This window comes from Streptomyces sp. NPDC030814, from assembly GCF_055572155.1.
In genome coordinates this window covers 15660-72481 of the sequence record NZ_JBVIDX010000017.1, presented here as the reverse complement: position 1 = coordinate 72481, position 56822 = coordinate 15660, and the positions used below count along the sequence as shown (strand labels likewise).

The following is a 56822-nucleotide window of genomic DNA, read 5'->3' as shown; positions in this document are numbered from 1 at the left end:
GCGGGCGCCGCGGCCTCGAACTCGACACGGGCGTCCAGCCGTCCCTCATCGAGCATCAGCACGTGCAACGGCTTCGGTGCGTCCCGGTAGAACGCGTTGACAACGGCCAGGGTCGTCGCCTCGTCGGGCGAACAGTGCACGAACCCCTCCTCGGCGAGCGAGTCGGGAGCATAGGGCTGATCGGGCCGGGCGTTCCAGGCTTCGAGTGACACGACGTGGTGGATCATTGCCTGGTTATACAACAGGCGACGAGGTCGGCTCCGTCCATCGCCTCCGTGACTCCAGCGGCGCCGGCAGTCCGGTTCCGAGTGGAACGCGAACGGCAACCTTGAGGTCCGGGAGGATTCATTGGGCAGCAGGTGGGTCAGCGCCTCGATGCCTTACCTGACGCCGCGCGAGAACGGGCAGGGCGACGCGTGGGCCGCTGATGCGGCGGCACAGGGCCGCCGCGGCACGCAGCGAATCGTGCACGCCGGTGAGGTTCCCGCACCCGCCGAGGTTGCGCGACTGTTCGGGGTCCCGGAGCGAGAGCCGGTCGTCGTGCGCCGTCGTGTCATCCTTCTCGACGACCAGCCGAACGAGCTCACGGACACCTACTATCCGACCTCCATCGCTCGCGGCACCGCTCTGGCCGGCACGGCCAAGATCCGGGGCGGAGCCGTGACGCTGCTCGCCCGACTCGGACACGTCGGCTCTCTCGTACGTGAGGATGTCGTGGCGGACGTGGCGGACGAGGAAGAGCGGAAGGCTTTGCAGACCGCGCCCGGGGAGCCGGTCCTGCGGCTGACCCGGCTCACGCTGGACCGCAACGGTCAACCGATCCAGATCGACCGCATGGTGATGCCGGGGCGACGGCAGCGGCTGCGCTACGAGATCAGGCTGGACTGACCGTGCCCAAGGCCCGGCCCGAGGTCCCGGCCGCCGCTCGCTGCACGAACGCATTGCCGCCGAGCTGCGCGACGAGATCATGGGCGGCACCCCGGAAGCAACCTCCCTTCCCAGGCCGCCTGAAAGCCCGCTTCGACGCGTCCAACGCCACGGTGCAGAAGGCGCTGCCCGAGGTCGACGCGCCACGCGAAAACGGATGCCGAGCGCTTGAACGGGGCGGAGGCCTGAGGTCACGGGCCGGAACGGTGAGCGGCTGGGGTGCAACGGGCGGCTGGGGTCCAACGGGCGGCTGGGGTCTAACGTAGGGCGGCCGCGACAACGCCTTCGAGAGGCTCGCGCGGCACTTCGCCGCCGCACACCAGCCGGTCGAAGACCAGCCCGTCGATGCAGGTCAGCAGAGTGTGTGTGCGGTTCTCCACATCCGTCACGCCCTGATTGGCGAGGAACAGTCGGACGGCCTCGCGGCCGGCGTTCTCGCGGGGGATGAGAATCTCGCGCAGTTCGGGGTCTCGCACGCTCTCGACGGCACAGGCGTAACGGGCGAGCGAGCGCCGGCGGCCCTCGCCGACGAGTCGCTGTCGGGTGAGCAACACCATGCCGTCCACCAGTTCCTCGACCGTGCGGATGGGCGGGAGGTGCTCGGCCATCGTTTGCAGTTCCTCCTGGTCGAGTTGGACCAGGCGTGTGACGAGTCCGGTGAGCAGCGCGGCCCGGGTGCGAAAGTACGCCGACGTAGTGCCGGGCGGCAGGGACGCTTTGCGGTCGACTGCCCGGTGGGTCAGGCCGCGGATCCCTTCGTCGGCGAGTACGTCGAGAGCCGCGTCCGCGAGGAGGGTGCGCCGATCCGAAGCCATGGCTCCTTTCTACACCTGTAGAGCCTCGGATAGGGTGACCCTTCTACAGGTGTAGAAATGCTGGGGGTTCGGCATGGGCAACACGGCAGTGGTGGTCGGAGGGGGCATCGGCGGGCTGGCCGCCGCGATCGGCCTGCGCCGCATCGGATGGGAAGTGACGGTCGTCGAGCGCGCGTCCATGCTTGAGGACGCGGGGGCGGGCATATCACTGGCCGCCAACGGAGTAAGGGCACTTGACGAACTCGGCGTCGGCGAGGCGGTACGGGACGCCTCGCGCGGCCAGTACACAGGCGGCACCCGTACGCCGGAGGGCGGTTGGCTGACCCGGATGGACGGCGCGGTGCTGGAGAAGGCGGTGGGCACGCCGATCATGAGCATCCCGCGCGCCATCCTGCACCGGCTGCTTCGCAAGGCGCTGCCCGCCGAGGCACTGCTGATCGGCTCCGAGGCCGGCCCGGTCCGGCAGACCGGCCCCGGGACGGTTCGAGTCGGCTGCGGCGACACGGTCCTGGACGCCGATCTGGTGGTGGCGGCCGACGGCATCGGCAGCAAGGTGCGCAGCCTTCTCTTCCCAGCCCACCCCGGCCCGGTCTACAGCGGCTCGACAGTGCTGCGCGCCATCACCGAGCAGGAGGTCGAACTGCGCACCGACTTCGAGCTGACCTGGGGGCAGGGGGCCGAGTTCGGGCACATCGCCTTTCGTGACGGGCGGGCCGAGTGGCACGCCGTCCTCAACATGCCCGCCGGGACGCGGTTCGCCGACCCGCTGGCCGAACTGCGCCGACGGTTCCGCAACTGGCACGACCCGATCCCCGCGCTGTTCGACGCGACCCGACCCGCCGCCGTGCTGCACCACGACGTCAACGAAATCCGCACGCCGCTCCCCTCGTACGCGGTCGGCCGGGTCGCGCTGCTCGGTGACGCGGCACACGCGATGACCCCCAACCTCGGACAGGGCGCCTGCCAGGCGCTGGAGGACGCGATCACCTTGGCCGCCGCGCTCGCCACCGAGCGCACCGTCGAAGCCGCGCTCGCCCGCTACGACGCCGAACGTCGGCCGCGCAGCCAGGCGGTCGCGCGTGCCGCCCGGCAGGCCGGGCGAATGGGCCAGCAGCTCTCCCACCCACTGGCCGTCACCCTGCGCAACACGGCAATGCGGCTGACACCCTCCCGCCTCGCAACCCGCATGATCCTTCGCCATCACGCCTGGGTGTCACCACGGCTGAACTGATCCGATTCGCACCCCGGGGCCCTGGAGCGAGGAGGACCCCCACCGCGAGATGCGTATCGCCGTCGACTTCCCGCTCACGCAGCTGCTCGACGAATACGCCGGACAGAGCGCCCGCCACCGCGAACTGGTCGCCGGGAGCGGCCTGGACAAGCAGGTCCAGCGAGCCGTGCGCAACGGCCTCCACGCCGACCTGCGCCGGATCCTCCTCCACCTCGCCGAGGAGACGGCCCGCCGCAACGGCCACCTGGACATCGTGCGCGAGATGCTCGACGGCACGACCGGCGACCAGGCGACGGTGCCGGTGCCGTGGAAGATGTAGCCGCGCTTGTCGAACCTCGTGGCCACGGCCCGGGAGGTCTTCAACGCGTTGATCGTTCGGTCGAAGGACAGGCCCTGAGCACCTCGTCCAGCGACCCCGGCGCTCAAGCGTCGCGCCCCGCCCCCGTCTCCTCGACGAAGTCCCTGATCGCCTCGGCGAGGCGTTCCGGCTGGTCCTCGGGGACGAGCGTGGAGGAGTCCTCGATCTCGATCAGCCGGCCCTTCGGGTACAGCGCGGCCAGCCGGGGGCCGTGCTCGCGCGGCATCAGGCGGTCCTCCGTGGCCCAGACGACGAGGACGGGACGGTCGAAGTCCCGCAGCCCCTCGCTCCACTCCAGCAGGACGGCCCGGCCGGGCGCCGACGTGGCGAACTTGGCGAAGTCCCGGCGGATGGCCCTGCTGCGGGTCGCGGGGCCGAACCACTCGGCGATGATCTCGTCCGGGATGCCGCGCAGGCTCATCCCGCCGTACCCCTTGGGGTTGTCGCGGAACGCGGGAACCCGCATGAGGCGGGTCAGCAGCCGGACGCCGCCCGGCACCCTGCACACCTTGGCCAGGGCCTTCGCGGGGCCGGGGGGAAAGTTGTCGAACGCCTCGCAGGCGACCAGCACCAGCCGACCCACCCTGCGGCCCTGCTCCTCCGTCACCAGGAACTGGCCCCCGCCCCAGTCGTTGAGGACGAGCGTCACGTCGTCCAGGCCGAGCCGCTCCATGAACTCGCCCAGCAGCCGTGCGACGCCGCGGTGGGACAGGTCGGCGTCCGGTCTCATCGGCCGGCGGTGGCCGCCGAGAGGCAGCGTGGGCAGGACGCAGCGGTAGCCGTCCAGGAGCGGGACGACCTTGCGCCACTGCGTCCCGGTCATCGGCAGACCATGGCCGAACACGAGCACGGGCCCGTCCCCGCCGGTGTCCTGATAGTCGATCGTCCCGGCCGACAGCTCGACCTCCGGCACAACGGCACCCCCGTCCGACGGCTCACCCCCCGAGGACCGGCGGGGCTGCCCTCAACCTAGTGAGGCACGACGAGGCGGACCAGACCGCGCGCCGGTCCGGCACGCGGCCCGCCCCCGGCGCTCACCCCGCCACATCCGCCTTCCCCCGCCCCACCTGCGTCCGTACCGCCCCCATGCTCGCCCCGATCACCAGCGCGATCGCGAGGGACTCCGGCGCGGACAGGGTCTGGTCGAGGACGAGGAAACCGGCGGCCGCCGCGAGCGCGGGCTCCAGGCTCATGAGGACGGCGAAGGTGGAGGAGGGCAGCCGGCGCAGCGCGAGGAGTTCCAGGGTGTAGGGCAGGACGGAGGACAGGACGGCGACGGCGGCGCCCAGCGCCAGGGTCGTGGGGTCGAGGAGCCGGGCGCCGGACTCCACCACGCCGAGCGGCAGGAACAGCACCGCCGCGACCACCATGGCCAGCGCCAGCCCGTCGGCCTGCGGGAACCGTCGGCCCGTACGGGCGCTGAAGACGATGTACGCCGCCCACATCGCCCCGGCGGACAGCGCGAACGCCACACCGACGGGGTCGAGGTCACCGAAGCCGCCGCCCCCGCCGCCGAGCAGGAAGACACCGCACAGCGCGAGCCCCGCCCACACGAGGTTCACCGCGCGGCGGGACGCGATGACGGACAGGGTCAGCGGGCCCAGCACCTCCAGGGTGACGGCGGGGCCGAGCGGGATACGGGCGAGGGACTGGTAGAAGAGGCCGTTCATCGCGGCCATGGTGATACCGAAGGCCACGACCGTGCCCCAGTCGGCGCGCGAGTGCCCGCGCAGCCGGGGCCGGCACACCACGAGCAGCACGAGCGCGGCGACCGCCAGCCGTAGTGTCACCACCCCGAGCGCCCCCGCCCGAGGCATCAGGCTCACCGCCAGCGCCCCGCCGAACTGCACCGACACCCCACCCGCCAGCACCAGCCCGACGGGCCCGAGCGAGCCGAGACCCCGCGCGCGGGCGGAACGGGAGGAAGGGGCGGGGCGGGCGGGGCGGGCGGAAGGTGCGGAAGCCGGGTCGGCCGACATGGGCGTGGCGGGGGCGGGCGCGGGCGTGGCGGATGCGGGCCGGTCAGCGCTGGGAGGTGTCACGGGGGCCGTCCAGGAGCGGGGGAGTGGTGGTGCGTTCAGTATGGATGACTGCACAGTCCAGGCTAATGGACTGGGACAGGGGTGTAAATCCTTTTGAGGCTTACGCGCTCCCTCCCGGCGCCCCACCCTGTCGGTAATAAAAATGCAAGCATGCTTGCTTGTTTATGGTCGTCCTGTCATCCTCCCCTCCATGGCCGACCCGACGCCCGTCATCGACGACCTACGCGCCGAGAGCGAACAACTCGACGCGCTCGTCGCCGATTTGCCCGTGGAACGCTGGTCGCTCGCGACCCCCGCGCCCCGCTGGACGATCGCCCACCAGATCGCCCATCTCGCCTGGACCGACCGCGCCGCGCTGCTCGCCGTCACGGATCAGGGCGCCTTCGCCCACGAGGTGGAGAACGCGCTGACGCAACCCGGCGACTTCGTGGACAACGGGGCCGAGGAGGGCGCGGGCAAACCCCCGGAACAACTGCTCGCGGACTGGCGGGCCGGGCGCGAGGCCCTGGAGGGTGCGCTGCGGGCCGCCCCCGACGGCGCGCGGTACTCCTGGTTCGGGCCGCCCATGTCGACCGCCTCGATGGCGAGCGCGCGGCTGATGGAGACCTGGGCCCACGGCCAGGACGTCGCCGATGCACTGGGCGTGACCCGTGTCCCCACCGACCGGCTCCGCCATGTTGTCCGGCTCGGCGTCCGTACCCGCGACTTCTCCTTCGGGGTGCACTCACTGACCCCGCCCTTCGAGGAGTTCCGCGTCGAACTCACCGCCCCCTCCGGCGCGTTGTGGGCGTACGGCCCCGAGGACGCCGCCGAGCGCGTGACTGGCCCCGCGCTCGACTTCTGCCTCCTGGTCACCCAGCGCGCCCACCGCGCCGACCTCGCCCTGCGCGCCGAGGGCGCCGACGCCGACCGCTGGCTGGACATCGCCCAGGCCTTCGCGGGCCCACCGGGAAGGGGGCGCGAGCCGGGGAAGGCGGCGCGATGACCGTCCTGCGCATCGGCAACGCCTCCGGGTTCTACGGCGACCGCTTCGACGCCCTGCGCGAGATGCTCACCGGCGGCGACCTCGACGTCCTCACCGGTGACTACCTCGCCGAGCTGACCATGCTCATCCTCGGCCGCGACCGACTGAAGGACCCCGCCGCCGGGTACGCCCGGACGTTCCTGCGCCAGCTGGAGGAGTGCCTGGGTCTCGCCCACGAACGCGGCGTGCGGATCGTCACCAACGCCGGCGGGCTCAACCCCGCCGGACTCGCTGACGCCGTACGGGCGTTGGCCGACCGGCTCGGCATCCCCGTGCGGGTCGCGCACGTCGAGGGCGACGACCTCACCGCCCGGCACCCCGGCAGCCTCGCCGCGCACGCCTACCTCGGCGGCTTCGGCATTGCGGCCTGTCTGCGGGAGGGCGCGGACATCGTCGTCACCGGCCGGGTCACGGACGCCGCGCTGGTCACCGGGCCCGCCGCCGCCCACTTCGGCTGGGGGCCCACGGAGTACGACCGCCTCGCGGGCGCCGTCGTCGCCGGGCACGTACTGGAGTGCGGGACCCAGGCCACCGGCGGCAACTACGCCTTCTTCGCCGACGGCGACATCCGCCGCCCCGGCTTCCCGCTCGCCGAACTCCACGAGGACGGCAGCAGCGTCATCACCAAGCACCCCGGCACCGGCGGCTTCGTCGACACCGGCACCGTCACCGCCCAACTGCTGTACGAGACGGCCGGTGCCCGCTACGCCGGACCCGACGTCACCGCCCGCCTCGACACCGTACGGCTCACCCGGGACGGCCCCGACCGGGTCCGCGTCCAGGGCGTACGCGGCGAGGCCCCGCCCCCCACCCTCAAGGTCGGGCTCAACCGGCTCGGCGGCTTCCGCAACGAGGTCGCCTTCGTCCTGACCGGCCTCGACATCGAGGCGAAGGCCGCCGTCGTGAAGGCTCAGATGACGGACGCCCTCGCCAAGTCGCCGCCGCAGGAGGTGCGTTGGGAGCTGGCGCGGACCGACCGTCCCGACGCACCCACCGAGGAGACCGCCAGCGCGCTGCTCCGGCTCGTCGTACGCGACCCGGACCCGGAGGCCGTCGGCCGCGCCCTCAGCGGAGCGGCCGTCGAGCTGGCCCTCGCCAGCTACCCCGGCTTCCATGTACTGCAACCGCCGGGAAAGGGCGCCCCCTACGGGGTCTTCGAGGACGTGTACGTCGACCAGGGGGACGTGGAGCACACCGCCGTCCTCCACGACGGCCGCCGGATCCCCGTGCCCCCGCCGCACGACACCCTCGTACCGCGTCCCGTCGGTGAGCCCGCCCTGCCGGAGCCGCTGCCGGCCGGGCTCCGGACCCGGCGCGCGCCCCTCGGGCTGGTCGCCGGGGCCCGCAGCGGCGACAAGGGCGGCAACGCCAACATCGGGCTGTGGGCCCGCAGCGACGACGCCTGGCGGTGGCTCGCGCACACCCTCACCACCGACCGGCTGCGCGCCCTCCTCCCGGAGACCGCCGGCCTGCCCGTCACCCGCCACCCGCTGCCCGGGCTGCGCGCCCTGAACTTCGTCGTCGAGGGCATCCTCGGCGCGGGCGTCGCCTCCCAGCACCGGTTCGACCCCCAGGCCAAGGCCCTCGGCGAATGGCTCCGCTCCCGCCACCTGGACATCCCGGAGGTACTCCTGTGACCGCCCGCCGCCCCGCACCGCCGGAGGTCCGCCCCGTACCGCCGGAGGTCCGCCCCGTACCGCCGGAGGTCCGCCCCGTACCGCCGGAGGTCCGCCCCGTACCGCCGGAGCCTGCCGCCCCGCCGGAGCCTGCCGCCCCGCCGGAGCCTGCCGCCCCGCCGGAGCCTGCCGCCCCGCCGGAGGTCCGCCCCGCCCCGCCGGAGGTGTACCGGTGACCGTCCTCGCCTCCGCCCTCGACCCGAGCGGCCCCGACCACACCGCGAATCGCGAGGCGATGCTCGCCAAGCTCGCCGAACTCGACGCCGAGCACGCCAAGGCCCTCGCCGGCGGCGGCGAGAAGTACGTCGCCAGGCACCGGGGGCGAGGCAAGCTGCTCGCCCGCGAACGCATCGAACTGCTCCTCGACCCGGACACGCCCTTCCTGGAACTCTCCCCGCTGGCCGCCTGGGGCAGCGACTACACGGTGGGCGCCTCCCTCGTCACCGGCATCGGCGTCGTCGAGGGCGTGGAATGCCTGATCACCGCCAACGACCCGACCGTACGCGGCGGCGCCAGCAACCCGTGGTCACTGAAGAAGGCCCTGCGCGCCAACGACATCGCCCTCGCCAACCGGCTGCCCTGCATCAGCCTCGTCGAGTCCGGCGGCGCCGACCTGCCCTCCCAGAAGGAGATCTTCATCCCGGGCGGCGCCGTCTTCCGCGACCTCACCCGCCTGTCCGCCGCCGGCATCCCCACCATCGCCGTCGTCTTCGGCAACTCCACCGCGGGCGGCGCCTACGTCCCCGGCATGTCCGACCACGTGATCATGGTCAAGAAGCGGGCGAAGGTGTTCCTCGGCGGCCCGCCGCTGGTGAAGATGGCCACCGGCGAGGAGAGCGACGACGAGTCCCTCGGCGGCGCCGAGATGCACGCGCGCGTGTCGGGCCTCGCCGACCAGTTCGCCGTCGACGAGCACGACGCCCTGCGCCAGGCCCGCCGCGTCGTCGCCCGCCTCAACCACCGCAAGGCCCACCCCGACCCCGCTCCCGCGGATCCCCCGAAGTACGACGCGGAGGACCTGCTCGGGATCGTCCCGGCCGACCCGAAGGTGCCCTTCGACCCCCGCGAGGTCATCGCCCGCATCGTCGACGCCTCCGACTTCGACGAGTTCAAGCCCCTCTACGGCCCCAGCCTCACCACCGGCTGGGCCACCCTGCACGGCTATCCCGTCGGCATCCTCGCCAACGCCCAGGGCGTCCTGTTCAGCGCGGAGTCGCAGAAGGCCGCCCAGTTCATCCAGCTCGCCAACCAGCGCGACATCCCGCTGCTCTTCCTCCACAACACGACCGGATACATGGTCGGCAAGGAGTACGAGCAGGGCGGCATCATCAAACACGGCGCGATGATGATCAACGCGGTCAGCAACTCGAAGGTCCCTCACCTGTCGGTCCTCCTGGGCGCCTCCTACGGCGCCGGCCACTACGGCATGTGCGGCCGCGCCTACGACCCCCGCTTCCTCTTCGCCTGGCCCAGCGCCAAGTCCGCCGTCATGGGCCCCCAACAGCTCGCCGGCGTCCTGTCGATCGTCGCCCGCCAGTCGGCCGCCGCCAAGGGCCACCCGTACGACGAGGACGCCGACGCCGCGCTGCGCGCCATGGTGGAGCAGCAGATCGAGTCCGAGTCGCTGCCCCTGTTCCTGTCCGGGCGGCTGTACGACGACGGCGTCATCGACCCGCGCGACACCCGCACCGTCCTCGGCCTGTGTCTGTCGGCCATCCACACCGCCCCCTACGAGGGCGCCCGCGGCGGCTTCGGCGTCTTCCGGATGTGAGGGACCACGTGATCACTTCAGTGCTCGTCGCCAACCGGGGCGAGATCGCCTGCCGGATCTTCCGCACCTGCCGTCAGCTGGGCATCCGCACCGTCGCCGTCCACTCCGACGCCGACGACACCGCCCTCCACACGCGCGTCGCCGACCAGGCGGTACGCCTTCCTGGCGCGGCCCCCGCCGACACCTACCTGCGCGGCGACCTCGTCGTGAAGGCCGCCCTCGCCTCCGGCGCCGACGCCGTCCACCCCGGATACGGCTTCCTCTCCGAGAACGCCGACTTCGCCCGTGCCGTCCTCGACGCCGGCCTCACCTGGATCGGCCCGCCCCCCGAGGCGATCGAGGCGATGGCCTCGAAGACCCGCGCCAAACAGCTCATGGGCCTCGCCCCCCTCACCGAGGTCACCGACGCCGACCTCCCGGTCCTGGTGAAGGCCGCCGCGGGCGGCGGCGGCCGCGGCATGCGCGTCGTCCGCCGCCTCGACGACCTGGACGCCGCCCTGGAGGCCGCCCGCGCCGAGGCCACGAGCGCCTTCGGCGACGGCGAGGTGTTCATCGAGCCGTACATCGAGAACGGCCGCCACGTCGAGGTGCAGATCCTCGCCGACACCCACGGCACCGTGTGGGCCCTCGGCACCCGCGACTGCTCCCTCCAACGCCGCCACCAGAAGGTCATCGAGGAGGCCCCCGCACCCGGTCTCCCGGCGCACCTCGAAGCCGAACTGCGCACCCTCGCGGTACGCGCCGCGCACGCCGTCTCCTACGCCGGCGCCGGCACCGTCGAGTTCCTCGTCGCCGACGGCCGCGCCCACTTCCTGGAGATGAACACCCGCCTCCAGGTCGAACACCCGGTGACGGAGGCCGTGTTCGGCCTCGACCTGGTCGCCGAACAGCTCCGCGTCGCCGAAGGTGCCGCCCTGCCCGCCGAGCCCCCGGTCCCGCACGGCCACGCCGTCGAGGCCCGCCTCTACGCCGAGAATCCCGCCACCGGCTGGACCCCCCAGACCGGCACCCTGCACCGCCTGACCGTCCCGGCCGACGTCCGCCTCGACACCGGCTACACCGACGGCGACGAGGTCGGCGTCCACTACGACCCCATGATCGCCAAGGTCGTCGCCCACGCCCCCACCCGCGCCGAGGCCGTCCGCAAGCTCGCCGGAGCCCTGGACCGCGCGACGATCCACGGTCCCACCACCAACCGCGCCCTGTTGATCCACTCCCTGCGCCACGACGAGTTCACGACGGCCCGCATGACCACGGCCTTCTACGACCGCCACCTGCCCCACCTCACCGACCCCGCCCCCGACCCGCACGCCCCGCTGGCCGCCGCCCTCGCCGACGCGCGGGCCCACGGCGACCGCCGCTTCGGCGGCTGGCGCAACCTCCCCTCCCGGCCCCACACCAGGCGCTACGAACTGGCCGGTGAAGAGCACGAGGTGACGTACCGCCACACCAGGACCGGCCTGGACGCCGACGGCGTGACGGTCGTCCACGCAGACGCCGGCCGGGTCGTCCTGGAAGCCGACGGCATCCGCAGGACGTACCAGGTGACCCGCTACGGCGACATCCGCCACGTCAACGCCACCGAGCTGAGGGCCCTGCCCCGTTTCCCGGACCCCACCACCACCCAGGCCGCCGGCTCCCTCCTGGCCCCCATGCCGGGCACGGTCGTCCGCCTCGCGGAGAACGCGGAACCGGGCACCCCGGTCGAGGCGGGCCAACCCCTCCTCTGGCTGGAGGCGATGAAGATGGAACACAAGGTCACCGCCCCGGCCACAGGCACCCTGACCAGCCTGAACGTGGCCGTAGGCGACCAGGTGGAACCGGGCACCCTTCTCGCCGTGGTCGAAGACGAACGCCGCTAGGAGCGCGGGGCTGTTTCGATATGCGGCTCCGCCGCGTGAGCGCGAGGAACCCCCACACACCCGCACCCTCCGAACGACCGACGCACCCACCCCCTCAGGAGCCCCCATGTCCCCCGTGATCGAATCCGAAGAACACCAGGCCCTACGAGCCGCGGTAGCCGCCCTCGGCAAACGCCACGGCCGCGACTTCACCCCGGAGGCCCTCTGGTCCGAGGCAGCCAAGCTCGGCTACCTCGGCGTCAACCTGCCGGAGGCATACGGCGGAGGCGGCGGCGGAATCGCCGAACTCTCCATCGTCCTGGAGGAACTCGGCGCCGCCGGCTGCCCTTTGCTCATGATGGTCGTATCGCCCGCCATCTGCGGCACGGTCATCGCCCGCTTCGGCACCGACGCCCAGAAGAGCGAATGGCTGCCCGCCCTGGCGGACGGCACCCGCACCATGGCCTTCGGCATCACCGAACCCGACGCCGGCTCCAACAGCCACCGCATCACCACCACGGCCCGCCGCGACGGCGCCGACTGGCTGCTCACCGGCCGCAAGGTCTTCATCTCCGGCGTCGACAAGGCCGACGCCACCCTCATCGTCGGCCGCACCGAGGACGCCCGCACCGGCGCCCTCAAGCCCTGCCTGTTCATCGTCCCCAGGGACACCCCCGGCTTCGAGTACCGGCCCATCGACATGGAACTCCGCGCCGCCGAGAAGCAGTTCGAGCTGGCCTTCGACGACATCAGGCTCCCCGTCGACGCCCTGGTCGGCGACGAGAACGCCGGCCTGCTCCAGCTCTTCGCCGGCCTCAACCCCGAACGCATCATGACCGCCGCGTTCGCCATCGGCATGGCCCGCTACGCCCTCGCGAAGGCCGTCGAGTACGCCCGCGACCGCACCGTGTGGAGCCGGCCCATCGGCGCCCACCAGGCCATCGCCCACCCACTCGCCCAGTCCCACATCGAACTCGAACTGGCCCGCCTGATGATGCAGAAGGCGGCCCACCTCTACGACAGCGGCGACGACGCGGCCGCCGGCGAAGCCGCCAACATGGCGAAGTACGCCGCCGGGGAGGCCTGTGTGAAGGCCGTCGACCAGTCCGTGCACACCCTCGGCGGCAACGGCCTCACCCACGAGTTCGGCCTCGCCTCACTGGTCACCGCCGCACGCGTGTCCCGGATCGCCCCCGTCAGCCGGGAGATGATCCTCAACTACGTCTCCCACCAGACCCTCGGACTGCCCAAGTCCTACTGAGCCGCCCCCACGCGCACCGGGCCACCGACGCCCCACAGGCGGCGACGGCGGCCGCCGGGCCCCAGCCGCGCACGCCGCAGCCGACACCAGCCGTACTGCCAGGAGCCGCCGAGCACTCAGGGAGCGCCTGTGACGGACACACCCCAGCCCCTCGTACACACCGCCCACCACCGCGGCATCACCACCCTCACCCTCGACTCCCCGGCCAACCGCAACGCCCTCTCCGCCGACCTCGTGCACGACCTGTCGGGGGCCCTCGCCCACTGCGGCAAGGACGACGCCACCCGCGCCGTCCTCCTCACCCACACCGGCACCACCTTCTGCGCCGGCGCCGACCTGCGCCGACCGCCCCGGCCCGAAGCCCTCGTCGGGCTGCTCCGCCAGATCGTCGACCTCCCCAAGCCGGTCGTCGCCCGTGTCACCGGCCACGTCCGCGCCGGCGGCCTCGGCCTGCTCGGCGCCTGTGACATCACCGCCGCCGGACCCGACGCCACCTTCGCCTTCACCGAGGTCCGCATCGGCGTCGCCCCCGCCGTCATCTCCCTCACCCTCCGCCCCCGCACCGACCCCCGCGGCCTCGCCCGCCACTACCTCACCGGCGAACGGTTCGGCCCCGCCGAAGCCGCCCGCCTCGGCCTGCTCACCACCACCGGCCCCGACGTCGACGCCGTACTCGAACCCGTCCTCGACGGACTGCGCCGAGCCGCACCAAGGGCCCTGGCGGAGACGAAACGCCTGCTCACGGCTAAGGTGCTGGAGAACTTCGACCTGGACGCGGGCGAACTGACCCGGCTCTCGTCCCGGCTGTTCGACTCCGACGACGCCCGCGAGGGCATGACGGCCTTCCTCGAAAGACGAGAACCGGGATGGGTGCTGTGAGCACGGCGGATACATCGACGGACACGTCCAAGGACACAGCGACGGACAGCACGGCGGACACGGACACCTCCTCGGTGGACACCGCCGCCGTGGCCGAACGCGGCCCCAAGCAGGACCGCAGCCGCGTCACCCGCAAACGGCTCCTCGAAGCCGCCGTCTCCTGCCTCGCCGAACACGGCTGGGCCGGTTCCACCGTCTCCGTCGTCGCCGAACGCGCCGGCGTCTCACGCGGCGCCGCCCAGCACCACTTCCGCACCCGAGAGGACCTCTTCACCGCCGCCGTCGAGTACGTCGCCGAAGAACGCTCGCTCGCCCTGCGCGCCCTCTTCCCCCACGGCCCCGCCGACCGCCGCGCCGTCGTCGCCGCCCTCGTCGACCTGTACACCGGCCCCCTCTTCCGGGCCGCCCTCCACCTCTGGGTCGCCGCCTCCAACGAGGAGCAGCTCCGCCCGCGCGTCACCGAACTCGAAGCCCGCGTCGGCCGCGAGACCCACCGCATCGCCGTCGACCTGCTGCGCGCCGACGAGACCGTCCCCGGCGTCCGCGAAACCGTCCAGGGCATGCTCGACATGGCCCGCGGCCTCGGCCTCGCCAACCTCCTCACCGACGACACCGGCCGCCGCGACAAGGTCGTCGCCCAGTGGGCCGCACTCCTCGACGCGGCCCTCGACTGAGCCCCCGCGGCCCGATCCCCCCTCTACGGGCTGAGCCGCTCCACCCGCCACGACCCGTCCGGCAGCGCCACGTACCGCAACCGGTCGTGCAGCCGGTTGTACCGCCCCTGCCAGAACTCCACACTCTGCGGCGCCACCCGGAACCCGCCCCAGTGCGGCGGCACCGGCACCTGCTCGCCCTCCGGATACCGGGCGTTCAACTCGGCGTACGCCGCGTCCAGCTCCGCCCGGGAGGAGATCACCGAGGACTGCGCGGACGCCCACGCCCCCAACTGCGACCCGTGCGGCCGCAACCGGAAGTACGCCGCCGTCTCGTCCCGCCCCGTCCGCCGCGCCGTCCCCGTCACGATCACCTGCCGGGCGACCGCGTGCCACGGGAAGACCAGCGACACATGGGGGTTCTCCGCGAGATCACGCGCCTTGCGGGACTCGTAGTTGGTGTAGAACACGAAACCCCGCTCGTCGTACGCCTTCATCAGCACCGTACGAGACGTCGGGCGGCCCTCCGCGTCGGCCGTCGACACCACCATCGCGTTCGGCTCGAACAGCCCGCCCTCCTGAGCGGCCTCCAGGAACCACCGCCCGAACTGCTCCATCGGACCGGCGGCCAGCTCGCTCTCGTCGAGCCCGTCGGCCCGGTACTGCTTGCGCATCGCAGCGGGATCGGGCACGGGCTCCAGACCGGGATCGTTCACATGGTCATCCTGCCGTATCGCGCACACCCGCCGCCGACCGACAGCCCCGGCCGCTGATGGCACTGAGTGCCGCATGCCCTCCCCAAACATGGCACTCAGGCGTATCGTGCAGGAACATTCCGGATAGACCCCCGAACAGCCGAACCCCTGTCGCACACATCACGAGGAGCCGCCTGATGTCCGACTTCGTACCCGGTCTCGAAGGAGTCGTCGCGTTCGAGACGGAGATCGCCGAACCGGACAAGGAAGGCGGCGCACTCCGCTACCGCGGCGTCGACATCGAGGACCTCGTCGGCCATGTGTCCTTCGGCAACGTCTGGGGCCTGCTGGTCGACGGCGCCTTCCGCCCCGGCCTGCCCCCCGCCGAACCCTTCCCCATCCCCGTCCACTCCGGCGACATCCGCGTCGACGTCCAGTCCGCCCTCGCCATGCTCGCCCCCGTCTGGGGCCTCAAACCCCTCCTCGACATCGACGAGGAACAGGCCCGCGAGGACCTCGCCCGCGCCGCCGTCATGGCCCTCTCCTACGTCGCCCAGTCCGCCCGCGGCCAGGGCCTGCCCATGGTCCCGCAGCGCGAGATCGACAAGGCCCAGTCCGTCGTCGAACGCTTCATGATCCGCTGGCGCGGCGAACCCGACCCCAAGCACGTCGCCGCCGTCGACGCGTACTGGACGAGCGCCGCCGAGCACGGCATGAACGCGTCCACCTTCACCGCGCGTGTCATCGCGTCCACCGGCGCGGACGTGGCCGCGGCCCTCTCCGGCGCGGTGGGAGCCATGTCGGGCCCCCTCCACGGCGGCGCCCCCTCCCGCGTCCTCGGCATGATCGAGGAGATCGAGCGCACCGGCGACGCCGACGCCTACGTCAAGCGGGCCCTCGACAAGGGCGAACGCCTCATGGGCTTCGGCCACCGCGTGTACCGTGCCGAGGACCCCCGCGCCCGCGTCCTGCGCCGCACCGCCCGCGACCTCGGCGCCCCCCGCTTCGAGGTCGCCGAAGCCCTGGAGAAGGCCGCCCTCGCCGAACTCCACGCCCGCCGACCCGACCGCGTCCTGGCCACCAACGTCGAGTTCTGGGCGGCCATCGTCCTCGACTTCGCGGAGATCCCGGCGCACATGTTCACCTCGATGTTCACCTGCGCCCGCACCGCCGGCTGGTCCGCCCACATCCTCGAACAGAAGCGCACCGGCCGTCTCGTCCGCCCCTCCGCCCGCTACATCGGCCCCGGCCCCCGCAGCCCCCGCCAGATCGAGGGCTACGAGGACATCGCCCACTGACACGGCAGCACCGTCACGCGGGGCTGAGCAGCCCCGCGTGATGCCGCTCCGCCACCAGCGGATGCGCCCGCAGCTTCCCCTTCAGCTCGTTGAACCCGTACTCCGCGAACAGCGGGTTCGCCGGATCATCGGTCACCCCCGGCGCGCCCGAGGCATACGGGAACACCAGCGGCTCTATCCGCGCGTCCAGCCGAGGGTTGTAGAAGAACGGCACCGAGAACCGCTCGGTCGCCCCCGGCGGGCTCACCACCCGGTGGTTGGTCGCCACCAGATACCCGTTCGTGGCCACCTCCAGCAGTTCCCCGAGATTCACCACGAAGGCCCCCGGGAGGGGCGGCACGTCATGGAACCGCCCGTCCTCCCGCTCCACCTGCAACCCGCCCACCTGGTCCTGGAGCAACAGGGTCAGGAACCCGTAGTCCTTGTGGGCCCCCACCCCCTGCTCGGCCCCGTCCGCGGCACTGCCCGGATACCGCACCAGTTTCAGATGCGGATGCGCCCACTCCCCGAAGATCGGCGCGTAGAAGTCCGCCGGAGCGCCGATCGACACCAGCAGCTCCCTCAGCAACCGGTCGGCGACCCCGCTCAGCCGGTCGATCCACCCCAGCGCGGCCTCCCGCAGCTCGGGCAGCGCCGCGGGCCACTGATTGGGCCCCTGCAACCACCAGTAGGCGGGCTCACCCTCCCCGGGCACCCGAGCCGCCCGCTCGGCCCCCACGTCCAGCTGATCCCGCCAGTCCTGCCGCCCGCCGGTCCGCTCGTCCCCGGTCCGGGTGTACCCCCGGAAATGCGGCGACCGCACATTGTCGATGGCGAGCCGCTCACCCTCGGGCAGCGCGAAGAACTCCCGCATCACCCTGGTCAGCCGCTCGGTCTCCGCCTGCTCCACGCCGTGCCCGACGAGTTGGAAGAACCCCACATCGTGCGCCGCACTGTGCAACTGCGCGTGCAACAGCCCGCGCGCCTCGGCCCCACGATCGGCCGCCGAAAGATCGATGATGGGAAGCTGCTGATACATCATGAGACACGTCCGCAGGGTGTACGGGAGCCCGGACCGCCGCCAGGGGTGGGGCGCGGCCACGGGTGCCAACCGAAAAAGGGCAGGAAGTCAGACCAAGAGGAAGGTCGAAGAGGCCGATCTCAGGCGAAACGCCGACAGCCCATGCTCGTGACGCGCACGAAATCCACGTGCCGGCGTCGAACAAGCATCAGAACCATGCCCCCAGAATACTCCGCCCCCCACAAACGCAGGCGACCCGCAGGCTCAGGTCCCTCTTCCCAAGGAAGAGAGAGCCGGCCGGACGTACCGGCGAGCCTACGGGTCGGGTGACTGCTTGAGATTGGGCCGGCTGCGCGTGCGATCACGCGCTGGTCCGGCACCGCACTGTGCGTGGTGCCGGGCCGCTAGCCCGCAGCCACCTCACGCGTCCGGTTGTCATACATCTGCCGAACCACCTCCCTTCTCGTGTACCGCACACCCTAAGAAGCGGTCCGGACATGCTCAAGCGATTTTCCGAGAGGATTACTCGGCGCCGGCCCCGCGCGGATTCCCGCGCCGGCCGGGGTGGGCCAGATCGCGATCGTGAACTATGTCGCACGCGTGGGGTCCGGCTTGCGAGCGGGGGTGGTGGGCGTGTTCGGATGAGGTGATGCGTAGCGCTCAGGTGATGGATTCGCAGCATCGTTTCGATGATCGTTCCGGCGGGCCCCGTCGTCCGGATGCGGGGCGGCGGCGGAGTGGGCGTCGGCGGGGTGGGCGTCGGCGGCGGCCGGGGCGGTTCTCGGGATTGCCCTGGGTGGTGAAGGGGGTCGTGGGGCTGGTCGTGCTGGCCGGGGTCGTCGGCCTCGGGGACCGGTGGGCGTTGCTGTACGCCGAGCATCGGGCCGGGGAGGCGCTGCGGGAGCGGTTGGATCTGGCGGCGGCACCCGAGGTGGAGATCGGCGGATTCCCGTTCCTGACGCAACTGGCCGGTGAGCGGCTGGAGTCGGTGCGGGTGACCGTTCCGGACGTGGCGGCGGACCGGGTCTCGTTGGCGAGGGTGTCGGCCACGGCACATGACATACGGCTGGACGCGGACGGGTTCACCTCGTTGCGGGGTGCGCGGGTGCCTCGGCTCGATGGTGACGTGTTGCTGTCGTTCGCCGACCTCAATCGTGAACTGGGCGCTTCCCAGGTGGAGTTCAGCGGTGACGGCCGGGACCGGGTGCGGGCGCGGGGCATGTTGCCGGTCGCGGGGCACGAGGTGCGGGTGCGTGCGGAGGCGCGGGTCGAGCGGGAGGGTGCGCGGGGGGTCGCCACGGAGATCGGCGGTATGCGGCTGGACATCGGTGACGTGGCCACGTACCGGCCCGGTTCGCGCGCTTCGGAGGGGCTGCATCTGACGCCGAAGGCGTCCGCCGGTCTCGCGCGGGAGGCGCGCAAGGCGCGGGCGTTGTTGTCGGTGCCGGCGGTCGTACGGCGGATGGGGGTGCCCGAGGCGACCGTACGGGAGGCGTTGAGCGACGACGGCAGGCTCGCGGAGCTGACCGGTTCCCCGCGGTTCGTCCGGCAGGCCCAGGGGCTCAATCTGCTCGATCTGGCGCTGGACAACCCGGAGTTGCTGCGCGCTCTGGGGTTCGACCCCGCTCTGCTGGACGCCTTGTCCCGGCTCACGCGTCCGGTGCTCGTCGATCGGCTGTCGCTGGCCTTCGAGTTGCCGGAGCCGGAGCGGGGGGATGTGCGGTTGCGGGATGTGCGGGTGGAGGAGGACGGGATCCGGGTGCGCCTCGAGGTTTCGGAGTTGGCTGTGGGCGGTGAGTGAGCCTCGCTCGTCGATGACCTGGATCAGGCAAGCGGCTCTGGGTTCTTGATGAGATTTGGTGTGCTGATGTGTTGACCTCTGTTTGAGGTCTCTTCTACGTTGCGGGAGCACAGAGCCGCCGACCTGATGTTGAGGTTTCGCGGACGCAACTGCCCAGAAGGGGATGTCGTGCCACGAAAGAACCATCGCGGGACCGCTTGTCTGGGGGCGTTGCTGGCCGGCGCCACGGTGTTCGGCGGGGTCCTTGCCGCCCCGGCGTCGGCCGCTTCCGCGTCCGGCTCCTCCACCGCCAAGGCCGTTCTTCCGGTGAGCGCCTTCAAAGGCGTCAACTGGGCCGACCCGCGCGACAACTACGCCGACGACGCGGTGGTGCCCTCGGGCCTGTCCACGTCGGACAGCTACGCCACGACCTACGCCAAGTCCAAGGCGATCGTCGGCGGGTTCGCGAAGCTCGGCGCCAACACGGTCCGTCTGCCGGTCAACCCGACCTCCGTGAACGGCCCGTTCTGGAAGTCGTACCGGGGTGCGATCGACGCCGCCACCGCCAAGGGCTTCAAGGTCGTCCTCGGGTACTGGGAGGCCGACAACGCCAAGGACGGCAAGATCGACGACCAGGCCGCCTGGGACCGCATGTGGGCGCGGATCACCTCCTCGTACGCGGGCAACGCGAAGGTGTACTTCGAGCCGATGAACGAGCCGTTCGGCTACACCTCGCAGGAGTGGCGTGATGTCGCCGCCCGCTGGCTGAGGACGCACCGCTTCGTGCCGCGCGACCGGATCCTGATCGGCGGCATCAAGTACAGCGAGGACGTCAAGCCGGTGTGTGCCGACAGCCGGCTGGACGGCACCCGGATCGCGCTGCACAACTACGGCTTCTGGCACACCGACTGGACGAGCGTCGACCAGTGGAAGGCGGACTTCAAGCAGCGCATCGGTACGTGTGCCGCGCGCACGGTCCTCGACGAGTTCGGTGCCTCCATGACGACCGGCCTGGACTACAACGGGCCGGTGGGCGGCTCCAACGAGGTCGCGTACATCCAGGCCGCGACCGACGTCATCCGGGAGCTGGGCCTGGGCTCGGTCTACTGGCCGGGTCTGCGCAACGGCGACACGTACTCCCTGACCACCCTCCAGGGCACGGGGACCCGCCTCAGCCTGACGGTGAACAACCAGAGCGGGCTGGACCGTCTGCACTGGGCGTGGAAGCAGTAGCCGCGGGCCGAGCAGCCGAGGCGCGACGCCGACGGTGACTCCCTTCCGGGTCCGGCGCTTTGGGCGACCGGGCCCGGAAGAGGTGTGTCAGGGCGGTCAGCCGCGGAGCACGGCGAAGACCGCGCGGGTCCGGTCGCCGTCCGGGAGGTCCCAGTGGCCGGCCACATGTCCCGTCACGTCCCCGGGGCGGTCGGCCGCGCCGTCCGGGGCGGGCCGCAGGACCCGGTTCAGCCGGAGGGTGAGGCCCGGCGCGACCGCGAGTTCGCTGGCCTCCTTGTCGTCCTCGACGGAGAGGGGTGCGGCGGCTGCGGGCAGCGGTGCGGAAGCCGCGCAGGAGCGGGTGATCTCGTGGTCCGGGGTGTCGGTGAGGCTCTGGGCCTGGGCCTGGGCGCGACCCTCGAAGAGGGCGAGGAGTTCCGTGACGAGCACGGGGTCGTGGCAGCCGTCGTAGGCCCAGCGGGTGCCGAGTACGCCGTGTTCCAGGGTGCCGATCAGGGCGTGCCCGGCGCCTTCGAGGGGGGCGCCGCGGTAGGTGAGGGGCACCAGGTAGTGGACGGGTTCGGGGCCGGCGGCGTCGGCGGCCACCATGAACTCGATGCCGACCTCGCCGTCCGGGTCGTCGAGGCGGAACCCTCCGGCCTTGGTCAACTGCGGCTCGCCCGCGCCGCCCCGGTACCACGGGCGGCCCGGCAGCCAGGAGGTGAGCAGTTCGAGCTTGGTGGGCGTGAGAGTGGTGCGGTGAATGATCGCCATCCCCCGATTCTCCGCCCGCCTCCCGACCCCACGCGAGCGTTTTCCCCTCGCCCGGTCTCCGACCGCGCACACCCCCACCCGCTCGCACGCAGGGGCTTTCCTCGCGTCAGCCGCTCACCGTGCCCGCCGTCGGTTACCTTGCCGCCTCCCCGGCCGCCCCCAGGTCCAGCGCCGCGGCGATGCGTACGGCGACGTCCTCCGCGTAGAGGGAGTCGGTGCGTTCGAACGGGGTGCGGCCGGCGCCGCGGAGGAAGGTGACGACGCCGAGGGTGCGGCCGCGGCTGCGCAGGACGGCGCAGAGGGCGTGCACGGTCTCCGGCGGCCACTGGCGGGCCGTGGCCCAGTCACGGGCGGCTTCCGGGGAGGCGGATCCGGCGCTGGCGCGTACCGATCCGGCCCGTTCCACGCATTGCAGGGCGGGGTGGCCCTGGCCGTAGCGGACGGGGATGCCGGCGTGACCGGCGAGGTGGCTGGGGCCGGGCGCGCCGGAGGGGGTGGCGGCGGCGCGCACGAGCCGTACGGGCCCGTCGTCGGCCGGCGGGGGGCCCGCGACCCGGTCGATGAGGGCGTGGTCGGCGAAGCCGGCGAGGGCGAAGTCGAGGTGGACGGTGGCGGCCTCGCCGGGGTCCTCGCACTCGGCGGCGGCGCGTGCGGCCCGGTGCAGCTGGTTGACGCGGAAACGGAGGAGGGCGGCCTCCTGTTCGCTCTGTTTGGCCTCGGTGATGTCCTGGAAGAGCCAGCCGACCCCGAGGGGTACGGGTTCCTCGGCCAGGGGTGAGGCGAGACGGAGGAAGCCGCTGCGCCAGCAGCGACGTTTCTCCCCGTCGGGGGTGCGGACGCCGACCCAGATCTCGGCGGGCGCGGGCGGGGCGCCCTCGGCGAGTACGTGGGTGAGGGCGCTCTCGACTTCCTCGACGCCCTGGGTGAGGAGTTCGCCGAGCGGGCGTCCGAGGACGGCGGTGCGGCCGATGCCGAGGGCGCGGGCGGCGTGGGTGTTGACGACGGCGGGCCGCAGGTCGGCGTCGACGAGGACGACTCCCCATGAGGCGTCCTCGAAGAGCGCCTCGCTGAGCGCGATGGACCGTTCGAGGTCGATCTGGGCGTGGACCTCGCTGAAGGCGCAGTACAGGCCGGCGGGTTTGCCGTCGGGGCCGGGTACGCCGGCGGACTGGGTGCGGACGAGGACGCGTCCGCCGTCCTTGGTGACGAGGGCGAACTCGTGGACCTGCCGTCCGGAGGCGTGCATGGCGGCCATCAGCCGCGCCTCGACCTCCTCGGCGTCGGCGGTCCGTATGGCCCAGCCGGCGAAGCCGTGCCGTCCGACGGCTTCCTCGGCGCTCCAGCCGAGGATGCGTTCGGCCTCGCGGTTCCAGTGGGTGACGACCCCGTCGGCGTCGAAGGCGCACAGGGCCGCGTCCATGCCGTCGAGGAGGGCGGCGAGGAGGTCCGCGCCACCGGGATCCACGGAGTCCATGGCGTCCTCCGTGTCGATGTCTTCGCCGTCTTCGCCGTCTTCGCCGTGCTCGCTGTCGTCGATCCGGTCGTTCTGGTCGCTCTGGTTGTTCCTGCCGGTCCGGCCGTCCCTCGGACCGTTGCGTTCGGGCTCGTCGGGCCCCAGTGCGTCGGTGGCCCCACTACGTCGGGAAGCACTCACCTGAACCCCCTGCAGGCTGCGTTGCGTCCGCACGTACGGCGCGTCGGTTCGCTCACTCGTCATCATTCAACTCGAACGTGACCCAGCCCACATCTGGTTCACGCAAGATTTGGACGAAATCGTTGTACGCCGGATTTCCTTCTCACCGTTCCCACGCACCTGCGCCCTACACACCCGAGGGGGTGCGTCGGTCTCGCCGGGCGGGGCGGTGTCAGCGCAGGTAGAAGATGCGGTCGCCGTACTCCCGGAAGACGTGGTCGTTCCAGTCGAGGCCGCCGTCGACGTTCCCGGACCGCAGCAGCGGGGGCTGCACGCCCCGGTCGGCGAGGTCGGTCGCGGCGGTGGCCATGACCGCCTGGAGGAGGGCGGAGGTGACGACGGTGGACGCCGGGGCGAAGGGGGCGGGCACGGCGTCGTGGGTGAGTTCGGCGTCGCCGACGGCGATCTTGGAGTCGAGGACGAGATCGCAGTGGTCCTTGAGGAAGGTGCCCGAGGAGTGGCGTGAAGTCGTCGCGGTGGCGTAGGCGACGGAGGTGACGCCGATGACCTTCACGCCGAGTTCGCGGGCGTGCCGGGCCATCTCGACGGGGAGTGAGTTGCGGCCGGACAGGGAGATGACGATGAGGAGGTCGCCGGCGCCGAGGGGGCTGCTGTCGAGTACGGCGGTCGCCAGTCCGTCGACCCGCTCCAGCGCGGAGCCCAGCGTCGCGGGCGTCACGTCGACGCCGACGGCGCCGGGGACGGCCAGCAGGTTCATGAGTGCGAGGCCGCCGGCCCGGTAGACGAGATCCTGTGCGGCGAGCGAGGAGTGTCCGGCGCCGAACGCGAAGAGGCGGCCCCCGTCGATCACCGTGTCCGCGACGAGTTTCCCGGCGGCGGCGACGGCGTCGGCCTCCTCGTCGCGTACCCGCTCCACCAGACCGATGGCCGCGTCCAGAAAACGCCGTGCCGCCGCAGTGCCGTCCGTCATGCCCGCACCCCTCCGCTCCGTCCGACCTGCGGATCACGTTAAAGGTCTGGACCAGTGGTGTGTCAATACGGCGTGCGGCGGTGTGCGCGGGAGGTCACCGGTGCCGCGGACCCGCGCGATCGGTCGCGGACGGCCCGGCGGAGGGGTGTCCCTCCCGTCGTCCTCACGTTCCGGGCCGGGGCGAAGGGCGGGCCTGCCCCGTGAAGAAACGGCAGCGACGGCACGGTTGTCAGTGGGATGCGTAAGAATTGACTCCAGGGCCAGCGCAGCGAAGCCGCTGAATCTCATCGAGGGGCACGTATGTCCGGACTGATCGACACGACGGAGATGTATCTCCGCACCATCCTCGAGCTCGAAGAGGAAGGTGTGGTCCCCATGCGTGCCCGGATCGCCGAGCGCCTCGATCAGAGCGGTCCGACGGTCAGCCAGACGGTGGCGCGCATGGAGCGCGACGGCCTGGTCTCGGTCGCGGCGGACCGGCATCTGGAGCTCACCGAGGAGGGTCGTCGTCTCGCGACGCGCGTGATGCGCAAGCACCGCCTCGCGGAGTGTCTGCTCGTCGACGTCATCGGCCTGGAGTGGGAGCAGGTCCACGCGGAGGCCTGCCGCTGGGAGCACGTGATGAGCGAGGCCGTGGAGCGCCGGGTGCTCGAACTGCTGCGGCACCCCACGGAGTCGCCGTACGGCAATCCGATCCCGGGCCTGGAGGAGCTGGGCGAGAAGGACGGCGCCGACCCGTTCCTGGACGAGGGCATGGTGTCCCTGGCGGATCTCGACCCCGGCCACGAGGGCAAGACCGTCGTGGTGCGCCGGATCGGCGAGCCCATCCAGACGGACGCGCAGCTGATGTACACGCTGCGGCGTGCGGGAGTGCAGCCCGGCTCCGTGGTGAGTGTGACGGAGGCGGCCGGCGGGGTCCTCGTGGGCAGCGGCGGTGAGGCCGCGGAGCTCGCGGCGGACGTCGCCTCGCACGTGTTCGTCGCCAAGCGCTGAGGCTTTCGCCGCGGCGTCCGCCGACGCGTCACGCCCGCCACCTCGACCGTCCGCCGACCGCTCGCCGAAGTCCGAGATTCGCTGCGCCGAATGGCAGCGCGGCGACCGTTCGCGTGCGAGGCTTGCCCGTGAGGCATATGACCTGAGGGGCTCTTGGCCGCCCGAGACGGCGCATCTCGCGGTGGCGGAGGAGGGGGCGGGGCGGATGTGCCATGGACGTGAGGAGGGCCCCGGCGCCATGCGGCGCCGGGGCCTGTCCTCCCCTGTGCTGACCCGGAGCCCCGAGCTCTCAGGGTCATCCCCCTCGGACCGTTTTCCCCGAGTGGTCCGCCTCCCGTTGAAGATCTCCCCTCACCGGTGGCGGGCAATCCTTGGGGGAGGTCACTCGAATGAGGGGTGTTGTCGCCAGAAACGGCATCTTCGAATGTGTATTCGATAACGTGTACGGCGTGGCGTCGCGTCGAGCGGCCCGTCCCGGACCGGCCCACGCATCCCATACGTAACGTGCCGATCGAAATGCACGCTGTAACAACAGGTGCGCGCCGTGCGAGCGGCGCGCACCACGGCGCGAACAGCAGGAGCAGCACGACAGCGGTACGACAGCGGTCAGAACGAATGGACCACCCGGTTCCATGCGCGGCGGGAGCCGGGAAGCGAGCGGTCCGAGCGGAAGTGTGGGGGGTGCCAATGACGCAGCGCATCGACGTGACCGGAACGGGCGGCGTGAGTCTCGCTGCCTGGGAGTTCGGGGACCCGCCCAAGACCGGGGACATACCCGGCGACCTGACCGGGGACCGGACGGAGACCGGGGCGGGGGAGAAACCCGGGAGCGAGCAGAGGCCCGGGGTGCTGTTACTGCACGGTCTCATGGGCCGCGCCTCGCACTGGGCTCCCACCGCCCGCTGGCTCTCCGAGCGGCACCGCGCCGTCGCCCTGGACCAGCGGGGTCACGGCCGGAGCGAGAAGCCGGAGCAGGCCGCCTACACCCGTGAGGCCTATGTGGAGGACGCCGAGGCGGCCATCGAACAGCTCGGCCTCGCCCCCGTCGTCCTCATCGGCCATGCCATGGGCGCGCTCACCGGCTGGCAACTGGCCGCCAAGCGCCCGGACCTGGTACGCGGTCTGATCATCTGTGACATGCGGGCGTCGGCGCTGGGCGCCGCCTCGCAGCGCGAGTGGGAGAACTGGTTCAAGGCCTGGCCACTGCCCTTCGCGACCCTCGCCGATGTCCGCAAGTGGTTCGGGGAGGACGATCCCTGGGTGGAGCGCCCCAACCCCGCACGCGGCGAGTTCTACGCCGAGGTCATGCACGAGGGCCCCGACGGCTGGCGGCCTGTCTTCGACCCCGAGCAGATGCTGAAGACCCGCGAGACCTGGGTGTACGACGCCCACTGGGAGGAACTCACCCAGGTCCGGTGCCCCACCCTCGTCGTCCGCGGACTTGACGGCGAACTGGGCCGCGCCGAGGCCCAGGAGATGGTCCGCGTCCTGCCCGACGGCCAGTACGCCGAGGTCGCCGACGCCGGCCACCTCGTCCACTACGACCAGCCCGAGGCATGGCGTGCCGCGATTGAGCCGTTCCTGGACGGCTTCACCGGCTGAGCGAGCCGAACCGGTGGGCAAGGGCCCCGGAGCGAGTCGCTCCGGGGCCAGCCGTACGGCCACGGACTGAGCCGGGGCGCGGGCCCGGCCCGGCTCCGCCCGGCCGGGTTCGGCGTCCTGACGCCGGTCCCCGGCTTCCCGCGGTGAGCCTCGAACGGCGCTGCCGACGGGCTCCGTCGTCGGCGCTTCCGATCGGCGCGGGGGAAAATCCCTGTCCCAGCGGGCGGGAAGGACGGACACTCGTCGTATGGGTGACATGGGGGCGTTCCGTGAGGCGGTCATCGGGTGGGCGGCCGGGGGGCCGGGAGACCCCGCGCGGGACCTGGCCTCGACGGTGGGCGTCCGGGCGGTCGTACTGCTCGAAGGGCCGAGCGATGTCGCGGCGGTCGACGCGCTCGCCGGCAGACGGGGGCGGGACCTCGCCGCCGAAGGAGTCTGCGTCCTGCCGATGGGCGGCGCGATGAGCGTCGGCCGCTTCGCCGGGCTCCTCGGCCCGTCCGGCCTCGGCCTCCGCCTCACCGGGCTGTGCGACGAGCGGGAACGCGGCTACTACGCCCGCGGCTGGGAACGGGCCGGTGCGGCTCCCGAGGGGTATTTCGTCTGCGCGGCCGACCTGGAGGACGAACTCATCCGCGCGCTCGGCGTGACCCGCGTCCGGGAACTCGTCCGAGCGGAGGGCGACCTGCGCCCCCTGCAGACCTTCCTCCGCCAGCCCGCCCAGCAGGGCCGCCCCTCCCAGCAGCAGCTCCGCCGGTTCTTCGGCACGAAGAAGGGCCGCAAGATCCAGTACGGGCGCGTCCTCGTCGAGGCCCTCGACCCCGATCGCGTACCCGCCCCTCTTGACGACCTGTTCGCCGCACTCTGACGCGCGGCTGTTGACCGCTAGGCCCTGCTCACCGCCGCCAGGATCTCGGGCAGCCGCCGCGCCGTGCGGGGCGCGGCCAGACGGATGCCTAGCTCGGCCACGCCCGCCCCGTAGGCCGCCCCCACCGGCAGCGTCACCCAGGCCCAGGCGGTTCCGCCCTCCACCACGTGGACCCAGAGGGTGAGCGCGATGACAGGCAGGCAGAGCAGCGCGGCTCCCACCATGCCGCCGAAGACGGAGATCCACGCGAGGCCCGCCTGACCCGGCGCGACGTTCTTGTAGCCCTCCTGGGGGATGGAGTACGGGAAGCGGGCGGAGGACCAGGCGCCCGCGGCGAGCATCGCGCCGAGCAGGGCGAAGGACAGCCCGAGCACCTCCGGCAGGGCGTCCCAGTCACCGAGGAGGGCGGTGGTCACCACCGTCACGACGGTGGCGTACGGGAGAGTGATCACGAGCAACGCCAGTGCCCGGCCCCGGAGTTCGACGTACGCGTCCCTGGTGGAGGAGATCGTCATGGCGACCGTCCAGAAAGCGGAACCGTCCTGCCCGAACTGGTTGTACATGAGGATCCCGAGCATCCCCGCCGCGAAGCACGCGAAGTACACCGTGCCGGTGCCCTGGAGCGCGTTGAAGACGGGCACGATCAACCCGATGGCCAGCGACGTCACCCACGCCGCCTTCGTCTTGGGGTCCCGCCACACATAGCGCAGACTCCGCTCCATGGTCGTCCCGGTACGCCCCGACGGCAGCAGCCGGCTCAGCCCGGTGGACCGCGTCCGCCCCGGGGCGCCGGCGTCGACGGACGGGAGCGTCGAGCCGTCCGGCGAGGTCATCAGCCGCGTCAGACTCCCGGACCACCACCGCAGCAGGGCCACCAAGGCGGCGCAGCAGAGCAGCAGTTGGGCCGCCGCGATGCCGTACGCGCCCTCGCTCACCGCGTGCACCGCGCCGATCGCCGACGCCGGCGGCACCCAGGCCACTACGTCCGCCACCGGTTCCAGTCGCCCCAGCCCGGACGAACCCAGGCGCTGCACACCGAAGTTGACGACCTGCATGCCCACCGCGATCACCAGCCCGCTCAACACCGCCAGATCGCGGCCCCGGCGGCTGGTCAGCAGGCGGATGTTCGCGGCGGCCACCGCCCTGGCGAGTGCGACACAGCCGAGGAGTGCCAGTGGCACGGCGGCCACGGCGACGACGTACGACGCGGTCCCGTGCGCCACCGCCACCACCGATCCCGCCAGCACGCACAGCGTGAACAGCGGACCGACGCCCACCAGCGAGGCCGCCAGCAGTGCCCGTACGAGCGGTCGTGGCCGCAGCGGAAGCATCACCAGCCGGGTCGCGTCCAGTGTCTCGTCGCCGCTGGGGAAGAACAGCGGCATCACCGCCCAGCCGAGCGCCAGCACCGCCACCAGCGGCACGATCACGGCCACCGCGTCCGCCTCGCCCCGCAGCGCGACCAGCCCCGCCAGCGTGAGCGCCGCGAACAGCAGGGCGAACACCACCGAAGCCACGTACACGGCACGCCGCCCGGCCGACTGCCGCAGGCCGTTCCGCAGCAGCGACAGCTTCAGACGGACGACTACGGAGGTCACGGACTCGGTACGCGCCCCGCTCGCCGCGCTCGTCATGGCGCCGTCCCGCCGCCGCCCAGCCAGTCCAGATCCGCCCCGGCGTCCCGTCCGCTCGCCCCCACCAGATCCAGGAACGCCCGCTGAAGCGAGGGCGCGGCACCCCGTACGTCGGCGAGCGGGCCGTGCGCGCGGATGCTGCCCGCGACCATGACGGCCACCCAGTCGCACAGCGACTCGACGAGCTCCATGACATGGGAGGAGAAGACGACGGTGGCGCCGGAGGCGGTGTACCGCTCCAGGACGCCCCGGATGGTGTGCGCGGACACCGGGTCGACGCCCTCGAACGGCTCGTCCAGGAAAAGGACTTCGGGATTGTGAAGGAGGGCGGCGGCGAGCCCGATCTTCTTCCGCATGCCCGTCGAGTAGTCGACGACGAGCTTGTGCCGGGCGCCCGCGAGGTCCAGTACGTCCAGGAGCTGGGCGGCCCGTTTGTCCACCTCGGAGCCGGGCAGTCCGCGCAACCGACCTGTGTACGAGAGGAGTTCGGCGCCGGTGAGCCGGTCGAAGAGCCGCAGCCCCTCCGGCAGCACCCCGATCCGGGCCTTCACCTCGACCGGGTCCCGCCACACGTCGTGCCCCACGACCTCGACGGAACCCTGATCGGGCCGCAGCAGCCCGGTGACCATCGACAGGGTCGTCGTCTTCCCGGCCCCGTTCGGCCCGACGAGACCGATGAACCGCCCGGCCGGCAGCTCCAAGTCGATCCCGGCGACGGCCACTTGGGTCCCGAACCGCTTCCAGAGACCATGGACGCGTACGGCGGCGGACACGCTCACGCCGATTGCTCCTTCCGGTCGACGGCGCCCCCGGTTCCTCAGGGGCGCGGGGAACTGCGCGAACAGCCACGTCCACCCCGCGACCGCGGGATGACGAGCAGCCCCCACCCAGAGCGTTTGTCTATCGGCGTCCGTCCCGCCCGCACGCGTACGCGAGCGGTGAGATCAGCTCCTCGGCGTCGGGCAGCCACCGGTTCGCCGAAGTGGGACGACGCGCCCACTGCACGGCCCCCCGCGACCCGTACCGGGTCGGCGGTGCCGCCACGTACTCGCCCTCGCCCAGCGCCCTGATGTCGAGGGAGAGCGGGGACCAGCCCAACTTCCGTACAAGATCCGAGAGCTTGACCGACGCGCCCGGCAGCACGAAGAAGTGCATACGGCGGTCCGGCGTCCAGGTCACCGGACCGAGCGTCAGATCCATGCGCTCCATCCGGGCCAGTGCCAGCAGGCCGGCCGTCTCGGGAACGTCGATCGTGTCGAACGTACGCCCTGTCGGCAGCAGGATCGACGCGGTCGGCTGCTTGGACCACAGACGGCGTGCGACGGTCGCACTGCCTGTCGCCTGGGTCGCCCAGTCCTCACGCGCCGGGTGCGCGCCGGGGGTCGCGCACGCGGTGCTGCCACAAGAGCAGTGCTGCACCCCGTCGACTGCCTCCAGCCACGTACCGGGAACCACGTCCCAATGACGTTCTTCGGCGTATCGAACGGCGGTGTCCAGCAGCGTTTCACCACGCTGCTTCGGGATGTGGGCAGCTTCAGGGCCCGCGATGGTCTCTTCCACGATGAACACAACTCTAGCGCTCATCGGTGGTTACGGATGTCACATGCGCGGGGGAGAGCATCGCCAACGGGGCCGGGGCGCATGGGTGCATGTCCGGGGGCGCGCGGGAGGGATCGCCGAGTGAGCCGGGTAGCCACGTGTGGGGTACAGCATCCGTGTTTACCCCGGCAATCCTGGCATGTCTCGCATCTTCGGTATGTCGGTGGGGCATTGATCTTCGAGGCCGGAACCTTTCGACTGGCGGGTATGCGCTTTCGGTACGCGTGTTCGGTGCGCGCACCGGGCCGCGTGACCGCGATTCCGAAGGGGTTCGGCGCTGAAGACACGTCAACTCGGTGCATGGGCAGGCACCACAGCCACAGGGGGTACGCCATGGCCGCAAGGCCGCTCGTCGCCAGGCAGCCGAACGAACGACTGCAGGCGCTCATCCAGGAAGCGGGCTGTTCCAACGCCGGGCTCGCCCGGCGGGTCAACATGTGCGGCGCGGAGCACGGTCTCGACCTCCGCTATGACAAGACGTCCGTCGCGCGCTGGCTGCGCGGACAGCAGCCGCGGGGCCGGGCCCCCGCGATCATCGCCGAGGCGCTGGGCCGCAAGCTGGGCCGTACGGTCACGATCGACGAGATCGGCATGGCCAACGGCAAGCACCTCGCGTCCGGTGTGGGGCTCCAGTTCTCGCCGACGGTCCTCGGGGCCATCGAGCAGGTCTGCGAGCTCTGGCGCAGCGACGTGGGCCGGCGGGACTTCCTGTCGGGGTCGTCCGTGGCCGCCTCCGCGCTCGTCGAGCCCAGCCGTGACTGGCTGATCTCGGCACCGGACCCCCAGGTGGCCCGCTCGGCGGGACCCAGGGTCGGGCTGGCCGACGTGGCGGCCGTGAGCGCGATGACCCAGGCGCTCGTCGACCTCGACCACCAGTACGGCAGCGGCCATGTCCGGCCGGTCGTCGTGCACTACCTGAACAGCGTCGTCTCGGGGCTGTTGGCCGGCTCGTACCGGGAGGCCGTGGGCCGCGAGCTGTTCGCGGCGGTCGCCCGGCTGACCGAACTCGCCGGATACATGGCCGTCGACACCGGTCAGCCCGGGCTCGCCCAGCGGTACTACATCCAGGCGCTCCGGCTCGCCCAGGCCGCGGGTGACCGCGCGTACGGCGGCTATGTGCTCGCCGCGTCCATGAGCCACCTCGCCGCCCAGCTCGGGAACCCCCGCGAGATCGCGCAGTTGGCGCGCGCGGCGCAGGAAGGGGCGCGCGGGCGGGCCACACCCCGCGCGGAGTGCATGTTCCACGCGGCGGAGGCGCGCGGGCACGCGCTGATGGGAGACGCGCGCGCCGCGCAGACGGCGGCCGGGCGGGCCGTCGAGGCGCTGGAGGCGGCGGACCCGGCGTCCGGGGACGACCCGGCGTGGATCAGGCACTTCGACGAGGCCTATCTCGCCGACGAGTTGGCGCACTGCCACCGGGACCTCGGGCAGGCGGAGGCCGCGGCGCGGCACGCCGAGGAGTCGCTGGCCAAGCACCCCGAGACGCGGGCCCGGCGGCGGGCGATCGGCTATGTGCTGCTCGCCACGGCGCAGGTGCAGCAGCGGGAGGTCGAGCAGGCCTGCCACACGGGATTGAAGGCCGTGGAACTGCTCGGGTCGCTGCGGTCGAATCGAGGGGCCGAGTATCTGGAGGACTTCCAGCAGAGGTTGGAGCCGTTCCGGGAGGAGGCGGTGGTCAGGGAGTTCGGGGCGCGCATGGATCTGCAGGCGGCGTAGCTCCTGCCGGGGGGGGCGGTCGTGCGATTCCCCGCGCCCGATTGAGGGGGGCTTGGCCGATTGGTGGGCCGCGGGTGTGCTGAGGTCGTTGCCGGGAACCGGTAGCGTGAGGCGACGATTCCGCAAGTCCCCCGTTCGTAGGAGTCCCGGTGACGCAGAGTGGACAGGGCGAGGAGCCCTCGGCGCGGCCCGCGCACGAAGGCATCGTGCTGCCCTCCGACGGTGGGGCGCCGCTGCTCCCGAGCGATCTGCCCCCGGCTCCGCTTCCCCCGGCTCCGTCGGCCCACCCGTGGGGCCAGGGCGGTCACGACGAGCGGGACCAGCCGCCGGCCGGCTCCTGGGGCGCCGCTCCCGCGCCCGAGTGGGGCGGCCACGGGGCTCGGGGCGGCGGTCTGCCGCTGCCGCCCGAGGGGCCGTCGCAGGGCGGTTACGGCCCCGGGGGGGCGTCGCAGGGCGGTTACGGAGCCCCGGGGGCGTCGCAGGCCGCGTACGGGGGCGACGGCTACACCGGGGCCGGCTCCGGGACGCCTTTGCCGCCGGTCGCGGGAGAGGTCTCCCCCGCGTCGGGCGGGGCGCCGATGCCGCCGGCCGCGCCGGTGGACGAGGGCGCCACTCAGTACCTCCCGCCGGTGCCGTCGGCCGGCCCCGTGCCCGGGCACGAGGCGGCGACGCAGTACATACCGCCGGTGCCCGCGGCCCCGGAGGCCGCCACCCAGTACCTGCCTCCGGTCGGCCCGGGCGCGCTGCCGCCGGAGACATCGGCCGACGCGACCACGTACCTGGGGCGGGTCCCGGACAACGGCGCCGGCCCCTTGCCGCACCCCGGCCACGGGGCGCCGATGGGGAACCCGGACGCCGACGCCACCCAGTACATACCGCCGGTGGCCGCCCAGCAGCAGGCGCCGGACCGGGCCCACACTCAGGGGTACGGCGCGCCGCAGCAGCAGCCGGATGTGTTCGACAGTCTCTTCCGCAGTGAGCCCGCGGCCGCCGGACCTGCCGGCGCCACGCAGCAGATGCCCAGGATCGAGCAGCCGTACGCCGCGCAGCCGCCCCAGGGCCCCGGGGGGCACGGAGGGCGGGCCTCCGCGAGACGTGACGGTGGTGGCTCAGGGGGCCGCACGGGGTCCAAGGTGCCGCTGATCGCCGCCGTGGGCGTGGGCATCGCCGTCCTCGGTATCGGGGCGGGCGCCCTGATGGCCGGGGGCGCCAAGGACGACCAGGGGCAGGGCGACGACCAGAACGTGTCGGCGTCCGATTCGTCGGCCGAGGAGTCGGCGTCCGCGCCGGCCGACCCGGCGAAGGAACAGGCGGTCGCGCTGGACAAGCTGCTCGCGGACAGCGGCGACAGCCGCAGCAGCGTGATCAAGGCGGTCGGGAACATCCGGTCCTGCACCAACCTGGGCCAGGCCGCCACGGACCTGCGGAACGCCGCCAAGCAGCGCGACGGCCTCGTGACGGAGCTCGGTGAGCTGTCCGTCGACAAGCTGCCGGACAACGCCGCCCTGACCACCGCGCTCACCAAGGCGTGGCAGGCATCCGCCTCCGCCGACAACCACTACGCCGCGTGGGCCGACCAGGTCGCCGGCAAGGGGAAGCTGTGCAGGAAGGGCCAGGCCCGCTCCACCGGCGAGACCCAGGCGGGCAACCAGGCCAGCAGCACGGCGAGCGCCGAGAAGACCAAGGCGGCCCGACTGTGGAACTCGATCGCCGCCAAGTACGGCCTGACCCAGCGACAGGCGGGCCAGCTCTAGGGTCGCCCGCTCCCCTGACCGGGCTCAGCAGTACGATCGCGACACGTGTCGAGCCGGTGGACCCACCAGCGGCTACGGCCTCGGCGACGTCCGCCCGCCGGGGCGTCACCGACGCCGGAGACGCCGTCGGCCGGGTCGCGCCGGAACTCGACACGAACCAGCGTCGGCCCGGGGTCGGCCGCCGGGTCACAGCTCCGCGTCGACCAGGGTCTTCTCCACGTCCACGAAGCCCTGGCGGGCGGCGACCAGGCGGCCCTTGCGGACCACCTGGAAGGTGACCTCCGGGTTGATCAGCCGGGGGAAGCCGGCGGCGGCGATCAGGTCCTCGAAGCGCCAGGTCAGCGGCGGTGTCAGCCCGCCCGTGGTGACCTTCAGACCGTCGTCGAGGGTGTTGCGGATCGCCTGGGAGGTGACCTCGCCGTCGCCGATCCTCTCGATGACGGTCCTCAGCACGGTGTACGCGATCCACGTGGTCTGCACGCCCGGGTCCGCCGGGTCGATGCGGTTGTCGCCGAAGGCGTGCTCCCGGATCACCTTCTTCATCCGGTCCCAGCGCTTGTCGGTCTCCACCGGGTACCAGCCGGTGACGTACGTCCCCTCATAGGGCCCCGACCTGCCGCCGGTCGCGTCGACGAGGGACTGGTCGACGCTGCCCAGCACGGAGGCGGTGTGTACGGCGGGGTAGTCCTTGCGGTCCCGGCGGAACGAGTCCATGAAGGTGGAGGTGCGGTCGCCGAGCGCGGACACCACGCACCCCCGCTTCGCGGGGTCGCCGGTGGCCCGCCGCAGCGCCTGCCGGGCGTGGTCGGAGTACTCGGTGGCGTCGTCCGCGGCCAGCTGGTCCTCGGCCCCGCGGTGGCCCCCGGAGCGCAGCCCCGAGTTCAGCAGCAGCGGAAGCTGGTCGCCCGCTATGGAGTCGGGGCGTACCAGGGCCACGGGCCCGCAGGCGTCCGCGAGCTGCTCGCCGAGGCCGGCCATGAGCGCGGCCTGGCCGCCGTTGACCGGGTAGGACAGGGAGCTGGAGAACTCGTCGTCGGTGACGCCGTAGCCGCCGATGTACGGGATGCCGGCGGACTCCAGCGGGGCGAGGAAGGAGCGGCCGTGCTGGCTGTAGGAGCCGACGACCGCGACGGCGTCCTCCTTGGCGGCGCGGCGGGCGCACTTCGCGGCGCCCACCGTGTCGTTGTGGTCGTTGCAGGTGAGGATGCGCAGCTCACGGCCGTTGATGCCGCCGCCCGCGTTGACCCAGCGGGCGTACGCCTTGGCCATGGCCGGCATGCCGGGCTTGTTGGTGGCGGCGGTCTTCTCCGGCGCCCAGGTCATGACCGTGATGGGGCCGTCCCCGGAACCCCCCGTGACGCCGGAGACGACCCCGCACCCGGCGGCGAGCGACGCACACAGCGCCAGAGCGGCGACTCTCGCGGTACCGGCCCGTTTCGTCCTGGTACGACGGAAACCGCCGGGGCGGAGGTGCGTGGGACGGTCTGCTGAGGTGCGTCGCCTGCCGGTCATGGCTCCGCACGATTCCGCCACATCACCAACCCGGGCGTGACGATCGGCCAACGCGGGGTGACCGAGAGGTGAATTACGGGAAGCTACGATCGTATTTTCGAGGGAGTGCAGAGAGGAACGCGGGAGCGATGACCGTCCAAGGTTCGGAGAACTCTTCCCGTCGCGGGCGTCGCTCATCCACCATGGGCGGCATGCCACTGAACGACATGCCTTGGTGGCGCTGGCGCAGCAATGTGCGCTCCGCGCTGCACATGCTCTCCGATCCGGTGTTCCAGCGGGACGTCTGGCTGGCCGGCGTCGACGGCTACGGTGACGTCACCGACGCCGTGTACCGCCTGGTCGAGGACACCTGGCTGGACAACTGGTCCGCGGAGAAGTACGTGGGTGCGATCTTCCGTGACGCGCAGGAGGCGGCGCTCGTCGACACCGCCGTGCTGCGCGTGCTGCGGATCATGCACCAGGTGGGGCCGGACGCCCCCGTCTCCGCGTACCTCGACCACCCCGCGTGGCCCGAGGCCGTCCGTGCGGCCCGCGAGGCCCATGTGCGCCTCTCGGTGAGCGACGGCGAGGACCCGGACACAGCGCCGCGCACGCTGGAGGTGCTGCGCATCATGACGAGGGCGGCATAAGGGAAGCGCGGGACGGTCCGGTCCGCGGGACGATTGCCGACATGGGTACGCCATATGCGACCCTGTCGGGCATGAACGCGCAGCCCACTCGCACCGCGGCGCCCGCCGACCAGTACGTCCTCACCCTCTCCTGCCCCGACAAGCAGGGCATCGTGCACGCCGTGTCGAGCTACCTCTTCATGACCGGCTGCAACATCGAGGACAGTCAGCAGTTCGGCGACCACGACACGGGTCTGTTCTTCATGCGCGTCCACTTCTCGGCGGAGGCTCCGGTGAGCCTGGACAAGCTGCGGGCGAGCTTCGCGGCGATCGGCGACTCCTTCCACATGGACTGGCAGATCAACCGCGCCGAGGAGAAGATGCGGGTCGTCCTGATGGTCAGCAAGTTCGGGCACTGCCTGAACGACCTGCTGTTCCGGGCGCGGATCGGGGCGCTGCCGGTCGAGATCGCGGCCGTGGTGTCCAACCACACGGACTTCGCCGAGCTGGTGGCCTCGTACGACATCCCCTTCCACCACATCCCGGTCACGAAGGACACCAAGGCCGAGGCCGAGGCGCGGCTGCTGGAGATCGTCCGGCAGGAGAAGGTCGAGCTGGTGGTGCTCGCCCGGTACATGCAGGTGCTGTCGGACGACCTCTGCAAGCAGCTCAGCGGGCGGATCATCAACATCCACCACTCGTTCCTGCCGAGCTTCAAGGGCGCGAAGCCGTACCACCAGGCGCACGCGCGGGGCGTGAAGCTGATCGGGGCGACGGCGCACTACGTCACCGCCGACCTCGACGAGGGGCCGATCATCGAGCAGGAAGTCGAGCGCGTCGGCCACGGGGTGACCCCCGAGGAGCTCGTCGCGATCGGGCGGGACGTGGAGTGCCAGGCGCTGGCGCGGGCGGTCAAGTGGCACGCCGAGCGCCGCATCCTGATGAACGGGCGCCGGACGGTCGTCTTCGCGTAGGACGACGCGCCGGTCACATCCGGCTCAGGGACGCCGCCGCGAAGAGGACGTCCCTGATGGCGCTGCGGTCGCCCATCTGGCCGGCCGCGGCCTCCTGGGGCGGGACGTGGCCCGCGGCGAGCCGGCAGAACTCGACGCCGTCGAGGGCGACGTGGGCGACCTCGTGCTCGGCGGAGCCGACCGCGGCGGGGGAGTCCAGCGGGATGAGCCACACGCCGCCGCCGGAGCCCTCGATCTCCAGACGGAGGCTGCGCCCGGGCGCGCCGACGGCCACGAGATGGCGGCCCGCAGCGGGTGACCGCGACGCCAGGCCCGTCCGCCGGCGCTCGGCCAGGACCAACGGCAGCATCCGCGCCGCGAGGTCGATCATCTGGTGGAGATGGCGTCCGGAGGGGGCCGTGTACGGGTAGTCCACCGCCTCCGCGATGTCCTCCGCGTGGATCCAGCACTCGAAGGCCCGGTCGAGCATCGCGTCACGCAGCGGCAGCTCGAACCCGCCGTACGGGACGACCAGCCGCCCGGAGCCCCCGGAACCCGTGGCACCCTCGGGGCCGTCCGCGTCCTCGGGGCCGTCGGCGTCCTCGGGACCGTAGCCCCTGAACGACGTCGTACGGACGATGTCGTGGCTCTGCTCCCGCCATGGCCCGCGGACGGCACGGCCATGGGGGAAACGCGAGTCCTTCCAGTACGCCTCGGTGCGCGCCTCGGGAGTACGCAGGTCCGGGGCGGCCGCCAGGTGCTCCAGCGGGTCTTCCAGGCCCAGCGCGGTCGCCACGAGGCCGTCGACGGACAGCAGGTGCGCGATGACCCCGGCGACGGTCGTCCGCCGGGTCACCGGGCCCTCGCCCTCGAACCAGCGCAGCCGCACGGGCGCGTGCCAGTCGGCGTCGTCGATGTCCTGCAGCAACGCATCCAGCCGGGCCGCCTCCGCGTCGTACGGAGCGGCCCAGCCCGGGACGGGGATGCGGGGCGCGCGGCGGTCCAGACAGCTCCGCAGGACCCGGGTGCGCAGGGACGGGGGGAGGTCGAGGCTCTCCGGCGGGTGCAGCAGGCCCACGGCCTCCCGCAGCCGCCGCGCCTCCTCCGCGCACCCGCCGCACACCCCGAGGTGCTCCTCCACCGCCGCCGCCTCCTCCGCCGAGCACACGGTCAGTGCCCACGCCCCGAGCAACGCCTTCAGCACCCGGTGCTCCAGCACGAGGGGGGCGGGGGGACGGGACGGGGCCGAGGGTTCGGGTGACGCGGCCGGGGCGTCGTGCGGTGGCGCCGGGCGCTCCTCGTCGAGGGCAGCCGGCGGGGGCGTCTGCCGCGGGGCGGGGTCCGGCAGGGGCAGTCCCGTGTCCTCCACCGAGGACCGCGGCAGCGGTATCAGGGGCGGCCCCACCGGCGCGTCACCCGCACCGCTCCCCGGCCCACGGGTGCCGTCGCCGTGCTCCAGGCCGCACGCGTCGCCGTCCGGACCGCCGGTGTCACCGGTCTCCGCGCCACCGGTCTCCGCGCCACCGGTCTCCGAGCCACCGGTCTCCGCGCCACCGGTACCGGCGGCTGTCCCGGCATCCGCCGACGTCTCCTCGGCGCCCTCCGGCTGTTCCGGCCGCTCCCGCCCGTCTCCGTTCGCCTCCTGCTCGCTACCCGCGGCTGTCCCGGCGTCCGCCGACGTATCCTCGGCGCCCTCCGGCTGTTCCGGCCGCTCCCGCCCGTCTCCGTTCGCCTCCTGCTCGCTCTGCCCCGCCACCGCGTTCTCCGTGTCCTCCGGCTCTTCCCCGTAGGCGCCGGAGGGGGTCGTTCCGTTGGTCACGCCGTACCCCCGGGTTCGGGCGGGGTGCCGGAGGGCCGGGTGTCGTGGGCGGTGGCGAGGAGCTGGAGGCCGAGGCGGAGGCGGCGGCGGGCCTCGTCCTCGGTGACGCCCAGGTCGGCGGCGGTCCGCCGGTAGTCGCGGCGCTGGAAGTACGCCAGTTCGAGGGCGGCCCGCAGCGGCGTGGGCATGGCCTGCACTATGTAGTCCGCGCGGGCTGCGACCGACGCCTGGTGGACCTTGCGCTCCAGCTCCTCGGCGCCTCCGTCGCCGCCCCGGGCGAGCGCGGCCGTCTCGGTGGCGCGCAGCCGCTGCACGGCCAGCCGGTGGGTGAGCGCGGCGACCCAGGAGCGCAGGGGGCCCTGCTTGGGGTCGTACGCCTCGGGGTCCTCCCAGATCTGGACGAACACCTCGCGGGTGATGCCGTCGGCGGCCCGCTCGTCACCGAGGACGCGGTGGGCGAGGCCGTGCACGAGCGACGCGAACCGGTCGTACAGCTCACCGAGCGCGGCCGCCTCGCCGCGCGTCAGCCGCTGTCGCATCCTGAGGTCCCAGCGGGGCGGTGCGTCCTGCGTCGCCATGCGGCCCCCTCACCCTGCTTCTGTCTGCGCCGTTCCTGTTCGCGGGCCGTTCCGTCCGGCCCGTGGCCGGGCCGTCGCTCCGCGCCGTGTCCAGCCTCTGTGCACCGCGTTCTCGAATGTAGTCGGCACCGCTGACCGCGCACGCCCCTTTATGGCAATGTGCGCCCCTCGCGAGGCCGAAGGTGGTAGGGACCTCCTCCGATGCGCTGTTCAGGCCGCCCACATGGGCGTCCGCCCGTCCTCCGAGGTCCGGTGCGACGTTCCTGCAGCGCGAAACTGGCCACTCCGGACCGCACTTGTATTGATCTCAATCGCTTGTTGATCGGTTCTCGATCACTAGTGACCGTACTCGATGCAAATCTCACCGAAAAGGCCCGTGAAATGGCTCGCTTACCACGCGCTCCCGGCGGAGTACGGGTGTTTCATGGAACGACGGCGGGGCAGCCGCGCAGCAGGAAGCGGTGTATTCGCTTCCGGTTCGGCGACTGAGAGGCATCGCGGTGGAGTTCAAGGTGACCGACGGCGAGCAGGGTGACTGGGCCGTGCTGCGGGTGTCGGGAGAGATGGATCTGGTGACCTCACCGGTGCTCCGTCAGCGGGTGCACGAGGCGGTGGCCGACGGCCGCCGCAGCATCGTCCTCGACCTCTCCGGCGTCGTCTTCTGCGACTCCAGCGGTGTGGGCGTCCTCATCGCCACCCGCCGCCTCATGCGCTCCTGCCAAGGACGGCTGCGGCTGATCCTGCCGCCTGACGGCAGGGCCGGCGGCCCGACGGACGGCGCGCACGTCAACCGGGTCATGGCCGCCCTCGGCGTCCGCCGTCTCTTCGACGTCCACCCGGACGTCATCTCGGCGGTGGCGCCGGAGCCCGAGGGCGAGACCGACGCCCTCTCGGCCTGACCGCGCCGGGAGCCACACTGTTGTCCCGGAATTCCCGCAGTCTTGGTACAAGCGTCGCTTTCGCGCTCCGCCCCGCCCGAAGACGTCGTACGCTCCGTCCGAGGAACACCGACAGGCACGGACAAGCATTCCACTCGACGTAAGGCGGGCCCGAAAGAACATGGTCAGCAGCGAGTACGAGCGCCGGATCGCCGCCCGGTTCGCCACCTTCGACCAGGACGGCAACGGCTGGATCGACCGCGAGGACTTCAGCGCGGCGGCCAAGGCGGTTCTCAACGAGTTCGGCACCCCCGCCCGTTCGGACAAGGGCCAGTCCCTGTACGGCGGTGCGGAGGCCTTCTGGCAGGGCATGGCCGGGATCGCGGACCGGGACGGCGACCAGCGCATCACCCGGGACGAGTTCGTGAACGGCGCGGTCAAGCGGCTGCGTGACAACCCCGAGCGGTTCACCGAGATCGCCCGGCCGTTCCTGCACGCGGCCCTCGCCGTCGCGGACGCCGACGGGGACGGCTCGGCCACGGTCGACGAGACCGCCCGCATCCTCAAGGCCCTCGGCGTCCCCGAGCACCTCGCCACCGCCTCGGCCGCCGCCCTCGACACCAACGCCGACGGAAAGGTGGACGAGGTGGAGGTGGTGACCGCGTTCGCCCGCTACTTCACCGTGCCCGAGTGATCACCGAAGGGGGTCCCGTTCGGTTCGTGACCCCTTCCGGCCGGTTCACGCAAAACGCTCGCGGAGCTTGTACTTGAGCACCTTCCGCAGGGTCTCGTTGCGGGGAAGGGCGTCCACGACCTCCACCTGCTCCGGCAGTTTGTGGACGGAGAGCCCTTCCGCACGCAGGTGTGACGTCACCGCCGCCAGGGTCAGCGGCTCGGTGTCCGGCGGCTGTTCCACGACCGCGCAGACCCGTTCCCCGCGCTCGGCGTCCGGCAGCCCGATCACCGCCACGTCCCGCACGGCCGGGTGCCGGTGCAGCAGGTCCTCGATCTCCTTCGCGGAGATGTTCTCGCCCTTGCGGATGATGACGTCCTTCAGCCGCCCGGTCAGCACCAGATGCCCGCTGTCCGTCAGCCGGCCGAGGTCGCCCGTGACGAAGAACCCGTCCGCGTCGAACGCCGCCGCCGACTGCTCAGGGTCCAGATAGCCCTGGCAGACGGCCTCCCCCCGCAGGCGCACCTCCCCGTCGACGATCCGTATCTCCATCCCCTCCGGCGGCCGCCCCTCCGTGGTCGCCAGGTTCTCCGCCGAGTCGTCCGGCGCCCCCATCGTGATCATCGGGACCTCGGTCATGCCGTACCCGTGGGTGAGCTGCACGCCCATCTCCCGTACCACGGCGTGGTACAGCTCCGGCGGCTTCGGTGCCCCGCCGCCCGCGAGCAGCCGCAGCGAGGGGATGACCGGGACGCCCGGCTGCCGGCGCTGCTCGGCGAGGAACATCGAGTAGAACGCCGTCGACCCGCCCGCGACCGTCACTCCGTGCTTGCGGTAGCCCTCCAGCGCGCCCGGCAGCGCGAAGTGCTCGAACAGCACGGCCGGGAAGCCGTACAGCAGGAGCATCACCAGGTAGTCCAGGCCGCCTATGTGCGCGTACGGGAAGGCGATCGAGCCCACGTCGTCCCGGGTGAGGCGCAGCGCGTGGGCCAGGCAGGAGCCGCCCGCGATGAGGGAACGGTCCGTGTGGAGGACGCCCTTGGGGTCGGAGGTGGTGCCGGAGGTCCAGTAGATCCAGCGCACCGAGGTGCCGTCGGCCGGCGGTGCGGGCAGGGCGGCCGGATCACCGTCCGGGAGGCCGTCGTACGCCTCGAAGATCCCCCGGGCGTCCAGCCGCCGGGCCATGCCGGTGTGGTCGAACCCGCGCCACTCGCCGGGTACCGCGAAGAACTCCGCCTTCGACTCCCGGAGGGCGAAGCCGACCTCGCGGTCGCGGTAGAAGGGGATGACCGGGGACTGTACGGCGCCCAGACGGGCCAGGGCGAAGGAGAGCAGGACCGTCTCGATCCGGGTGGGCAGCTGCCAGGCGACGACCGTGCCGGGGCGTACGCCCAGGTCGGACAGGCCCGCCGCCACCCGCTCGGCGCGGGAGCGCAGCTCGCCGAAGCTCAGGGTGCGGTCGTCCTGGAGGAGGACCGGCCGGTCGGGGGTGAGCACGGCACGGCGGTCGAGGAGTTCCCAGAGGGTGCGGGACGTGCCGAGTGCGTGGGCGGTTTCGTTCACAGCGGCCCCCTGTCCGGAGGACTCGTCCGAAGAGCTGACGAGCTGTCAGATGGTGGGCAGAGCGTAGGCCGAGGCGCCTTGTCGGTCCAGGGGTGTGCCACTAACCTGCTCGACAAGGATCTGACGGTCCATCAGATAACTGAGTGGGGGATCCATGACCGAACTGCCCCGCATCATCAGCGTCGACGACCATGTGATCGAGCCCGCACATCTCTTCGAGACCTGGCTGCCGCAGAAGTACCGGGAGCGCGGTCCCCAGCCGCTGACCGCCGGTATCGGCGAGCTCGCCTATGTCGCCGGGAAATACCAGATCACGATGGACCCCGAGGGCCAGCCGACCGACTGGTGGATCTACGAGGACCTGAAGTTCCCGTACAAGCGCAACATCGCGGCCGTCGGCTTCGACCGCGACGAGATGACCCTGGAGGGCATCACCCGCGAGGAGATGCGGCGCGGCTGCTGGGACCCCAAGGCGCGGCTGGCCGACATGGACCTCAACCACGTCGAGGCCTCCCTCTGCTTCCCCTCCTTCCCCCGTTTCTGCGGGCAGACCTTCGCCGAGGCGCACGACAAGGAGGTCGCCCTGGCCTGTGTGCGCGCCTACAACGACTGGATGGTCGAGGAGTGGTGCGGCGACAGCGGCGGCCGGCTGATCCCGCTGTGCCTGATCCCGCTGTGGGACATCGACCTGGCCGTCGCCGAGATCCGCCGCAACGCCGCCCGGGGGGTCCGGGCGGTCACCTTCTCCGAGATCCCCACCTACCTGGGGCTGCCCTCCATCCACTCCGGCCACTGGGACCCGTTCTTCGCGGTCTGCCAGGACACCGGCACGGTGATCAACATGCACATCGGGTCCAGCTCCCAGATGCCGGCCGCCTCCCCCGACGCCCCGCCCGCCGTACAGGCCTCGCTGTCCTTCAACAACGCGATGGCCTCGATGATGGACTTCCTCTTCAGCGGGGTCCTGGTGAGGTTTCCGCGGTTGAAACTCGCGTACAGCGAAGGGCAGATGGGCTGGATCCCGTACGCGCTCGAACGGGCGGACGACGTCTGGGAGGAGCACCGCGCCTGGGGCGGCGTCCGCGATCTGATCCCCGAGCCGCCGTCGACCTATTACTACCGGCAGATGTTCTGCTGCTTCTTCCGTGACAAGCACGGGGTCGCGTCGCTGGACGTGGTCGGGCGCGACAACGCGACGTTCGAGACCGACTACCCGCACGTCGACTCGACCTTCCCGCACACCAAGGAGGTCGCCCTCGACCATGTGAAGGGCCTCGACGACGAGACGGTCTACAAACTCATGCGCGGCAACGCGATCCGCATGCTCGACCTCGACTTCGACAGGTGACGGGCGGCCCCCGGTCATGGATCTCTCGTACAGCCCGCAGGAGGAGGAATTCCGGGCACGGCTGCGGGAGTGGCTGGCGAAGGTCCTGCCCTCCCTGCCGCCGAAGCCGTCCCCCGACGACTGGCCCGCGCGGCGCGCGTACGACCTCGGCTGGCAGCGGACGCTGTACGACGCCGGGTACGCCGACGTCCACTGGGACGCCTCCCCGACCCTACGGCTGATCTTCCTGGAGGAGACCGAGAAGGCCGGCGCCCCCTACGTCGGCGCCAACTTCGTCGGGCTGCTGCACGCCGGGCCCACCATCGCCGCCGAGGGCACGGCCGAGCAGCGGGCGCGCTGGCTGCCGCCCGTGCTGCGTGGCGAGGAGGTCTGGTGCCAGGGCTTCAGCGAACCGGACGCCGGATCCGACCTCGCGGCGCTGCGCACCCGCGCGTACCGCGACGGCGACGACTACGTGGTCAGCGGCTCCAAGATCTGGACCTCCCACGCGGAAGTCGCCGACTGGTGCGAGCTGCTGGTGCGGACCGATCCCTCGGCCCCCAAGCACCGGGGCATCTCATGGCTGGCCCTGCCCATGGACGCGCCCGGCGTGACCGTACGGCCGCTGCGCACGCTCGCCGGCTCCACCGAGTTCGCCGAGGTCTTCCTCGACGAGGTGCGCGTCCCCGTGGCCAACCGGGTCGGCGAGGAGAACGACGGCTGGCGCGTGACCATGGTGACCCTGTCGTTCGAGCGGGGCACCGCCTTCGTGGGCGAAGTGGTCGCCTGCCGACGGGTGCTGGGGGAGGTCGCGCGGGAGGCGCGGGCGAACGGGCGCTGGGACGACCCCGGGGTCCGGCGGCGGCTGGGGCGGCTGAACGCCGAGTTCCGGACGCTGTGGCGGCTCACCCAGTGGAACGTCAGCGAGGCGGAGTCCTCCGGCGGGGTGCCGGGGGTGGGGGGATCGGTTTTCAAGCTGAGGTACTCGCGTGCCCGTCAGGAGCTGTACGACGCGGCGGCGGAGGTGCTGGGGCCGGAGGGGCTCGATCTCGGGCGGCCGTGGGTTCTCGATCGGCTCAGTTCGCTGTCGTACACGATCGCGGCGGGGACGTCGGAGATCCAGCGGAACATCGTGGGGGAGCGGATTCTGGGGCTGCCGAAGGGGTGAGGGCGGGTGGTTGTGGGGCGCCCAGGGCGTGGGGTGTCTGTCGGGCTGTGACGAGGAGCTCCTGGGATGCGGTTTCAACTCAGTGATGATCAGCGGCATGTGAAGAACGGGGTCCGGGGACTGCTCGCTCGGCGGTTCGGGCCCGGCGTGCTGCGGGAGGCCGTCGACGAGCCGCGGCTCGACCGGGGGCTGTGGCGGGAGCTGGGGGCGGCCGGGTTCTTCTCGCTGCGGCTGCCGGAGGCGGAGGGCGGGGTGGGGCTCGGGCTGCCCGAGGCCGTGTTGGTGTTCGAGGAGGCGGGGCGCGCGCTGCTGCCCGGGCCGCTGGTGGCCACGCATCTGGCGGCGGGCGGGGTACCGGGGGCCGCGACCGGAGAGACCGTGGTGACGACGGTCGGGGGCGGCGGTCTGGTGGAGTGGCTGGACGCGGCCGACGTGGTGACGGGGGACACGGCCGGTGCGGTCGCGGTGCGTTCGGTCGACCCGTTGACGCCGCTGCACCGGGTACCGGTGGACTCCCGCCGGCCGGACGACCTCTTCGTGCTGCTCACCGCCGCCGAGCAGCTCGGCACGGCGGTGCGGACATGCGAGGCGGCCGTGCAACACGCCCGGACCCGGCAGCAGTTCGGGCGGCCGATCGGGGCGTTCCAGGCGGTCAAGCATCTCTGCGCCGAACTGCTGGTCCGGGTGGAAATGGCCAGGGCGGCGGTCTATGCGGCGGCCGTCACCGCCGACCCGGCCGACATCGCGGCGGCCCGGCTGCTGGCCGACGAGGCGGCGGTGCGCGGAGCCCGCGACTGCCTCCAGGTCCATGGCGGCATGGGGTTCACCTGGGAGGCCGACGTACACCTGTGTCTGAAGCGGGCATGGGTCCGGGCGGAACGTGGCGGGTTGATGACGCAGAGTGAGGAAGTGCTGGCCGGCGAACTGTTGGTCGAGGCGGGTTGAGCACGCTGACCAGGGCGGCCGTGAAGTCTGTGGCGGCATCATGTGTGAATGTCGCGGAACGTGGCATACCGGAATTACCGAGCGTTGATACCGGGTTGTGTCCTACGTGTGACTTGTCACGGCCTGGAGTCGGAGTCGTACTCCGGTACCTTCTGGGGGATGCGAGTGGTTCCGAGGCCCAGCCAGCCCGGTGTTGCCCTTGTGGCGGCCCCGGATCCGGCGATGTCCGCCGCCCGTGAAGTGGGCCGGAGGTGTGTCGCTCCGGTCTGTTCGACTCTCCGCGATGAGCGTCGCACAGTATGCCCCAGGCGTACTCCTTCGCGCTGGAATATGCCCGAAGCGCTTGTTGGGGTGACTGTACGTCAACCATGCTGTCCTGTAAGGGGATCACGTTCCGTGATTCCGGTGCCGACGACAGGGGAGTCGGCCGTGCAGAAGATGACCACGATCGTGGCCCCTGAGGGGCGTGCGGCGATGTGTCCGCCGGTTCGGATGGTGTGAGCGGTGCAGGTGCTTCAAGTGCAGCTGGAGATCCGGCCCGACCCCGCAGAAGTGGGTCGCGCCCGGAGATGGGCCCGTTCACGGCTCGCCGGGTCCGGGATAAGGGATGACGAGCCGCTGGGCGAGACGCTGATCCTGCTCGTCTCCGAGCTGGTCACCAACGCGGTCGTCCACACCGGGCGGCCGGCCGTCCTGCGTCTGCTGCTGTCCGGGCTCCGGGACGGCTCGGCCGGCACGGTCCGCCTGGAGGTCGCCGACGCCAGCGCGTGTCCGCCGGCACCCCGCTGTGCCGACGGCGACGAGACGGGCGGACGCGGCCTCGCGCTCGTCGAGGGGCTCGCCGACCGATGGGGCTGGAGTCACGAGGGCATCGGCAAACGCATCTGGTGCGAACTGGACCGCGTCATCCCCGGCCCGCCCGCAAGCACGGGCGCGGGTGGCGTCGCGACCCCCGCCGTGTGCCCGTCGGCGCGCGCGGTCACAGGCGTGGCGGCGGTGGCGCGCGGCGGGTTGGCGTACGGGGTGGTCTAGCGGCCGCCCGTATGGGTTGGCCGGTGGGGCCTCGGGACGGGTACGGAAGGGCGCGGGAGACTGCGCGACGGCTGCGACTCGGCTGCGGCAGCCACGCGGCCGTACCGCTGAGAAGGTCGGGCGCCCGGCTCGCGCTCACGTCGCACGCGCCTGCGCGCCGAAGCACGGCACCGGCCCGTTCTGCTCAGGTGGCGGTCGAGTGCGCCGGTGGTGCTCCCGTACGCGGCGTCGGCACCCGGGGCCTGAGCGGCAAATCCCCGAACGGGTGTTGACGGGCCCTGTCCGTTTGATCACGCTTGTGGTCATCGATTCGCCGCGAGGGGACGACGAGGGCTTCGGTGACGGAAGCCCTCGACGAGAGTGGGTCGTGTTTCGGCGTCGGCTCCCCACTGGGCCCGGGCAGTGGGGCGGGTACGCCGAGGCGGATGGTGGCGCGCGGTGCCGAGCTCGGGGCGGGCAGCGGCGCGCCGCCAGCCGATCCGGCAAAGGGTGGGGTGGGGCTCTCACAACACCGCCACCGGGGCCACCGGTGTACCCGTGGCGCCGACGAACGGCTCCGGCATCGCCGACAGCAGGAAGTCGTACCGCCTCGTTTGTCCACAGGCTGTGGACAACTCCTCCAGGTTCCAGTTCTGGCCCTGCGGCATCCCCATCTCGACCAGGTGCAGCGCATGCACCGGGAGCCACAGGTCCTCGATCTCCGGCGGGAAGATCTCGAAGGTCATGGTGTCGTTGGCGACGGCGGCGACGTCACGCGCGTGGAACCACTCAGGGGTGCGGATCGACAGCCCCGGTGACGGGAACGCGTACCCGTGCTTGTCGCCCGCGAGGTACGCCTGGACCTGCCCGGTGCGGACGAGGACGATGTCGCCGGCCCGGACCCGCACACCCGCCGCCTCCTCGGCCGCGTCCAGGTCTTCGGGGGTGACCGCGTGGTCGCCGGGCAGGCGGCCGTCGCCGAGGCCCAGGGCGCGCGGGACGTCGAGGAGCACGCCGCGCGAGACGACGTGGCGGACCTTGTCGATGCCTGCGAACGCGGCCCCGGCGTGGGGGGTGACCGTGGCCGCCGGGCGGCCGTTGTAGACACGGCCCGAGTGGGAGACATGGGGGAGGGCGTCCCAGTGGGTGCCCGCCTGAAGGCCCATCGTCACGGCGTCGTCGCTGCACGCGACCGTGCCCGGCCCGAAGATCTCCTGGTTGATCTGCACCATGACGTGCAGTGGATTGACCCGGCCGGGGATCATCCCCGTCTGCACCCCGTCCTGCTGCAGGGGCAGCGCGAGCGGGACGCGGCGTCCGGAACGTACGGAACCGGCGGCCTCGCGGACCACCTCGTCGGTGATCAGGTTGAGCGTGCCGATCTCGTCGTCCGCCCCCCAGCGGCCCCAGTTGTTGACGCGCTTGGCGATGTCGTGGAACTCCGTGGGCAGTGACATCGGCCCTCCCCGGGGCTTGTGTCGAAGTATCTGACGGGCCGTAGAATCGGCGTGCGAGCAAATCTAACGGTCCGTCAGAAACCGCGATGAGGGGAAGGGGCCGGGGTGGGAAACTTCTTGGCAGGCAAGGTCGTCGCCGTCACGGGCGCGGGGCGGGGGATCGGCCGCGCGGTCGCCCTCGCGGCGGCGGCGGAGGGCGCGCGGGTCGTCGTCAACGACTACGGCGTGTCCGTCGACGGCTCCGAACCGACCAGCTCCGTCGCCGAGACCGTCGTCAAGGAGATCGAGGCGGCCGGGGGCGAGGCCGTCGCCGTCGCCGACGACATCTCCACGATGGCTGGCGGGCAGCGGGTGGTGGACGCGGCGGTCGCCGCGTACGGGCGGATCGACGGGGTGGTGTGCGTCGCCGGGATCCTGCGGGAACGGATGCTGTTCAACATGTCCGAGGAGGAGTGGGACCCGGTGGTCGCCACGCATCTGAAGGGCACGTTCACGGTGTTCCGCGCGGCGTCGGCGGTGATGCGGAAGCAGCGGGGCGGGACGTTGATCGGCTTCACCAGCGGCAACCACCAGGGGTCGGTCTCGCAGGCCAACTACAGCGCGGCCAAGGGCGGGATCATCTCGCTGGTGCGGAGTGCGGCGCTCGGGCTGCACCGGTACGGGGTGACCGCGAACGCGGTCGCGCCGGTCGCGCGGACGCGGATGTCCGCCGGAGTGCCGGTGGAGTTGACCGAGATCGGCGAGCCGGAGGATGTGGCGGCGTTCGTGGTGTACCTGCTGTCCGAGCGGGCTCGGGCGGAGGGGATCACCGGGCAGGTGTACACGGTGGCGGGGCCGAGGATCGCGGTGTGGGCCCAGCCGCGGGAACTGCGTTCGGCCTGGGCGGAGGGGGGTTGGACGCCGGAGCGGATCGCCGAGGTGTTGCCCGGGGTGGTGGGGGTGGATCCGATGCCGATGCTGGCGCGGGTGGAGGAGATGGCGCGGGCCGCTGCCGCGGGGGATCGGCCGAATCAGGGCGCCTCATAGCTCGGGGCCGGGGTTGTCGGGCGGCTGCGGGTGGAGTGTGGCTGGTCGCGCAGTTCCCCGCGCCCCAGAGGGTGGGGGCGTGTCCTTGGGTTGTGCGTGCGCGTGGTTCGTGGCTGGTCGAGGCAGTTCCCGCGCCCCTGGGCGTGTGGGGATGTGCGTTGGCCGGTTCGTGCGGGTGGTTCGTGGCTGGTCGCGCGGTTCTCCGCGCCCCTTGAGAGGGCGCGCCTGGTGGATCAAGTCGCTCTGGATGGGGTCGACCGAAGGCGGTGCAGGCGGGTGGAGTTCGGATTCGGGGTGGAGAGTGAGGCGTTCCGGGCCGAGGTGCGGGGCTGGCTGTCGGCGCACGCCCATCGCGCCGGGGACCGGCGGGCCTGGGAGCGGACGCTCGGGGCGGACGGGTGGATCGGGCTCGGGTGGGCGGAGGGCGGGTACGGCAACCGGACGGCCACGCTCGTGCAGCAGGTCGTGTGGGCCGAGGAGTACGCGCGCGCCGGAGTGCCGCCCAGGTCGGGGCACATCGGGGAGAAACTGCTCGCCCCCACCCTGATCGCCTTCGGCTCGCGGGAGCAGAAGGAGCGGTTCCTGCCGCCGATCGCCCGCGGCGAGGAGCTGTGGTGCCAGGGCTACAGCGAGCCGGGCGCCGGATCGGACCTCGCGGGCGTGCGCACCAGGGCCGAGCGCGCCCCGGACGGGACCTACACCGTCACCGGGCAGAAGATCTGGACCTCCCTCGCTCACGAGGCGGACTGGTGCTTCGTGCTGGCGCGCACCGAACCGGGGTCACAGCGGCACCACGGGCTGTCGTTCCTGCTCGTTCCCATGGCCCAGCCGGGCCGCATCGAGGTGCGGCCGATCCGGCAGATGACCGGCACGAGCGACTTCAACGAGGTGTTCTTCGACGGGGCGCGCGCCGAACACGTCGTGGGCGGCGAGGGCGACGGCTGGCGGGTCGCCATGGGCCTCCTCGGCTTCGAGCGCGGCGTGTCGACGCTCGCCCAGCAGATCGGGTTCGCCAAGGAGCTGCATGACGTCGTACGGGCCGCCGTGGAGAGCGGCGCCGCCGACGACCCCGCAGTCCGCGAGCGGCTCGTACGGCAGTGGGCCGAGCTGCGGGTGATGCGGTGGAACGCCCTGCGGACGCTGGGCGGTTCGGAGGAACCGGGCGCGCCGAGCGTGGCCAAGCTGCTGTGGGGGCGGTGGCATCAACGGCTCGGGGAACTGGCGATGGAGGTGCGGGGCGCGCGGGCGGCGGTGGGGCCCGCCGAGTGGTCGCCGCGGACGCCGTACGAACTCGATCCGTTCCAGCACCTGTTCCTGTTCAGCCGGGCCGACACCATCTACGGCGGTTCGGACGAGGTGCAGCGCACGATCATCGCCGAGCGGGTGCTCGGTCTGCCGAGGGAACCGAGGGGTTGAGGGTCTTGAGGATCTTGCGGGTGGTCGGCCTGTCGACGGACGGGCGGGGGGTGCCGGCGTGAGAGGCGTGGTGTTCGACGGGAAACGGGTCGAGGTCGTCGACGATCTCGACGTCCGGGAGCCGGGGCCCGGCGAGGTCCGGGTGGCGGTGGCGGCGGCCGGACTCTGTCACAGCGATCTGTCGGTGGTGGACGGGACGATCCCGTTCCCGGCGCCGGTGGTGCTCGGGCACGAGGGCGCGGGCGTCGTCGACGCGGTGGGGGCGGGCGTCACCCATGTCCGTCCCGGCGACCACGTGGCGCTGTCCACCCTCGCCAACTGCGGGACCTGCGCCGACTGTGACCGGGGCCGGCCCACGATGTGCCGTCGCGCGATCGGGCGGCCCGAGCGGCCGTTCACGCGGGGCGAGGAGCCGGTGTTCCAGTTCGCCGCCAACTCCGCCTTCGCGGAGCGGACCGTGGTCAGGGCCGTGCAGGCCGTGCGGATTCCGCAGGACATTCCCCTGCCGTCCGCCGCGTTGATCGGGTGCGGTGTACTGACCGGGGTCGGCGCGGTCCTCAACCGGGCACACGTCGACCGGGGTGAGAGCGTGCTCGTCATCGGGGCCGGGGGCATCGGTCTGAACGTCATCCAGGGGGCGCGCATCGCGGGCGCGGTGCGGATCGTCGCCGTGGACGCCAATCCCGAGAAGGAGGCGGTGGCCAGGCAGTTCGGCGCCACCCACTTCCTCACCTCCACGGAGGGCGTACGGGAGGTCGTACCGACCGGCGTCGACCACGCCTTCGAGTGCGTCGGCCGCGTCGAACTCATCCGCCAGGCGATCGACCTGCTGGACCGGCGGGGACAGGCGGTGCTGCTGGGCGTGCCGGCGGCCACGGCCGAGGCGTCCTTCCGGGTCTCCTCCCTCTACCTGGACAAGGCGATCCTCGGCTGCCGTTACGGGTCGTCCCGCCCTCAGCGGGACATCGCGCTCTATGCCGAGCTGTACCGCGAAGGGCGGCTGCTGCTCGACGAGTTGGTGACCGCCACCTACCCGGTGGAGGACTTCGCGAAGGCGGCCGAGGACGCGGCGGAGGGGAGGGTCACGCGGGCGGTGCTCACGTTCTGAGCGCCGGGGAGGGGAGAGGGCGTGCGGCGAGCTCCGTGGCGCAAACAAAAGGGCAAGGAGGTCACCGACTCCTTGCCACTCTCAACTTATAGCGCACGGGGGGCCTTGCGGCAAGGGCCCGGTCGTACCGCAGAATCACCGGCCTGAGCGTGATTCAGCGGGAGATCGGGAGTGGTGAGGTGCGCGTTGTGCTGTCGACCTACGGGTCGCGCGGGGACATCCAGCCGATGGCGGGACTCGCGGCGCGGTTACGGGAGCTGGGTGCCGAGGTGCGGGTGTGCGGCCCGGCGGACGAGGAGTTCGGGAAGCTGCTCGCCGGGATCGGCGTGGAGATGGTGCCGTACGGGCCGTCGGCGAGGGCGCTGACGAAGGCGGCACCGCCCGCATCGTCCCTTCCCGAGCGCGCCGCACAGGTGATCGCCAGTCAGTTCGAGGTGATGACCGAGGCGGCCGAGGGCTGGGACGTGCTGGTGGCGACCGGCATGATTTCGGCCGCGGCCGGTGCGCGCTCGGTGGCCGAGAAGCTCGGCATCCCCTCGGTGTCCGTGACCTTCCAGCAGCTCACCCTGCCGTCGCCGGAGCGCCCGCCGCTGGCGTACCCCGGCCGTCCGCTGCCGCCGGACGTGACCGACAACCGGGCGCTGTGGGATCTCGACGCCCAGGCCACCGACGCGTTGTTCGGGGAGGCGCTCAACACCAGTCGGGCGGCGGCCGGACTGCCCCCGGTGGACGGCGTCCGCGACTACGTCGTCGGCGACCGGACCTGGCTGGCGACGGACCCGGTCCTTGATCCGCCGCTGGGGATGCCGGACTTCGACGTCGTCCAGACCGGCGCGTGGTTCCTGCCCGACGAACGACCCCTGCCGGACGAGCTGTCGGCGTTCCTGGACGCCGGTGAAGCCCCGGTCTACGTGGGCTTCGGCAGCATGCCCATGCATGCCTCGGCGGACGTCGCCCAGGTCGCCGTCGACGCGGTGCGGGCGCAGGGCCGCCGGGTGCTCGTGGGGCGCGGCTGGGCCGATCTGGCCCTGAGCGACGAGCGGGACGACTGCCTGGCCGTCGGCGAGGTCAACCACCAGGCGCTGTTCGGGCGGGTGGCCGCCGTCGTGCACCACGGTGGCGCCGGCACCACGACCACGGCCGCCCGGTACGGTGCGCCCCAGGTCGTCGTACCGCAGCTGGCGGACCAGCCGTACTGGGCGGGCCGGGTGGCCGCCCTCGGGGTCGGGGCGGCCCACGACGGTCCCACCCCGACCCACGCGTCCCTGACGGCCGCGCTGGAGGTGGCACTCGCCCCGGAGACGGGGGAGCGGGCGAGGGCGGTCGCCGGCGCGGTCCGCACCGACGGGACGACGGTGGCGGCGAAACTGCTGCTCGACGGGGTCGGGTGAGGGCGGTCGAGCGCCGGCCCTATGGCCAGGGCTGTTGCGGGGCCGTGGGCGTCGCTCCGCCCGAGCGGAAGGTGCGGCGGTAGGCGGTCGGGGTCACGCCCAGGGCTCCTTGCAGGTGCTGGCGCATCGACTGGGCCGTGCCGAAACCCGCGTCGTGGGCGACCTGGTCGATGGAGAGGTCGGTGGACTCCAGGAGGTGGCGGGCCCGTTCGACGCGCTGTCGGGTGAGCCACTGGCCGGGGCTGACACCGACCTCCTCGCGGAAGCGCCGCGTGAACGTGCGCACCGACATGGACTCCTGCCGGGCCATGTCGCGCAGCTGGATCGGTTCGTGGAGCCGGGCGAGGGCCCAGGCGCGGGCGGCGGTCGTCCCGGTGGCCTGCGGCTCCGGCACGGGCCGCTGGATGTACTGCGCCTGCCCGCCGTCCCGGTGCGGCGGCACGACGGTACGGCGGGCCACGTCGTTGGCGACGGCGGTGCCGTGGTCGCGCCGGACGAGGTGCAGGCACAGGTCGATGCCGGCCGCGACGCCCGCCGAGGTGAGGATGTCGCCGTCGTCCACGAACAGCACGTCGGCGTCCACCTTCACCTTGGGGAACAGCCGCTGGAAGTGCTCGGCGTGGTACCAGTGCGTGGTGGCCGGGCGGCCGTCGAGGAGGCCGGCGGCGGCCAGGATGTAGCCGCCGGTGCAGATGGAGACGAGCCGGGTGCCGGGGCGGATGTGGGCGAGGGCGGCGGCCAGTTCCGGGGTGAGGACGCCGTCCTCGTGGACCGGGCCCAGCTCGTGCGAGGCGGGCACCACGACGGTGTCCGCGGTCGCCAGGGCCTCGGGTCCGTTCGGGATGAGGACGTCGAAGTCGGCGTCCGTCTCCACCGGGCCGGGCGGCCGGATCGAGCAGGTGACGATGTCGTAGAGCCGACGGCCGTCCGCGCCCCGCGCCTTGCCGAAGATGCGCTGCGGGATCCCCAGCTCGAACGGCAGCAGACCGTCCAGGGCGAGGACGACGACACGGTGGCGGGCACCGGACCCGGTGGCCTTCGTGCGCGGCCCGGCGGGTTCCGGGCGCGGCCCGGTGGGCGTCGTACGCGGCTCAGCGGTCATGGCCCGATCCTAGCGAATGCTGTCCTTCGGGCCACTCGTACTGGAAGATCGCAGGTCCGAAGCTTGGCGGCATGACGCAGAGAGCCGACGACGTACCCGCGCTGGCCCGTATCGCGACCGATCAGCAGCCCCACCAGTCCCGCCCGGCCAAAACCTCCCGTGTGCACCGCGCCTGGTTCGTCGCGGCCGTCACCTTCGTGACGATCATCGGAGCGGCGGCCTTCCGTTCCCTGCCGGGTCTGCTGATCGACCCGCTGCACGACGAGTTCCACTGGTCCCACGGCACCATCGCGTCGGCGGTGTCGGTCAACCTGGCGCTGTACGGGCTGACGGCGCCGTTCGCCGCCGCGCTGATGGACCGCTTCGGCATCCGCCGGGTGGTCGCGGTGGCCCTCACGGTGATCGCGGTCGGCGCCGGTTCGACGGTGTGGATGACCTCGGCCTGGCAGTTGATGCTCTGCTGGGGCCTGCTCGTGGGGCTCGGCTCCGGCTCGATGGCGCTGGCGTTCGCGGCGACGGTCACCAACCGCTGGTTCACCGAGCGGCGCGGCCTGGTGTCGGGCATCCTGACCGCCGCCTCGGCCTCCGGGCAGCTGATCTTCCTGCCGCTGCTGTCCTGGATCGTCTCGGAGCACGACTGGCGGCCCGCCGCCGTCACCGTGGCCCTCGCCGCCCTGGCCGTCGTCCCCTTCGTCTGGCTGCTGCTGCGGGACCACCCGGCGGACGTGGGGCTGAAGCCGTACGGGGCCACGGAGTTCGTGCCCAAGCCGATGCCCGTGCCGGGGGCGGCGAGCAGGGCGATCAGGGTCCTCCTCTCGGCGGTGCGGACCGGGCCGTTCTGGCTCCTTGCCGGCACCTTCGCGATCTGCGGCGCCTCCACGAACGGCCTCATCCAGACCCACTTCGTGCCGGCCGCCCACGACCACGACATGCCCATCACCGCGGCGGCCTCCCTGCTGGCCGTCATCGGCGTCTTCGACGTCGTCGGCACGATCGCCTCGGGCTGGTTCACGGACCGCTACGAGCCGCGGCGGCTGCTGGCCGTGTACTACGCGTTCCGCGGTCTCTCCCTCCTCTTCCTGCCGCATCTGCTGGCCCCCTCCGTGCACCTCCCGATGATCTTCTTCATCGTCTTCTACGGTCTCGACTGGGTCGCCACCGTCCCGCCCACCATGGCCCTGTGCCGTGAGCACTACGGCGACGACAGCGCCATCGTCTTCGGCTGGGTCCTCGCCTCCCACCAGGTCGGCGCCGCCCTCGTCGCCTTCCTCGGCGGCCTCGCCCGCGACACCTTCGGCGAGTACGACGTCGTCTGGTACGCCTCCGGGGCGCTGTGCGCGGTGGCGGCGCTGATGGCGCTGGTCATCCGGCGCCGGCGGCCGACCACGACCGCGGGCGGCGGCGTGGCGGTGGCCGGGGCCTGATGTACGGCGGTGCCGGGGCGGGGCCGACGCAAGGCGGTTCCCGGTGGGGCGGGCGCAACCGTTTCGTGCCGGGCACACTCCCTTTAGGCGGGGAGGGGTGCTGGTGATGTCCATGGCGAAGCCGGAGGCGACGGGCGAGGGTGTGACCCGCGGGAGCGCCGAACCGGCGGCGGTGTCCATGGCCGTGCTCGGCGTCGAGGGCGCGCTGTCGTGCGCGGCGCTGTTCGTGGTCGCGCTCGGCGCCCAGGCGGGGCCCGGCGGCAGGGAGCCGTTCGCGGCCCTGGCGGTCGTGCCGCTGATGCTCGTGCTGGTCCTCTTCGCGGGTGGTGTGCTGACGGCGGCGTACGTCGTCCCGGCCGTACGCCTCGCCCACTGGACCGCGCGGGAGCTGACCGGCCGGACCCCCTGGTGGTGGGTCCCGCCCGCCTGCACCCTGTGGGTGCTCCCGGCCCTGGCCGTGCCGGACTGGCACCTCGCCGGCCTCGCGCTCTACGCCGTTGTCCTGCCTCCGGCCCTGGCGGTGCACGTCACCGTCGTACGCGCCCGCGCGGGCCGGCCGGTGCAGCCCTGCGCGGCGATCATCACATGGGGGGCGCTGGCCGCCGGATGCGTGGTGATCGGCGGCGGGGTGGTCGTGGCGGTGGGCTGAGGCCGGCAGGGTTCAGCCGGTCGTGAAGCCGCCGAAGCGGCCCCGGTGGAACAGCAGCGGCGCACTCGCCCCGTCGAGTTCGTCGGTGGCGCCCGCCGGTGCAGCCCTGCGCGGCGATCATCACATGGGGGGCGCTGGCCGCCGGATGCGTGGTGATCGGCGGCGGGGTGGTCGTGGCGGTGGGCTGAGG

Annotated in this window: 49 protein-coding genes and 2 pseudogenes (1 of these 51 only partly in view); 32 read left to right on the top strand and 19 right to left on the bottom strand. The window is 72.3% G+C overall.

Translation table 11 applies throughout. From position 1 onward, the window contains the following. On the bottom strand, nucleotides 1–227 hold the 5' portion of the coding sequence (locus ACZ43N_RS29670) for a DUF952 domain-containing protein (protein WP_468101874.1). 133 nt of this gene lie to the left of the window's left edge; only the first 227 of its 360 coding nucleotides appear in the window; the start codon lies at nucleotides 225–227; its stop codon lies off the left edge, out of view. A gap of 148 nt (nucleotides 228–375) precedes the next feature. Between ACZ43N_RS29670 and ACZ43N_RS29665 the strand changes: the two genes are divergently transcribed. Next, nucleotides 376–888 (top strand): UTRA domain-containing protein, encoded by a 513-nt coding sequence (locus ACZ43N_RS29665; protein ID WP_468101872.1) that lies wholly within the window; start codon nucleotides 376–378, stop codon nucleotides 886–888. Between the two features lie 296 nt (nucleotides 889–1184). On the opposite strand, the gene ACZ43N_RS29660 is transcribed toward ACZ43N_RS29665, so the two are convergent. Then, nucleotides 1185–1742 (bottom strand): TetR/AcrR family transcriptional regulator, encoded by a 558-nt coding sequence (locus ACZ43N_RS29660; RefSeq protein ID WP_468101870.1) that lies wholly within the window; start codon nucleotides 1740–1742, stop codon nucleotides 1185–1187. A 73-nt stretch (nucleotides 1743–1815) separates the two neighbouring features. On the opposite strand from ACZ43N_RS29660, the gene ACZ43N_RS29655 reads away from it, so the two are divergent. Together ACZ43N_RS29655 and ACZ43N_RS29650 are read left to right on the top strand one after the other, a co-directional pair. Continuing rightward, nucleotides 1816–2973, top strand: a complete 1158-nt coding sequence (locus tag ACZ43N_RS29655) for an FAD-dependent monooxygenase (RefSeq protein ID WP_468101868.1) — start codon at nucleotides 1816–1818, stop codon at nucleotides 2971–2973. Between the two features lie 16 nt (nucleotides 2974–2989). Then, nucleotides 2990–3292: pseudogene (locus ACZ43N_RS29650) on the top strand (mycothiol transferase); the annotation flags it as partial. Here the strand turns inward: ACZ43N_RS29650 and ACZ43N_RS29645 are convergent. The 3 genes and pseudogenes from ACZ43N_RS29645 to ACZ43N_RS29635 form a co-directional block, all read right to left on the bottom strand. After that, nucleotides 3262–3354 (bottom strand): annotated as a pseudogene (locus tag ACZ43N_RS29645) (IS5/IS1182 family transposase); the annotation flags it as partial. The pseudogenes ACZ43N_RS29650 and ACZ43N_RS29645 overlap by 31 nt on opposite strands. 41 nt (nucleotides 3355–3395) lie before the next feature. Next, nucleotides 3396–4244 carry an alpha/beta fold hydrolase gene (locus tag ACZ43N_RS29640; protein ID WP_468101866.1) on the bottom strand — a complete coding sequence of 283 codons (849 nt, stop codon included), beginning with the start codon at nucleotides 4242–4244 and terminating at the stop codon, nucleotides 3396–3398. Nucleotides 4245–4365: 121 nt separating this feature from the next. Next, a complete protein-coding gene (locus tag ACZ43N_RS29635) occupies nucleotides 4366–5373 on the bottom strand; it encodes an EamA family transporter (protein ID WP_468101864.1) in 1008 nt (335 codons plus the stop codon). A 190-nt stretch (nucleotides 5374–5563) separates the two neighbouring features. On the opposite strand from ACZ43N_RS29635, the gene ACZ43N_RS29630 reads away from it, so the two are divergent. From ACZ43N_RS29630 to ACZ43N_RS29600, 7 genes are all read left to right on the top strand, one after another. Further along, nucleotides 5564–6358, top strand: a complete 795-nt coding sequence (locus ACZ43N_RS29630; protein WP_468101862.1) for a TIGR03084 family metal-binding protein — start codon at nucleotides 5564–5566, stop codon at nucleotides 6356–6358. Then, nucleotides 6355–8034 (top strand): acyclic terpene utilization AtuA family protein, encoded by a 1680-nt coding sequence (locus ACZ43N_RS29625; RefSeq protein WP_468101860.1) that lies wholly within the window; start codon nucleotides 6355–6357, stop codon nucleotides 8032–8034. Before ACZ43N_RS29630 ends, ACZ43N_RS29625 begins: the two co-directional genes overlap by 4 nt. Nucleotides 8035–8245: 211 nt before the next feature. Continuing rightward, nucleotides 8246–9844 (top strand): acyl-CoA carboxylase subunit beta, encoded by a 1599-nt coding sequence (locus ACZ43N_RS29620; protein WP_468101858.1) that lies wholly within the window; start codon nucleotides 8246–8248, stop codon nucleotides 9842–9844. A gap of 8 nt (nucleotides 9845–9852) precedes the next feature. Next, a complete protein-coding gene (locus tag ACZ43N_RS29615) occupies nucleotides 9853–11706 on the top strand; it encodes an acetyl/propionyl/methylcrotonyl-CoA carboxylase subunit alpha (RefSeq protein WP_468101856.1) in 1854 nt (617 codons plus the stop codon). Nucleotides 11707–11812: 106 nt separating this feature from the next. Continuing rightward, nucleotides 11813–12946 (top strand): acyl-CoA dehydrogenase family protein, encoded by a 1134-nt coding sequence (locus ACZ43N_RS29610; RefSeq protein WP_468101853.1) that lies wholly within the window; start codon nucleotides 11813–11815, stop codon nucleotides 12944–12946. 129 nt (nucleotides 12947–13075) lie between these two features. Then, a complete protein-coding gene (locus tag ACZ43N_RS29605; RefSeq protein ID WP_468101851.1) occupies nucleotides 13076–13825 on the top strand; it encodes an enoyl-CoA hydratase family protein in 750 nt (249 codons plus the stop codon). After that, a complete protein-coding gene (locus ACZ43N_RS29600) occupies nucleotides 13813–14499 on the top strand; it encodes a TetR/AcrR family transcriptional regulator (RefSeq protein ID WP_468101849.1) in 687 nt (228 codons plus the stop codon). The genes ACZ43N_RS29605 and ACZ43N_RS29600 overlap by 13 nt, the downstream gene beginning before the upstream one ends. A gap of 23 nt (nucleotides 14500–14522) precedes the next feature. On the opposite strand, the gene pdxH is transcribed toward ACZ43N_RS29600, so the two are convergent. Further along, nucleotides 14523–15152 (bottom strand): pyridoxamine 5'-phosphate oxidase, encoded by a 630-nt coding sequence (gene pdxH, locus ACZ43N_RS29595; RefSeq protein WP_468102067.1) that lies wholly within the window; start codon nucleotides 15150–15152, stop codon nucleotides 14523–14525. A 218-nt stretch (nucleotides 15153–15370) separates the two neighbouring features. On the opposite strand from pdxH, the gene ACZ43N_RS29590 reads away from it, so the two are divergent. Then, nucleotides 15371–16471, top strand: a complete 1101-nt coding sequence (locus ACZ43N_RS29590; protein ID WP_468101846.1) for a citrate synthase 2 — start codon at nucleotides 15371–15373, stop codon at nucleotides 16469–16471. 13 nt (nucleotides 16472–16484) lie between these two features. Here the strand turns inward: ACZ43N_RS29590 and ACZ43N_RS29585 are convergent, their stop codons facing one another. Then, nucleotides 16485–17492 (bottom strand): isopenicillin N synthase family dioxygenase, encoded by a 1008-nt coding sequence (locus ACZ43N_RS29585; protein WP_468101843.1) that lies wholly within the window; start codon nucleotides 17490–17492, stop codon nucleotides 16485–16487. Nucleotides 17493–18120: 628 nt separating this feature from the next. Here ACZ43N_RS29585 and ACZ43N_RS29580 point away from each other — a divergent pair. Together ACZ43N_RS29580 and ACZ43N_RS29575 are read left to right on the top strand one after the other, a co-directional pair. Then, nucleotides 18121–19272, top strand: coding sequence for an LmeA family phospholipid-binding protein (locus ACZ43N_RS29580; RefSeq protein WP_468101840.1), 1152 nt, complete (start codon nucleotides 18121–18123; stop codon nucleotides 19270–19272). A gap of 168 nt (nucleotides 19273–19440) precedes the next feature. Continuing rightward, nucleotides 19441–20484 carry a glycoside hydrolase family 5 protein gene (locus ACZ43N_RS29575; protein ID WP_468101838.1) on the top strand — a complete coding sequence of 348 codons (1044 nt, stop codon included), beginning with the start codon at nucleotides 19441–19443 and terminating at the stop codon, nucleotides 20482–20484. Nucleotides 20485–20580: 96 nt separating this feature from the next. Here the strand turns inward: ACZ43N_RS29575 and ACZ43N_RS29570 are convergent, their stop codons facing one another. The 3 genes from ACZ43N_RS29570 to ACZ43N_RS29560 all read right to left on the bottom strand — a co-directional run bounded on the left by ACZ43N_RS29570 (nucleotide 20581) and on the right by ACZ43N_RS29560 (nucleotide 23861). Next, the gene (locus tag ACZ43N_RS29570; RefSeq protein WP_468101836.1) at nucleotides 20581–21237 is read right to left on the bottom strand and encodes a maltokinase N-terminal cap-like domain-containing protein; all 657 of its coding nucleotides are present in this window, start codon (nucleotides 21235–21237) and stop codon (nucleotides 20581–20583) included. A gap of 133 nt (nucleotides 21238–21370) precedes the next feature. Next, on the bottom strand, nucleotides 21371–22891 hold the full coding sequence (locus tag ACZ43N_RS29565) for a PAS domain-containing protein (RefSeq protein WP_468101834.1): 1521 nt from the start codon (nucleotides 22889–22891) through the stop codon (nucleotides 21371–21373). Between the two features lie 211 nt (nucleotides 22892–23102). Beyond that, the gene (locus tag ACZ43N_RS29560) at nucleotides 23103–23861 is read right to left on the bottom strand and encodes an SIS domain-containing protein (protein WP_468101832.1); all 759 of its coding nucleotides are present in this window, start codon (nucleotides 23859–23861) and stop codon (nucleotides 23103–23105) included. Between the two features lie 300 nt (nucleotides 23862–24161). Between ACZ43N_RS29560 and ACZ43N_RS29555 the strand changes: the two genes are divergently transcribed. From ACZ43N_RS29555 to ACZ43N_RS29545, 3 genes are all read left to right on the top strand, one after another. Next, entirely contained in the window at nucleotides 24162–24854 is a 693-nt protein-coding gene (locus ACZ43N_RS29555) for a metal-dependent transcriptional regulator (protein ID WP_468101830.1), read from the top strand. 687 nt (nucleotides 24855–25541) lie between these two features. After that, nucleotides 25542–26456 carry an alpha/beta fold hydrolase gene (locus ACZ43N_RS29550; protein ID WP_468101828.1) on the top strand — a complete coding sequence of 305 codons (915 nt, stop codon included), beginning with the start codon at nucleotides 25542–25544 and terminating at the stop codon, nucleotides 26454–26456. Between the two features lie 247 nt (nucleotides 26457–26703). Then, nucleotides 26704–27321, top strand: a complete 618-nt coding sequence (locus ACZ43N_RS29545) for a TOPRIM nucleotidyl transferase/hydrolase domain-containing protein (protein WP_468101826.1) — start codon at nucleotides 26704–26706, stop codon at nucleotides 27319–27321. 17 nt (nucleotides 27322–27338) lie between these two features. Here ACZ43N_RS29545 and ACZ43N_RS29540 read toward each other — a convergent pair whose 3' ends face one another. The 3 genes from ACZ43N_RS29540 to ACZ43N_RS29530 all read right to left on the bottom strand — a co-directional run bounded on the left by ACZ43N_RS29540 (nucleotide 27339) and on the right by ACZ43N_RS29530 (nucleotide 30539). After that, nucleotides 27339–28955, bottom strand: coding sequence for a transporter (locus tag ACZ43N_RS29540; RefSeq protein ID WP_468101824.1), 1617 nt, complete (start codon nucleotides 28953–28955; stop codon nucleotides 27339–27341). After that, complete coding sequence (locus ACZ43N_RS29535) at nucleotides 28952–29728, bottom strand: ABC transporter ATP-binding protein (protein WP_468102065.1); 777 nt, start codon at nucleotides 29726–29728, stop codon at nucleotides 28952–28954. Before ACZ43N_RS29535 ends, ACZ43N_RS29540 begins: the two co-directional genes overlap by 4 nt. 127 nt (nucleotides 29729–29855) lie before the next feature. Further along, complete coding sequence (locus ACZ43N_RS29530; RefSeq protein WP_468101823.1) at nucleotides 29856–30539, bottom strand: bifunctional DNA primase/polymerase; 684 nt, start codon at nucleotides 30537–30539, stop codon at nucleotides 29856–29858. A 348-nt stretch (nucleotides 30540–30887) separates the two neighbouring features. On the opposite strand from ACZ43N_RS29530, the gene ACZ43N_RS29525 reads away from it, so the two are divergent. Continuing rightward, nucleotides 30888–32270 carry a transcriptional regulator gene (locus ACZ43N_RS29525; protein WP_468101822.1) on the top strand — a complete coding sequence of 461 codons (1383 nt, stop codon included), beginning with the start codon at nucleotides 30888–30890 and terminating at the stop codon, nucleotides 32268–32270. A gap of 149 nt (nucleotides 32271–32419) precedes the next feature. After that, on the top strand, nucleotides 32420–34024 hold the full coding sequence (locus ACZ43N_RS29520) for a hypothetical protein (protein WP_468101821.1): 1605 nt from the start codon (nucleotides 32420–32422) through the stop codon (nucleotides 34022–34024). A gap of 186 nt (nucleotides 34025–34210) precedes the next feature. On the opposite strand, the gene ACZ43N_RS29515 is transcribed toward ACZ43N_RS29520, so the two are convergent. Then, nucleotides 34211–35536, bottom strand: coding sequence for an ABC transporter substrate-binding protein (locus ACZ43N_RS29515; protein ID WP_468101820.1), 1326 nt, complete (start codon nucleotides 35534–35536; stop codon nucleotides 34211–34213). Nucleotides 35537–35664: 128 nt separating this feature from the next. Here ACZ43N_RS29515 and ACZ43N_RS29510 point away from each other — a divergent pair, with 128 nt between their 5' ends. Next, complete coding sequence (locus tag ACZ43N_RS29510; RefSeq protein ID WP_468071760.1) at nucleotides 35665–36165, top strand: SCO4402 family protein; 501 nt, start codon at nucleotides 35665–35667, stop codon at nucleotides 36163–36165. A 71-nt stretch (nucleotides 36166–36236) separates the two neighbouring features. Then, nucleotides 36237–37118 (top strand): formyltetrahydrofolate deformylase, encoded by an 882-nt coding sequence (gene purU, locus ACZ43N_RS29505; protein WP_468072318.1) that lies wholly within the window; start codon nucleotides 36237–36239, stop codon nucleotides 37116–37118. A 13-nt stretch (nucleotides 37119–37131) separates the two neighbouring features. Here purU and ACZ43N_RS29500 read toward each other — a convergent pair whose 3' ends face one another. Beyond that, nucleotides 37132–38556 (bottom strand): zf-HC2 domain-containing protein, encoded by a 1425-nt coding sequence (locus ACZ43N_RS29500; RefSeq protein ID WP_468102063.1) that lies wholly within the window; start codon nucleotides 38554–38556, stop codon nucleotides 37132–37134. A 356-nt stretch (nucleotides 38557–38912) separates the two neighbouring features. Then, nucleotides 38913–39494 (bottom strand): sigma factor, encoded by a 582-nt coding sequence (locus ACZ43N_RS29495; protein WP_468101818.1) that lies wholly within the window; start codon nucleotides 39492–39494, stop codon nucleotides 38913–38915. A 494-nt stretch (nucleotides 39495–39988) separates the two neighbouring features. Here ACZ43N_RS29495 and ACZ43N_RS29490 point away from each other — a divergent pair, with 494 nt between their 5' ends. Both ACZ43N_RS29490 and ACZ43N_RS29485 read left to right on the top strand, forming a co-directional pair. Beyond that, on the top strand, nucleotides 39989–40393 hold the full coding sequence (locus ACZ43N_RS29490) for an STAS domain-containing protein (protein ID WP_468102062.1): 405 nt from the start codon (nucleotides 39989–39991) through the stop codon (nucleotides 40391–40393). 160 nt (nucleotides 40394–40553) lie between these two features. After that, nucleotides 40554–41066 carry an EF-hand domain-containing protein gene (locus ACZ43N_RS29485; RefSeq protein ID WP_468101817.1) on the top strand — a complete coding sequence of 171 codons (513 nt, stop codon included), beginning with the start codon at nucleotides 40554–40556 and terminating at the stop codon, nucleotides 41064–41066. A 45-nt stretch (nucleotides 41067–41111) separates the two neighbouring features. Here ACZ43N_RS29485 and ACZ43N_RS29480 read toward each other — a convergent pair whose 3' ends face one another. After that, a complete protein-coding gene (locus tag ACZ43N_RS29480; protein ID WP_468101816.1) occupies nucleotides 41112–42608 on the bottom strand; it encodes a class I adenylate-forming enzyme family protein in 1497 nt (498 codons plus the stop codon). A 154-nt stretch (nucleotides 42609–42762) separates the two neighbouring features. Here ACZ43N_RS29480 and ACZ43N_RS29475 point away from each other — a divergent pair, with 154 nt between their 5' ends. The 4 genes from ACZ43N_RS29475 (at nucleotide 42763) to ACZ43N_RS29460 (ending at nucleotide 47080) form a co-directional block, all read left to right on the top strand. Next, nucleotides 42763–43956, top strand: coding sequence for an amidohydrolase family protein (locus tag ACZ43N_RS29475; protein ID WP_468101815.1), 1194 nt, complete (start codon nucleotides 42763–42765; stop codon nucleotides 43954–43956). A gap of 16 nt (nucleotides 43957–43972) precedes the next feature. Next, nucleotides 43973–45103: an acyl-CoA dehydrogenase family protein gene (locus ACZ43N_RS29470; protein WP_468101813.1), complete on the top strand. Its 1131-nt coding sequence runs from the start codon at nucleotides 43973–43975 to the stop codon at nucleotides 45101–45103. Nucleotides 45104–45169: 66 nt separating this feature from the next. Further along, nucleotides 45170–46048 carry an acyl-CoA dehydrogenase family protein gene (locus ACZ43N_RS29465; RefSeq protein WP_468101811.1) on the top strand — a complete coding sequence of 293 codons (879 nt, stop codon included), beginning with the start codon at nucleotides 45170–45172 and terminating at the stop codon, nucleotides 46046–46048. A gap of 504 nt (nucleotides 46049–46552) precedes the next feature. Next, on the top strand, nucleotides 46553–47080 hold the full coding sequence (locus ACZ43N_RS29460; protein ID WP_468101810.1) for an ATP-binding protein: 528 nt from the start codon (nucleotides 46553–46555) through the stop codon (nucleotides 47078–47080). Nucleotides 47081–47583: 503 nt separating this feature from the next. Here ACZ43N_RS29460 and ACZ43N_RS29455 read toward each other — a convergent pair. Next, nucleotides 47584–48516, bottom strand: coding sequence for a cyclase family protein (locus ACZ43N_RS29455; RefSeq protein ID WP_468101808.1), 933 nt, complete (start codon nucleotides 48514–48516; stop codon nucleotides 47584–47586). 105 nt (nucleotides 48517–48621) lie between these two features. On the opposite strand from ACZ43N_RS29455, the gene ACZ43N_RS29450 reads away from it, so the two are divergent. The 4 genes from ACZ43N_RS29450 (at nucleotide 48622) to ACZ43N_RS29435 (ending at nucleotide 53457) form a co-directional block, all read left to right on the top strand. Next, complete coding sequence (locus tag ACZ43N_RS29450; protein ID WP_468101806.1) at nucleotides 48622–49542, top strand: SDR family NAD(P)-dependent oxidoreductase; 921 nt, start codon at nucleotides 48622–48624, stop codon at nucleotides 49540–49542. 276 nt (nucleotides 49543–49818) lie between these two features. Beyond that, entirely contained in the window at nucleotides 49819–50958 is a 1140-nt protein-coding gene (locus ACZ43N_RS29445; protein ID WP_468101804.1) for an acyl-CoA dehydrogenase family protein, read from the top strand. Nucleotides 50959–51016: 58 nt separating this feature from the next. Further along, nucleotides 51017–52066 carry a Zn-dependent alcohol dehydrogenase gene (locus ACZ43N_RS29440; RefSeq protein ID WP_468101803.1) on the top strand — a complete coding sequence of 350 codons (1050 nt, stop codon included), beginning with the start codon at nucleotides 51017–51019 and terminating at the stop codon, nucleotides 52064–52066. Between the two features lie 179 nt (nucleotides 52067–52245). Then, nucleotides 52246–53457, top strand: a complete 1212-nt coding sequence (locus ACZ43N_RS29435; RefSeq protein WP_468101801.1) for a glycosyltransferase — start codon at nucleotides 52246–52248, stop codon at nucleotides 53455–53457. A gap of 19 nt (nucleotides 53458–53476) precedes the next feature. Here ACZ43N_RS29435 and ACZ43N_RS29430 read toward each other — a convergent pair whose 3' ends face one another. Continuing rightward, nucleotides 53477–54559 (bottom strand): GlxA family transcriptional regulator, encoded by a 1083-nt coding sequence (locus tag ACZ43N_RS29430; RefSeq protein ID WP_468101799.1) that lies wholly within the window; start codon nucleotides 54557–54559, stop codon nucleotides 53477–53479. Nucleotides 54560–54630: 71 nt separating this feature from the next. Here ACZ43N_RS29430 and ACZ43N_RS29425 point away from each other — a divergent pair, with 71 nt between their 5' ends. Together ACZ43N_RS29425 and ACZ43N_RS29420 are read left to right on the top strand one after the other, a co-directional pair. Further along, nucleotides 54631–55983, top strand: a complete 1353-nt coding sequence (locus ACZ43N_RS29425) for an MFS transporter (protein ID WP_468101798.1) — start codon at nucleotides 54631–54633, stop codon at nucleotides 55981–55983. 106 nt (nucleotides 55984–56089) lie between these two features. Continuing rightward, nucleotides 56090–56632, top strand: coding sequence for a hypothetical protein (locus ACZ43N_RS29420; protein ID WP_468101796.1), 543 nt, complete (start codon nucleotides 56090–56092; stop codon nucleotides 56630–56632). Nucleotides 56633–56822: the final 190 nt, after the last annotated feature.

Coding starts and splice junctions, on each gene's coding strand:
- ACZ43N_RS29665 (WP_468101872.1), top strand. CDS start 376: ATGCCTTACCTGACGCCGCGCGAGAACGGGCAGGGCGACGCGTGGGCC.
- ACZ43N_RS29660 (WP_468101870.1), bottom strand. CDS start 1,742: ATGGCTTCGGATCGGCGCACCCTCCTCGCGGACGCGGCTCTCGACGTA.
- ACZ43N_RS29655 (WP_468101868.1), top strand. CDS start 1,816: ATGGGCAACACGGCAGTGGTGGTCGGAGGGGGCATCGGCGGGCTGGCC.
- ACZ43N_RS29630 (WP_468101862.1), top strand. CDS start 5,564: ATGGCCGACCCGACGCCCGTCATCGACGACCTACGCGCCGAGAGCGAA.
- ACZ43N_RS29625 (WP_468101860.1), top strand. CDS start 6,355: ATGACCGTCCTGCGCATCGGCAACGCCTCCGGGTTCTACGGCGACCGC.
- ACZ43N_RS29610 (WP_468101853.1), top strand. CDS start 11,813: ATGTCCCCCGTGATCGAATCCGAAGAACACCAGGCCCTACGAGCCGCG.
- ACZ43N_RS29600 (WP_468101849.1), top strand. CDS start 13,813: ATGGGTGCTGTGAGCACGGCGGATACATCGACGGACACGTCCAAGGAC.
- pdxH (WP_468102067.1), bottom strand. CDS start 15,152: ATGCGCAAGCAGTACCGGGCCGACGGGCTCGACGAGAGCGAGCTGGCC.
- ACZ43N_RS29590 (WP_468101846.1), top strand. CDS start 15,371: ATGTCCGACTTCGTACCCGGTCTCGAAGGAGTCGTCGCGTTCGAGACG.
- ACZ43N_RS29585 (WP_468101843.1), bottom strand. CDS start 17,492: ATGATGTATCAGCAGCTTCCCATCATCGATCTTTCGGCGGCCGATCGT.
- ACZ43N_RS29580 (WP_468101840.1), top strand. CDS start 18,121: ATGCGTAGCGCTCAGGTGATGGATTCGCAGCATCGTTTCGATGATCGT.
- ACZ43N_RS29570 (WP_468101836.1), bottom strand. CDS start 21,237: ATGGCGATCATTCACCGCACCACTCTCACGCCCACCAAGCTCGAACTG.
- ACZ43N_RS29560 (WP_468101832.1), bottom strand. CDS start 23,861: ATGACGGACGGCACTGCGGCGGCACGGCGTTTTCTGGACGCGGCCATC.
- ACZ43N_RS29555 (WP_468101830.1), top strand. CDS start 24,162: ATGTCCGGACTGATCGACACGACGGAGATGTATCTCCGCACCATCCTC.
- ACZ43N_RS29550 (WP_468101828.1), top strand. CDS start 25,542: ATGACGCAGCGCATCGACGTGACCGGAACGGGCGGCGTGAGTCTCGCT.
- ACZ43N_RS29545 (WP_468101826.1), top strand. CDS start 26,704: ATGGGTGACATGGGGGCGTTCCGTGAGGCGGTCATCGGGTGGGCGGCC.
- ACZ43N_RS29540 (WP_468101824.1), bottom strand. CDS start 28,955: ATGACGAGCGCGGCGAGCGGGGCGCGTACCGAGTCCGTGACCTCCGTA.
- ACZ43N_RS29530 (WP_468101823.1), bottom strand. CDS start 30,539: ATGAGCGCTAGAGTTGTGTTCATCGTGGAAGAGACCATCGCGGGCCCT.
- ACZ43N_RS29525 (WP_468101822.1), top strand. CDS start 30,888: ATGGCCGCAAGGCCGCTCGTCGCCAGGCAGCCGAACGAACGACTGCAG.
- ACZ43N_RS29515 (WP_468101820.1), bottom strand. CDS start 35,536: ATGACCGGCAGGCGACGCACCTCAGCAGACCGTCCCACGCACCTCCGC.
- ACZ43N_RS29510 (WP_468071760.1), top strand. CDS start 35,665: ATGACCGTCCAAGGTTCGGAGAACTCTTCCCGTCGCGGGCGTCGCTCA.
- purU (WP_468072318.1), top strand. CDS start 36,237: ATGAACGCGCAGCCCACTCGCACCGCGGCGCCCGCCGACCAGTACGTC.
- ACZ43N_RS29495 (WP_468101818.1), bottom strand. CDS start 39,494: ATGGCGACGCAGGACGCACCGCCCCGCTGGGACCTCAGGATGCGACAG.
- ACZ43N_RS29485 (WP_468101817.1), top strand. CDS start 40,554: ATGGTCAGCAGCGAGTACGAGCGCCGGATCGCCGCCCGGTTCGCCACC.
- ACZ43N_RS29475 (WP_468101815.1), top strand. CDS start 42,763: ATGACCGAACTGCCCCGCATCATCAGCGTCGACGACCATGTGATCGAG.
- ACZ43N_RS29470 (WP_468101813.1), top strand. CDS start 43,973: ATGGATCTCTCGTACAGCCCGCAGGAGGAGGAATTCCGGGCACGGCTG.
- ACZ43N_RS29465 (WP_468101811.1), top strand. CDS start 45,170: ATGCGGTTTCAACTCAGTGATGATCAGCGGCATGTGAAGAACGGGGTC.
- ACZ43N_RS29455 (WP_468101808.1), bottom strand. CDS start 48,516: ATGTCACTGCCCACGGAGTTCCACGACATCGCCAAGCGCGTCAACAAC.
- ACZ43N_RS29430 (WP_468101799.1), bottom strand. CDS start 54,559: ATGACCGCTGAGCCGCGTACGACGCCCACCGGGCCGCGCCCGGAACCC.
- ACZ43N_RS29425 (WP_468101798.1), top strand. CDS start 54,631: ATGACGCAGAGAGCCGACGACGTACCCGCGCTGGCCCGTATCGCGACC.
- ACZ43N_RS29420 (WP_468101796.1), top strand. CDS start 56,090: ATGTCCATGGCGAAGCCGGAGGCGACGGGCGAGGGTGTGACCCGCGGG.